Raw genomic sequence first — 55890 nt, 5'->3', positions numbered from 1 at the left:
AACAGCCCCAGCATGAAGACCGGGAACAGGAAGGTGAAGAACAGGGTGTCGCCCGAGCGGAAGTACTGCTTCACCTCGAACCGCGCGCGCCACAGACCGGTCGCCATCCTTCCGGGCACCCGGACCGTCCTTGTGCTCGTCGCCGTCGTGGTCATCGCCGTCGTGCTCATCGCACCGTCTCCTTCGCCTGCTCGGCCGCGAGGGCCGAGGCGCTCGCGACGAGTTCCAGATAGATGTCCTCGAGACTCGGCCGCACGATCTCGAGTCGCTCCGGCTCGCCGCCCAGCCTCGTGCTGAGCTCGCTGACGAACGCGAGGGGTGCGGCCGCGCGCTCCTCGCGCGGCGCGCCGTCCTCGTACCACCGGACCAGCGGCACGCGTGCCTCCAAGCCGCCGAACGTCTCGACGGGTCCGACCGCCTGGAGCCGGCCGTCGGCGATGACCGCCACCCGGTCGGCGAGCTGCGCCGCCTCGTCGAGGTAGTGGGTCGTGAGAAGAATCGTCGTCCCCTCCGCCTTGAGCCCCCTGATCAGCTCCCAGAACTCCCGTCGCGCCTCGGGATCGAAGCCCGTCGTGGGCTCGTCGAGGAACAGCAGCTCCGGCCGGCCGATGATGCCCATCGCGACGTCGACCCGACGCTGCTGTCCACCGGACAGCTTCGAGGTGCGCAGCTTCGCCTGGGCCTCGAGACCGACGGCCGCGATGACCTCGTCCACGTCGCGTGCGTCGGGGTAGAAGCCGGCATACTGCCGCAGCTGCTCGCGAACCGTGAGCAGCCCGCTCTGGCCGCAGGTCTGCAGCACGATCCCGAGTCGCGCCTTCCACTCGAGGCCGCCGTGCGCCGGGTCGACCCCGAGCACGCTCACCTCGCCGTCGTCGCGGCGACGGTATCCCTCGAGGATCTCGACGGTCGTCGACTTTCCGGCGCCGTTGGGTCCGAGGAGGGCGAACGTCTCGCCGCGCGCGATGTCGAAGCTCACGTCGTCGACGACCGTACGGCCGTCGTAGCTCTTCCGCAGGTTCCGCACCTGCACCGCTGGAGTTCTCATGCTCCCAGCCTCTCGGCGGCGGCGAGTCTTCCCCAGCGGTCATCCGCAGGAGGAGGCATCCCCCATTCGGTGGATGCTCACCGGCCACGGACTGTCGCGCGGCCTACGGATTCCGGACAGTGCACGGGCCCCTCTCGCACTACGCTCGTAGGCGTGACAGACCGCGCCCCGCTCTCCCGCAAGCTCTCCGCCATCGCCGAGTCCGCGACCCTCAAGGTCGATGCCAAGGCGAAGGCGCTTCAGGCCGCCGGCCGCCCCGTGATCTCGTACGCGGCGGGCGAACCGGACTTCGCGACGCCGCAGTTCATCGTGGACGCCGCCGCCGAGTCGCTGCGCGACCCGGCGAACTTCCGCTACACGCCCGCCGCCGGACTCCCGGTGCTGCGCGAGGCGATCGCGGCCAAGACGCTGCGGGACTCCGGCCTGGAGGTCGACGCGTCGCAGATCATCGTCACCAATGGCGGCAAGCAGGCGGTCTACCAGGCGTTCCAGGCCGTGGTGAACCCGGGCGACGAGGTGCTGCTGCCCGCGCCGTACTGGACGACCTACCCCGAGGCGATCGCCCTCGCCGACGGCGTTCCGGTCGAGGTCTTCGCGCCGGCGGAGCAGGACTACAAGGTCACCGTCGACCAGCTCGAGGCGGCGCGCACCGACAAGACGACGGCGCTCGTCTTCGTGTCGCCGTCCAACCCCACGGGCGCGGTCTACACCTCCGAAGAGACGCGCGCGATCGGCGAGTGGGCCGTCGAGCACGGCATCTGGATCATCTCCGATGAGATCTACCAGAACCTCGTCTACGAGGGCGTGCGCGCCGTCTCGATCGTGGAGGCGGTTCCGGATGCCGCGGCCCAGACGATCCTCGTGAACGGCGTGGCGAAGACCTACGCCATGACCGGCTGGCGGCTCGGGTGGATGGTCGGACCGAAGGACGCGATCAAGGTGGCCGCGAACCTGCAGTCCCACCTGTGCAGCAACGTCAACAACATCGCCCAGCGCGCGGCGCTCGCTGCGCTGTCCGGCCCGCAGAGCGAAGCCGAGCAGATGCGGCTCGCGTTCGACCGCCGGCGCCGCACGATCGTCTCCGAGCTGTCGAAGATCGAGGGCGTCACGGTGCCCAATCCCCTCGGTGCGTTCTACGCCTACCCCGATGTGCGCGGGCTGCTCGGCCGCGAGTGGCGGGGCAAGACCCCCACGACCACGCTCGAGCTCGCCGACCTGATGCTCGAAGAGGCCGAGGTCGCGGTGGTGCCGGGCGAGGCGTTCGGTCCGAGTGGATACCTGCGCCTGTCGTACGCGCTCGGCGACGATGCCCTGCTCGAGGGTGTCCAGCGCCTGCAGCAGCTCTTCGCCTCGTAGACCGACTCACCCCGCTGTTGCGGCGCGGTTCCGCGCCGCAACCCGACGAGTTGCCACTGGTGGCGGATCTGCACCCGTTGTCCCCACCAAGACCGGCAACTCGCCGCCCGCCAGTGAGCGCCCGCAACATGGAACCGCCCGCCGCATGGGGAGGCGGCGGGCGGTTCTGGGGGGATTCTCTGGGGAGAGTCAGTCGACCTTCACGACGGCGAAGTCCGCGTCGAGTTCGACGTCGGCATCGTCGCCGTTGCCGAGGTCGATCTCGACCTCGTAGACGTGGTCCGCGTCGTCGCTGAACTCGACGCTGGTGACGGTTCCGGTTCCGACGTGCGCGAGGGCGGCATCGGCGGCCTTCTGCCGGGTCGCCTCATCCGTCACCGCATCGTCGTCGGACGAGCCGTCGTCCGACGCGTCATCGGATGAGCCGTCCGCGTCGTCGGGGTTGACCGCCACGACCTTGAGGTCGGCGTCGACGTAGACCTCGGCGAAGCCGCCGGCGTCCAGCCGGATGTCGATCTCGTACGCGTGGTCGCGGTCATCGTCGATGTCCGCTTCGACGACCGTTCCCGGGCCGACCTCCTCGAGTGCGGCCGCGATGGCCGCGTCGAGGTCGGTGGGGTTCCCCGACGCGACGCCGAGGGCGCCGGAGCCGGGCGTCGGGGCGACCGAAGGGGTCTCGCTGGGGTTCGCCGCCACGGTGGAGGCGAGCGGCGCCTGGGGCGTCGTGTTCGCTGCGAACGCCGCTGCCCCGCCGGCCAGCGACGCGACGACCGCCGCGGACGTGATGATGATGGCACTCTTTCGCATGGTGTCCTCCTGGGTAGGACTCCACTCTCGCGAATCGATGCTGAAGCCAGCCTGAAGCCCGCGAAGATCACTCCGGCAGGCTCAGCGTGAACCGCGCGCCGCCGAGTGCGGCGTCGTCCAGTCGCACGCTCCCCCCGTGCGCCCGCGCGATCTCAGCGACGATCGCGAGCCCGAGCCCGCTGCCGCCGGCATCCCGCGACCGCGCTTCGTCGAGCCGCACGAACCGCTCCCAGACGCGCTCCCGCTGGTCGGGCGGCACGCCGGGGCCGTCGTCCTCGACCACGACGACCGCCATCCCGTCGGCTTGCGCCGTCGACAGCGCGACGCGACCCGAGGCGTGACGGACGGCGTTGTCGACGAGGTTGCGGACCGCCTGGGCCACGAGCCCGGCGTCGGCGCGCGCACGGACCGGTCGGATGCCCGACCCGTCCACCTCGACGGCGGTGGTGGCGCGCACGCGCTGCGCCTCCGCGAAGAGGACGTCGTCGAGGTCGACCTCGACCGCGTCGAGCACGAGCGCGTTCTCGTCGGCCTTCGCGAGCACCAGCATGCCCTGCACGAGCCGCTCCAGCCTCGCACCCTCGCCGAGCACCGTGTCGGCGAGCAGCCGCGGCGAGACCCGCTCGGGATGGGCGAGCGCCACCTCGGCGTACTGACGCAGCACCGCGAGCGGCGACTTGAGCTCGTGCGAGGCATCCGAGATGAATCGCCGCTGGCTCCGCTGCGCGGTCTCGAGCCGGGCCAGCATGCCGTTCATGGTCCGGGCCAGCCGGCCGACCTCGTCGGTCGTGTGCGGATCGTCGACTCGACGCGAGAGGTCGCTGGCCGTCACCGCGTCGACCTGGGCACGGAGCCGGTCGACGGGGGCGAGCGCACGGCCGACCGCGATCCATGTCGTGAAGCCCACCACCAGAATGATGAGCGGGACCGACACCGCGAGAAGCGTCGCCACCGACGCGAGCGTCGCGTCGGAATCCGCGGTGCTGCGACCGGCGACGACGACCCAGTCGCCGCCCTCCGCGTCCGCGGAGATGACGAAGACGCCCTCACCCGGGATGTCGATCGCACCCGGGGCGGCCCCTTCGCGGTCGGCGAGCGGACCGAGATCCTCGGCGATGTCGCTCGCCGCGATCACGCCGCCGGTGTCACGGTCGATCACCTGCCAGAAGCGGTCGTCGTCGACGTCGGGGAGCGACTCCACGCCGGCATCGTCCACCTGCTCGGCCCAGGCGGTCGCGTCCTGGCGTGCGGCGACCTCCAGCTGCCCGAGGAGGGAGCCGCGCAGGGTCAACCAGAAGCCCACAGCACCGGCGATGAGCGCGATCGCCACGACGGCGACGGCCACGGAGGTGATCCGTGCCCGGATGCCGAGCCGGCGTCTGGGCTCAGTCATCGTCGCCGATCCTGTAGCCCGCCCCGCGCACGGTGCGGATGGACGCGCGTCCGAAAGGGCGGTCCACCTTGGCACGCAGATGCCCGATGTACACCTCGACGATGTTCGGATCGCCGTCGAACGAGAAGTCCCACACCGCCTCGATGATCTGCGCCTTCGACACGACCTCGCCCGCGCGTCGCATGAGGAACGCGAGCACGGCGAACTCGCGCGCGGTGAGGTCGATCCGGGTGCCACCGCGCGACACGTCGCGCGAGACGGGGTCGAGCACCAGGTCGCCGACGGCGAGCGCCACTGGGCGCGGCGTCGAGCCGCGGCGCGTCAGCGCGCGCAGCCGGGCGAGCAGCACCGCGAACGAGAAGGGCTTGGTGAGGTAGTCGTCGGCGCCGGTGTCGAGCCCTTCCACCTGGTCCCACACGCCGTCCTTGGCCGTGAGCATGATGACCGGCGTCCAGTTCTCCTCGTCGCGCAGCGCCCGGCACACGGAGTATCCGCTCATCCCCGGCAGCATGACGTCGAGCAGGATCACCGCGTACTCGTTCTCGCGCGCGAGCCACAGCCCGTCCACGCCGTTGTGCGCGACGTCCACCGAGAATCCCTCGGCCTCGAGTCCGCGTCGCAGGCCGTCGGCCAGACGCACCTCGTCGTCGACCACCAGCACGCGCATGGGTCCATCGTGGCCCATCCGACCTGAATCCGGCCTGAAGCGACCCCGGCGAAGACGCCGGGTCCGAGTGTTCCGGCGAAGCGCTAGAGCTCGACCCCGATGAGAACCGGCTCGGGCTGGAGCACCAGGCCGAACTCGGCCTGCACGCGCCCCTGGATGTACCGCGCGAGCTCGGCGAGCTCGGCTGCCTTTGCTCCCCCGCGATTGGTGATCGCGAGGGCGTGCTTGCTCGACAGCGCCGCGCGCGAGCGCGGCAGCTTAAAGCCCTTGCGCAGGCCGCTGTGCTCGATGAGCCAGGCCGCGCTCACCTTGACGTCGGATTCCGCCGCCGCAGGCGGGGGCACGTAGCCGTCGAACGCCGCGAGCGGGATGACGAGCACCGGGTCGAGGTCGGGCGCGACGGGCCACCGCGGGCACTCCGAAGGGAGCGTGCGAGCGAAGGAGGCCGACACGATCGCGTTCTGGAAGAAGGATCCGGCGCTGTAGGTGTCGGGATCGTGGTCGTCGAGCACCATGCCCTTGCGGGCGCGGGTGGTCAGGACGTGGTCGCGCACCCACGCGACGGACACCGCGTCATCGGGCGCGAGACCCAGCGCCGTGCGGAGCTGCTCGCCGGCGATCGGCCGCTCGTCGTGGCCGACCTCGGCCAGTTCCAGCGTCACCGACAGGATCACGGCACGCCGCGCGGGCGCCGAACCGTAGTGGTGCTTGAGCACCGAGGTGCGGAAGCCGAGTCCGAGTTCGGATGCCGGCACCGTCGAGACCTCACCCGTGGACTCGTCGATCAGGTCGACCTCCACCAGCGTCTGGACGATCTCCTGCCCGTACGCCCCGATGTTCTGCACCGGGGCTGCGCCGACGGTGCCGGGGATGCCCGACATCGCCTCGATTCCGGCGAAGCCTTCGGCCACCGCATGGGCGACGAGCGCGTCCCAATCGTGTCCGGCCTGCACGCGCAGACGGGTGTATCCCGCACGGGGCGAGGGCCTCCGCTCGATGCCCTGCGTGAGGATGCGCACGACGGTGCCGTCGAGGGGCTCGTCGCCGACGAACAGGTTGGAGCCGCCGCCGAGAACGAACCACGGGTCGTCGCCCGCCCACACCTCGCGCAGGACCGACACGAGCTCGTCGGTGGTCGACGCTTCGAACATCCGCGCCGGCGCGCCGCCGGTGCGCAGCGTCGTCAGCTCGGCGAGCGGGACGGGAGTGACCTCGGTCATGCCGTGCGGACGCGCACCTGCGCCTTGCCCAGCACGGTCGAGCCGCCGGACGTCACGGTGAGGTCGATGCGCGCACCCTCGTCGTCGACGACGGCGGCATTCGCGACGATGGTCACGTCGGCGCCGGCCTCGGCGTCGACGACCACGGGCCGCGTGAAACGCACGCCGTACTCGACGATGCGACCGGCGTCGCCCAGCCACGGCACGATCGTCTCGACCGCGAGGCCCATCGTGAGCATGCCGTGAGCCAGCACTCCGGGCAGCCCGACGGATGCGGCCACGTCGTCGCGGTAGTGGATGGGATTGAAGTCGCCGGATGCCCCGGCATAGCGCACGAGCGACTCCCGGGTCAGATGGACCGTGCGCTCGGCGACGATGTCTCCGACGGCGATCTGCAGCGCGCTCACTTGTCGCCCTCCCCGACGAGCAGCACGGACGTCGCCGTGACGACGTGGCCGCCCTCGGCATCCGTGATCTCCGCGTCGCTCGTGACCATGGCGTTGCCGCCGAGGGTGCGGATGCCCGTGACCGACAGGCGCGCAGTCAGCTCGTCGCCGGCGACGATGTGCCGGGTGTAGCGGAAGCGCTGCTCGGCGTGCAGCACGTTCTGCAGGACGATGCCCGAGTCGGGCTCGGCGAGCAGCTGCTGCAGCGTGAGGTCTTGAACGACCATCGCGAAGGTCGGCGGCGCCACGACATCCGGGTATCCGAGCGCCTGCGCCGCTTCGGGGTCGGTGTGCTGCGGGTCGGTGGCGAAGACGGCGCGGGCGAACTCGCGCACCTTCTCGCGGCCGACGAGGTAGGGGGCCGTCGGGGGGAATTCCCTGCCGACGATCTCGGGGTTCACTGGCACCAGGCCATCCTACCGAGCGGGTTGCGGACTCCCGGCGGGCGACCTCAACGCCCCCGGCCGCGCAGCGCGCGCAGCGCCATCTGCACGGCGATCACGACGAGGAACGCCGCGAAGAGGATGTTCCCGACGAGCGGGTCGACGATCGTCGCGATCCAGGCACCCAGGGCGGTCGTGGTGCAGGCTGCGCCGCCGATGAGCGCCGCGGAGACCAGGTCGACGTTGCGACGCCGCACGTTGCCGATCGTGCCCGAGACGGCGGTCGGGATCATCATCAGCAGCGACGTGCCCTTCGCGACCAGATCACTGGTGCCGAACAGCAGCATGAGCGCGGGAACCACGATGATGCCGCCGCCCACGCCGATCAGTCCGGCGGTGATGCCGGTCACGACGCCCAGCGCGACGAGCCCGGCACCCGACAGCAGCGTGAGCTCGAGTTCCGCATCGCGCGAGGGCACCACGATGAAGAGGCTCACGATCACGAAGACGAGGAACCCGACGAAGATCCACCGCAGGAGCGTCTGGGACAGCCGCGGCAGCAGCCACGTCCCGACCTGGGCGCCGACCACCGCTCCGGCCGCGAGCAGCAGCGCCGGGATCCAGGCGACGGAGTCGTGCACGGCGTAGGAGATCACGCCGACGGTCGCAGTCGGAACGATCGCGGCGAGCGACGTGCCCGCCGCCAGGCGCTGGTCGAAGCCGAGCACGAGCACGAGCAGCGGCACGATGACCGTCCCCCCGCCGACGCCGAACAGACCCGACAGGAGGCCGGCGAGCAGGCCGATGCCGATGCAGGTGAGGACGAAGCGCGCGTCCCTCGCGCGCGGGGTGGCGCTATCGGCCACGCTCAGTCGGCGAGGTCGTCGAGATCGTCGATGACCCAGCCGCCGTCGGCCTGGACGACCGTGTACTCGTACTCGATCTTGCGTGCCTCAGGCTCGTCCAGCGGACTGCCCCCTTCGTCGAGGAGGGCATCGAACGTCTCGGTCGTCGTGACCAGCATCGCGTCGCCGGCGGGCTCGATGGCTTTCACGGAGACCACGTAGTCCTCGACGCCGACGGCGAACTCCGATGCCGTCTCGCCGAAGGCGTCGCAGTCCGGGAGCTGCGAGACCTGCCGGAACTCGTCCGTCGTCGACGCGACATAGGCGTCGCAGTCGACGTTCTGCCAGGCGTCGTCATACAGCTCGACCGCCGCCACGGCGGCTTCCTCATCCGCACCCGACGGGGCCACCGACTGCGACGAGCTGCTGACGGCGTTCAGGAAGATCAGCGGGATCACGATCGCCGCGGCGATGACGATCCCGAGCATGAGAACGCCGAGTACGACCCACAGGATCCAGAGGTTCGACTTGCGGGGCTCGGTCGCCGCCGTGAACGCGCCGCCCTGGCCCTCGACCCCCGGGTACGCGTCGGGGTAGGCGCCCGGTCCGCCCGACTGCGGCGTGGCGGCAGCCGGGTACTCGGGGGCCGTCCCGACCGGCGGGACGCCGAAGCCCAGCGCCGTCGCGGCGTCGACTTCAGCGGAGACCCGCTCGGCCTCGGCCTGGGCCTCGGTCGCCGCGACGATCTCCGCCTCGGTCGGCGCGACCTCGCCGTCTTCGCTCTCCGGATCCGGCGCGGCGACGTGCTCGGTCCACTGCACCCCGTCCCACCAGCGCAGCGCACCGCGTCCGTCGTCGTACCAGCCGGGGGGTGTCGTCGCCATGCTCAAACCCTATCCCGCGGGGCTCTCCACCGCCCCGGAGGAACAGAGAGGGGTGGGATGCCTCGGGCCGAGGCATCCCACCCCTCATCGCCGCGTCAGCGGCTGCTGAACGCCGCGTCGAAAGCGGCCTCCGGAGCGGCGAACGCGTTGTGCTTGACGAACTCGAGTGCCTCGGGAGCGCCGAGGAGCCGGTCCATGCCGGCGTCCTCCCACTCGACGGAGATCGGGCCGTCGTAGCCGATGCTGTTGAGCGCCCGGAACGCTGCCTCCCAGGGCACGTCGCCCCGGCCAGTCGAGACGAAGTCCCAGCCGCGGCGCAGGTCGGCCCACGCGAGGTGCGAGCCGAGCCGGCCGTTGCGGCCGTTGCCGAGGTTGAGCTTCACGTCCTTGCAGTCGACGTGGTAGATCCGGTCGCTGAACTCGAGGATGAAGTCCACCGGGTTCAGCTGCTGCCAGATGAAGTGCGACGGGTCCCAGTTGAGTCCGAACGCCTCACGATGGCCGATGGCCTCGAGGGTGCGTACCGTCGTCCAGTAGTCGTACGCGATCTCGGAGGGGTGCACCTCGTGCGCGAACCGCACGCCCACCTCGTCGAAGACGTCGAGGATCGGGTTCCACCGGTCGGCGAAGTCCTGGTAGCCCGCGTCGACGGCCTCCTGCGACACCGGCGGGAACATCGCGACGTACTTCCAGATGGACGACCCCGTGAATCCGACGACGGTCTTCACCCCGAGCTTCGCGGCGATGCGGGCGGTGTTCTTCATCTCCTCTGCGGCGCGCTGGCGCACGCCCTCGGGGTCGCCGTCGCCCCACACCCGGTCGGACAGGATGTCGCGGTGGCGCTGGTCGATCGGGTCGTCGCAGACGGCCTGGCCCTTGAGGTGGTTCGAGATCGCCCAGACCTTCAGCCCGTTGCGCTCGAGGATGTCGAGCCGTGACTGGACGTATTCGTCGTCGTCCCAGCGCCACGGGTCGAGGTGATCGCCCCAGCAGGCGATCTCGAGGCCGTCATAGCCCCACTCGCCGGCCAGGCGTGCGACCTCCTCGAAGGGGAGGTCGGCCCACTGACCCGTGAACAAGGTGATCGGTCGCGACATTGCGGTTCCTCCGGTGTGTGAGTGTGGACGTGGTTCAGTCGTCGGCGCGCACCCAGGCGCTGCCGGCCGACGAGCTGCGCTCGACCGCGTCGAGCACTCGCTGGACGTGCAGTCCGTCGTCGAACGAGGGACGCGGCTGCGTTCCTTCGCCGATCGCGGTGACGAAGTCGTACACCTGGTGCGAGAAGCCGTGCTCGTAGCCGAGCATATGGCCGGTCGGCCACCAAGGGGCGAGGTACGGGTGGTCGTGCTCCGTGACCAGGATGCGCTGGAATCCGAGCCCCGTCTCGGGCAGTGTCGCGTCGTAGAACTCGAGCTCGTTGAGGCGCTCGAGGTCGAAGGCGATCGCGCCCTTCGACCCGGAGATCTCGATGCGCAGCGCGTTCTTGCGCCCGGTGCGGAAGCGGGTCGCCTCGAACGAGGCCAGAGCGCCCGACTCGAGCCGGCCGGTGAACAGGGCGATGTCGTCGACGGTGACGCGGCCGCGCTCGGCGGATGCCGTTCCCGACAGGCCGATGCCCTCGCCGAGGAGAGGACGCTCCGGAACGAGCGTCTCGATGATCCCCGACACCGACGTGACGCGCTGGCCCGTGATGTACTCGGTGAGGTCGATGGCGTGCGCCCCGATGTCGCCGAGGGCGCCGGACCCCGCGAGGCTCTTGTCCATCCGCCAGGTCAGCGGGGCCTCCGGATCCATCAGCCAGTCCTGCAGGTACTCGGCGCGCACCTGGCGGATTTCGCCGATGCGCCCCGCGGCGACGAGATCGCGCGCGAACGTCGTCGCCGGCACGCGCCGGTAGGTGAAGCCCACCATCGAGCGGACGCCCCGCTCGGCGGCAGCCGTCGCGGCTCGCGCCATCTCGACGGCTTCGGCGACGGTGTTGGCGAGGGGCTTCTCGCAGAGGACGTGCTTGCCGGCCTCCAGTGCCGCGATCGCGATCTCGGCGTGGGTGTTGCCCGGGGTGACGATGTCGACCACGTCGATGTCGTCGCGGGCGATGACCTCTCGCCAGTCGGTCGCGGTCTCTGCCCAGCCCCATTTGCGGGCGGATGCCTCGACCGTGGCCGCGTTGCGTCCGACGACGACGGTCATCTCGGGCTGGAGCGGAAGATCGAAGAAGCGGGGGGCGACGCGCCATCCCTGCGAGTGTGCGGCGCCCATGAAGCCGTGGCCGATCATGGCGACGTTAAGCGTCTCGGTCAACGCGGTGTCCTCTCTCGGGAGGTGAGGCGCGGGGCGCCCGCTGTTCGGCGGGCGCCCCGCGGATCGGTCGTCTGCTTACTCGAAGGAGAGGTCGATGAACTGGTCGACGTTGTCCTTCGTGACGACGGGCGCGTCGAGCACGATGCGGTTCGGGACGCTGGGGGTGATGATGTCGCTGAGCGTCTTCTGCTGCGCGATGAGGCGAGCCAGCGCGACACCGTCGGCTGCCTGCGTCGACGGGTAGATGACCGTCGCCTTGAGCACCGTGTCGTCGGCCTCGATGGCCTCCATCGCCGAGCGGCTTCCTGCACCGCCCATCATGAAGAACTCGTCGCGGCCCGCGGCGTCGATCGCCGCGAGGACGCCGATGCCCTGGTCGTCGTCGTGGTTCCAGATCGCGTCGATCTGCGGGTTGGCCGCGAGCAGCTGCGAGGTCACGGCCTCACCGCCGGCCACGGTGAAGTCGGCCGCGACACGAGCGTCGACCTGCAGGCCGCAGTCCTCGAGCGCGTCGGCGAAGCCGCGCGAGCGGTCCTGGGTCAGCGGCAGCGAGTCGATGCCGGCGATCTCGGCGACGAAGCCCTCGCCACCGAGCTGCTCGCAGATGTACGTGCCGGCGCTGACGCCCATGCCGTAGTTGTCGCCGAGGATGGTGGCGCGCGCGGCGAACGGGCTCGAGAACTCGCGGTCGACGTTGATGACCGGGATACCGGCTTCCATGGCCGCGATGGCGGCCTCGGTGAGCGCGGCGCCGTCGGTCGGCAGCAGCACGATGGCGTCGACACCGTCATTGACGAAGGTCTCGACCGCCGCGATCTGCGCGATCGGGTCGTTGGTGCCCTCGGCCACGCGCAGCTCGACGTCGTCGAAGCTGTCGGCCGCGGCCTGTGCGCCGGAGTTGATGGCGCCGAGCCAGCCGTGGTCGGCCGCTGGGCCCGAGAAGCCGATGACGACGGTGTCGCCCGACTCGGCGTTCTCCTCGGTGGTGGTGCCCTGGTCGACGACGGTGTCCTCATCGGCCCCGCCCCCGGTGCAGCCTGCGAGAAGACCGATGGCTGCGACGACGGCGGTGCCGGTGAGCACGAGTCGCGTACGCGCCTTCAGGTGTGAGCGCATGTGTTTCCTCCTTGAATGTGATGCAGCTAGGACCAGCGTGGTTCTGAGGGGGAGCTGCCCGCACTCGAGGAGTCCACGCCGACGAGGTTCACCGTAGCAGAAGTGCACCTGGCTTTGTCATCTTTTGTTTTCTGTCCGTCAGAAGTCCCTGAATCTCCTCTAACCTGCGGAAGCTGGCGGGACCGCGCCCAGGAGGCGCACTTGCCTCGACCCGGCCGTCGACGAAATTGTGCTCGTCGCCCGAGGGCCGAACGTGTTATGTTCACCAGGTGATCAAAGTTGACCATGAATCGGCATTACTCGCCGTCCAAGGCGTGACGAAGTCCTTCGCGGGAGTCCACGCGCTGCGCGGCGTCGATCTCGAGGTCCTCCCCGGCGAGGTCCACTGCATCCTCGGCCAGAACGGCGCGGGCAAGTCGACGCTCATCAAGGTTCTCGCGGGCGTGCATCGGCCGGATGAGGGAGAGATCTCGTGGCTCGGCGAGTCCGTCGAGATCCCGAATCCGGAGTCAGCGATCGAACTGGGCATCGCGACGATGTACCAGGAGCTCGACGTCGTCGACGGCCTCACGATCGCCGAGAACATCTTCCTCGGGCACGAGCTCGCGCGCGGCGGCTTCACCAGGCGGTCCGAGGCCGCGAAGCAGACTCGCGAGCTGCTGCGCAGGCTGGGGCATCCCGGGCTCTCGCCCCACACCGAGGTGGGCACCCTCAGCGCCGCGAACAAGCAGATCGTGAGCATGGCCCGCGCACTGTCCCATGAGATCAAGCTGATCATCATGGACGAGCCGTCCGCGGTGCTCGACACCGAAGAGGTGAAGAACCTCTTCCACGTCGTGAGGGAGCTGACCTCCGAGGGCATCGCCGTGGTCTACATCACGCACCGGCTGGAGGAGATCCGCCAGATCGGGGACCGCATCACCGTGCTGAAAGACGGTCGCACCACCGCGGTCGGGCTGCCGGTCTCCGAAACGCCCACCGCCGAGCTCATCCGCCTGATGACCGGCCGGGAGATCGCCAACGTCTTCCCGCCCGCCGTACCGGTGCCCGCAGATGCGCCGACTGCGCTCGAGGTCGAGGGACTCGGACTGGCCGGTGCATTCTCAGACGTGTCGTTCACCGTCCGAGCGGGCGAGATCGTCGGCCTGGCCGGCCTCGTCGGCTCCGGCCGCTCCGAGATCCTCGAGACCGTCTACGGCGCACGCCGCGCCACCGCGGGCACGGTCAAGGTCGGCGGCAGGAAGCTGCCGCGCGGCTCGGTGGTGCACGCCGTACGCGCCGGGGTCGGCCTCTCACCCGAGGAGCGCAAGAGCCAGGGCCTCGTGCTCGACGAGCCCATCTACTTCAACGTCACCCTCGCATCCCTCAAGCGCTTCGCGAAGGCGGGCTTCCTCGACGAGCGCGGCGCGCGCGCTGCGACGCGCGAGCAGATCGACTCACTCGAGCTGCGCCCGGCCGACCCCGACCGCCCGACGATCACACTGTCGGGCGGCAACCAGCAGAAGATCCTGCTGGCGCGGTGGCTTCTCCACGGCACGCGCGTCCTGCTGCTCGACGAGCCCACGCGCGGAGTGGATGTCGGCGCGCGAGCCGAGATCTACTCGCTCATCCGCGACCTCGCTGCCGCGGGGAACGCGATCGTCGTGGTGTCGAGCGAGATCGAGGAGGTGCTCGGCCTGGCCGACACCGTGCTCGTCGTCGCGGACGGCCACGTGCTCGAAACCCTTCCCGCCTCCCAGATCGACGAGCACGGTGTGCTCGATCTCGTCATGAAAGGAACCGCCGCGTGAGCGAGTCCACAGGTCCCCATGGGGCTCCGTCCCGCACGTCCGGCGCGCAGGCGCGACCGCTCGGCACCGAGGCCGTGCCCAGCTCGAGCGAGGCTCCGCCGCCCGCCGGCCCGCTCGATACGACGCCGAAGTCCGGCCCTCGCCGGTTCTTGTCCGGCTCAGTGGGCCGCAACCTCGGCCTCGTCGTCGCGCTGCTGCTTCTCGTCATCGTCGGTGCTGTCACCGCGCCCGACACCTTCTTGACTGTGAGCAATACGCTCACGATCCTGCGCCAGGCGTCGATCCTGGGCGTTGTCGCGATCGGCATGACACTCGTGATCACTGCGGGCGGCATCGACCTTTCGGTCGGCTCGGTCCTCGGCCTCGCGTCGGTCGTCGCGACGCTCGCCGCCATCCAGGACCTGGCCGATCAGCTCCACTGGATCGTCATGATCGTGATGGCCCTTCTGGTCGGCGTCGCGGCCGGACTGATCAACGGCATCGTGATCGCATACGGCAGGGTCGTCGCGTTCATGGCGACGCTGGCGATGCTGATCGCGGCTCGCGGACTCGCAGAGGTGCTGGCCGAGCGGCGCACCCTGCAGGTCCGCGACCGCGAGCTCATCAACTTCCTCAACGCCGATCTCATCGGCGTCGACATGCTCATTTGGATCTTCGCCATCGTCGCGGTCCTCGGCTGGGTCATCCTCAACCGCACCACCTTCGGACGGCGCACCGTGGCCATCGGCGGCAACCGCGAAGCGGCACGTCTGGCGGGCATCAACGTCAAGCGCCACACCATGTGGCTGTATGCCATCTCGGGTCTGTGCGCAGGCATCGCGGCGATCATGTACCTCGGTCGCACGACCGCCGGCACCTCGACACACGGCACGCTCCTCGAGCTCGACGCAATCGCCGCGGTCGTCGTCGGTGGCACCCTGCTCGTCGGCGGCCGTGGGACGGTCACGGGCACGGTCTTCGGTGTGCTCATCTTCACGACGCTGACCAACGTGTTCGTGCAGAACAACCTCAACTCGTCGATCCAGGCGGTCGTCAAGGGCGTCATCATCGTGGTCGCCGTGCTGCTTCAGCAGCGGTTCGCGAAGCCCACCGGACGAGCCACGTGATCGGATGCCGCGCCCGGTCTCGTGCACTAATGCACGTTCGCACGGCACCGGGCCGCGGCATCCCGTCGGAACTCATCGGACTTCGGCGCCTTCTCGGCCGCCGATAAACTGAAATGTGGCAAAAATGGGCATCGAACCGCCGCCGAATGTGTCCGGAGTCAGTCAGCTGTTCCAGCTTCTGCGCGATGGCGTGCCCCGCACCCGCGCCGAGCTCGCCAAGTCGACCGGACTCGCGCGATCGACCATCGCGGCACGCGTGGACGAACTCATGCGGATGGGGCTCATCACGCCGATCGCCGAGACGGTGTCGACCGGTGGGCGCCCGCCCTCGCAGTTCGCCCTGAACCCGAGTGCGCGGCTCGTGCTCGCTGCCGACATCGGCGCCTCGCACGCGACGCTCGCGGTGACCGACCTGGCGGGCCGCATCGTCGCCGACCACAGCGAGCCGCTCGACGTCAGCCTGGGTCCGGTGCCGGTGCTGACGTGGCTGGTCGACAACGCGGTGGCGCTGCTCGAGCGCATCGGCCGCTCGACCGACGACGTCGCCGCCATCGGCATGGGCATCCCCGGACCGGTCGAGCACTCCACCGGGCAGCCGGTGAATCCGCCCATCATGCCCGGGTGGGACCGCTTCGACGTGCCCGGCTGGGTGCAGCAGCACCTCGACGTGCCCGTCCTCGTCGACAACGACGTGAACATCATGGCGCTCGGCGAACGGGCCGCCGCGTACCCCGGCGTCGAGCACCTCATGTTCGTCAAGGTCGCGACGGGCATCGGCGCCGGCGTCATCTCGGGCGGCGCTCTGCAGCGCGGCGCCCAGGGCATCGCCGGCGACATCGGGCACGTGCGGGTCGCACGCGGAGCCGGAGTGCCCTGTCACTGCGGCAACCAGGGCTGTCTCGAAGCCCTGGCGTCTGGCCCCGCCATCGCACGCGCCCTGCGTGCCCAGGGCGTCCCGGCCGAGAACGGCAACGACGTCGTCGACCTCGTCAAGCGCGGCAACATCGACGCCATCCAGGCGGTGCGTCAGGCCGGGCGCGACATCGGCGAGGTGCTGACGACCTGCGTCAGCCTCGTCAACCCGTCGGTCATCGCAATCGGCGGGTCGATGGCGCGCGTCGGCGAGCACCTCATCGCCGGCGTCCGCGAGGTGGTCTACACGCGATCGATCCCGCTCGCCACCGAGCACCTGTCGATCGTGCAGTCCGCCGCGGCGCACAATGCCGCCGTGCTCGGGGCGAGCATGCTCGCGATCGAGCACGCCCTCTCCCCCGAGACGCTCACGTCTCTGGTGTCCGCCTGACCGCCGGCGCGGTCTCGACCTTCGCCTCGTCGGCGTCCCCTCGCGATGCCTCGCCCGGCACCTCATCCACGGGGATGACGACGACGTCCTGCATCTTCCAGTCGATGGCGGCGATCGCGCGCCGCGCGGCCTCGAGGTGATCGACCGACACCTTGCGGCGGTGCGGCACGACGAAGGCCTCGACGTGGAAGACCTGCCCCATGTCGCGGATGCGCACGCCCGCCTCCCGCACCCACGGCTGCGCCTCCAGCGCCGCGATGATGCGCCCGTGGAGCGGGTGCCGCTCCTCGTCGTCGTGCGTACGCGCTCGCTGATCGATGAGGTCGAGCACCGCCGATCGTGAGTTGCGCCAGCCGTCGTGCACGATGCCGATGGAGATGAACAGCGCCGCAGCGCCGTCGAGCCACCACCAGCCGATGCCGATGCCGAGAACGCCGACGATCGAGGCCACTGTGGTGGTCCAGTCGGCCTTGGCCATGTCGGCGTCGGTGTAGAGCACTTTGTTGTGCAGCACCGGCGCGATCTTGGCCTTGGCGGGCCCGTAGATGAAGGGTCCGATCGTGACGAGGCTCATCACGGCGACCATGAACCAGCCCAGCCACACCGTCTGGCCGAACACCTGGATGGTGCCGATCGCCGGATGCTCCTGCCGAAGCAGCCCCATGACCGCCTCGACGGCGAGATTGGCGCCCACGGCCAGAAGGGCCACACCGGCGACCAGGTGGCCGACCCCCATCGCCCGATGCAGACCGTAGGGGTACCTCCGGGTGGGCTTCCGACGGATGACCAGCAGCGCCACCAGGAAGGAGATCTGCGGGATGAGGGACAGCATGTCCTCGATCCACGCCGTCTTCATCGCCTGCGAGCCGCCCACCACGAACGCGATGAGGACGATCGTGACGAGGGTGTAGCCGATCGTGAACCACTCCCAGCGGATCGCCTTGCGCAGCGCCTCCTGCTGCTCAGCCGGAAGGTCAGTGCGGCCCATCGACTTCACCTCGACACCTCGCCGTCGAGGTAGGTCTCGAGGGCCGCCTGCAGCCCGTTCTCGCCGAGCGGGAGCAGGACGGCCGTATCCGCGCCGCCCGACTCGGGAACCCCCGGGTAGCCGCGGGTCACCGACACGCGGTCCGACCACGGGGTCGCCGCCGTCATCCCGCCGATGGCGAGGTCGAGCTTCCCGGATTCGAGGCCGGCGACGAGGTCCTCCTCGCTGTCGACGGCCCACCGCACGGTCGCATCATGCTCGCGCGCGAAGCCTTCGATGAGATCGGCGAGCGGGCCTGTCACCTCGCCGCGGTCCACGACGACGAGGTCGCCGCTGGGGGATGCGCCGACGCGCAGCTCGCCGCCCGTGATGCGGTCCAGTGTGCCGTCGGGGTCGGCCGGGATGCTCAGCCCGCAGCCAGTCAGCCCGGCAAGGCCCCCGGCCAGGGCGAAGGCGAGGATGGTCCGCGCCGCCCCCGTGGAGCCGATCGGAGCCCGACCGGCCCGGCGGGGGCGGGCGGCGTCGATCACAGCGGCTTGCCTCCGGTGACCGGCAGCACCGCGCCCGATACGTACGACGCAGCCTCGGAGGCCAGGTAGACGTACGCGCCGGCGAGTTCAGCGGGCTGGCCGGGGCGGCCGAGCGGCGTGTCCGTGCCGAAGGTGGCGATGCGCTCGGCGTCCCATCCCGTCGCAGGGATCAGCGGGGTCCAGATCGGGCCCGGTGCGACCGCATTGACGCGAATGCCCTTCTCACCGAGCTCCTCGGCGAGCGCCTTGACGAACGCGACCTGCGCCGCCTTCGTCATGGCGTAGTCGATCAGGCCCGGAGACGGGTTGAACGCCTGCACCGAGGAGGTCACGATGATGGAGCTGCCCGGCGTCAGACGAGGCACGGCCTGCCGTGCCGTGAACAGCAGGCCGTACAGGTTCGTGCGGAAGACCCGGTCGAACTCCTCGGTCTCGAGCGACGCGATGCTCTCGCGGTCCTTCTGGTACGCCGCGTTCAGCACGACGATGTCGAGTCCGCCGAGCGCCTCGACCGCGTCGTCCACGATCGACGTCGCGAAGTCTTCCTCGCGGATGTCGCCGGCGAACGCCGCGCCGGTGCGGCCGGCGTCCTTGACGAGGGCGATCGTCGAGTCGGCGTCCTCCTGCTCCTCCGGCAGATGGGCGATGGCGACGTCGGCGCCCTCGCGCGCGAACGCGATCGCCACGGCGCGGCCGATGCCGGAGTCGCCGCCGGTGATGAGCGCCTTGCGGCCCTGCAGGCGGCCGGCGCCGACGTAGGAGTCCTCGCCGTGGTCGGGCTCGGGGCGCGTCTCGTCCGTGAGGCCCGGCTGCTCCTGCTCCTGGCCGGGGAATCCTCCCTCAGGGTGCTTGTCGCGCGGGTCGATCTGGGTGTCGGTGTTCGTGTCGGTCATGCCGTCGCTCCTCTCCATGACTTCGACGGTATGAAGCCGCCGGAGGAGCGGATAGGGGCTTGACGAGCGGCCACTCGCGCGAGAGAGACGGAGCGGCTGGCGTGGCCGCGGCATCCGCTCTCGTGCCGCGGCCAGGCCACCCGCTCCGTCCTCAGCTGTCGGGCGGCGGCTCGGTCGAGAACCGCGTCAGCTTGTGCGTGCCGTCGCACCACGGCTTGATCGCCGACGCGCCGCAGCGGCAGAGCGCGACGGTGCGTCGGGGGTTGCGCAGCGGCTGTCCGTCGTCGCCGAGGATCTCGACGTCGCCCCGCACCAGGAGCGGGCCGTTCGGGCAGGCGGTGACGCTGGGGAGCATCTGGGTCACGGATTCACTCCTCGGGGAGAGAGACGGGCACGCAGCAGGCGGACCGGAGTGCCGGCGGAGTAGATGCGGCTGCCCGCATAGCCGACGCCGCCGCGGGCGCGCTGGACCAGGGCGATCCATACGGCGACGGCGCGCTCCGCGGCCCACGCGGGGGCCCAGAGCGGCATGGCCGCCGAGACGGCGGTGCGGGTGCGTCCCATCCGACGCCCGCTCTCCGCGATCGCAACCGCCCCGAGGGCGAGCACCCATACGATTCGCCACGCACGCGCGAGCACGGCCACGACCACAACGGGCAGCAGCGTCAGCTCGACGGCGAGGCGCCCGGGCTGCGCGAAGTCGTCGTACGCCTGCCGGACGCGCTGTCGCAGGAAGTGCCGGAAGGTCGGCGGCACGCGCGGCACGAGCACATCGCGAGCGACGATGACCCGTCCGCCGGCGAAGCGCACGGTGCGCTCGAGCTCGAGGTTCTCGAAGAGCACGTCGGTGCTGTAGCCCCCGGCGCGCTCCAATGCCGAGCGGCGCAGCGCCACGGTGCCGCCGAAGTCTCCGCCGAACGCGCGTCCCACGAGCATGCGGGCGGTGTCCCAGCGGACGTACCAGGGGTGGGCGGTGTAGACGTTCTGCAACCGCACGAAGTCGGCGTCGTCCATCTGCTCGACGACCGCGGCGAGCGACCGTTCGCCGTACCGCACGTCGTCGTCTGCGATGACGACCACCTCGTGCCGGGCGGCACGGATCCCGGTCATCGCGCCGCGGGCCTTGCCGTTCAGACCGCCCACCGTGGGGCGGAGGTGGCGCACTCCGGCGGGGAGGCGTGCGCCGAGTGCGTCGAACAGCACCGGATCGGAACCGTCGACGACGGTCACGTCGACCCGTTCAGCCAGCCAGGCCAGATAACGCAGCAGCCCGGGCTCGCCCGCGCGATCGGCCCGTCGGATCGGAAGCACGTACTCGAGAGGGAGTCGCGCACCCGGAGACGGCTCAGCCACCGGCCGACCTCAGCGAGGATCGGCCCGCCTCGAATGCCGCGCGCATGTGATCGGCGCTGCCATCGTCGAGCGCGAGGCAGGCTGCTGCACCGAACATGATGTCGGGCACCAGCTCCGGCCGCTGCTCCCCCAGCGCTCCGGCGAGGTCGTGCGCAGCGATCTGCTCGTGCACGGCGTCGGCCTCGACGTGCTCGTCGAAGTACTCGGTGACGTCAGCGCCGAACCCGAGGCGCCGGAAGGCGTCGCCGTAGGACCGGTTCGGCAGCGACGAGGTCATCTCGAAGGCCGCCAGATGGCCGACGATCGCTCCGATCAGGCGTCGGTTCAGGCCGAACATCGACATCGCGTTCTGCGACGCGAGGGTCACGGCGGGGACGACGTCGACGTACGCCCCGTACGTGGAGTCGAGGCCCGCACCGCGCATCGTGCGAGCGAAGATCTCGGCATGGACGCGCTCGGGGCGTCCGCCGCCGTACTCGTCGGACTGGATCTCGACCAGGGCGGCCTTCGCCCGCCCGGTCAGCCGCGGAATGGCCCACGAGTGCGGGTCGGCCTCGCGGAGCGTGTAGATGCTGCGGTGGATCAGGAACTCCCGCGCCTGCTCGAGCGTGGCCTCCTTCGCGAGGAACCGCGAGAGCGAGGGCCCCGGCGACGGCGCGGTCAGGTCGAACAGCGCCTGCCCGATCGCGCCAGCACGCGGCTCGGGGCTCTCGGGCACGACGACCGTACGCCGGAGCGACGCCTCGAACGCCGACTCGAGGATGCCGCGCGCCTCGATCAGCGCCGGGTGCCACTCCCAGCCGGCGTCGATCCACTCGAGCGACCCGTACGAGCTCGCGTACAGCAGGAACAGCGTGAACTGGATGTCCTCATCGGTGGCGACATCGTCGCTCGCGACGACCGCCTCGCGGCACGCGCCGACCATCGCGTCGCGGCGATGGGCGAAGTCGTCGTGCATCAGGATCGCGAGCGTCGTGGCGCTGAGCGGCCCCCGCGGCGCGAACGCGTGAAGTGCGGTGGATTCGATGTCGGCGATCGTCATGGGTCCTCCTTGAAGCGCGCTCGCGGACTGCCGCGGCGATCGTAACGACCTTCTCAGGCGTGCCGAGCAGTGTCGGGGGGCTTGACGAGGCGCGGCGGTGCCGCTAGATCCGAAGCGACCTGGGGCGCGGCATCCGAGTCGATTCCGGTCGTTGTCGTGACCGGCTCGCGAGCCGCAGCCACCGTGCCGGCGGGAAGTCGCGCGGCCAGTGGACGAGCACCGAGCGGAAGCCCCGCGAGAAGCGCACCGCGAACGACGCGAGGTCGTCGAACGGGCGCATCGCGATGCGCATCCCGAGTCCCGTCCGGTAGCGGATGACATGGCGCTCCCCCACATGGAAGGAGAGGTCGAGGTCGTCGTGCACCTCCGGATCGTGCCGGTGCACTTCGGCCCGGACGTCGTCCCACACGCGGCGCCGCAGCGCGAGATTCGAGCCGAACAGCGGCACATGGCCGAGCGCCGGAGCGGAGGCGGCGACGTACGCTCCGAGATAGACGCGGGCGAGCGGTCCCCGCAGCCAGCGGGGGCCGTCGATGAAGGTGGCGCCGCCCGTGATCGCGCCGACTTCGGGCCACGCCTCGAAGGCGGCGACGACGCGCTCGACCCACTCGGCCGCCGGGACGCAGTCGGCGTCCAGGCGCAGCACGAGGTCTCCGGTGGCGGCGTCGTAGCCGGCGGCGGATGCCGCGGGGATGCCCTTCTCGGGGCACAGAAGGGTGCGCGCCCCCGCGTCGCGTGCCACCCGGGCCGTGCCGTCGGACGAGCCGTTGTCGACCACCACCACCTCGTCGGGCCGCCGGGTCTGAGCCGCGAGCGCGGCGAGGCACCGCGCCAGCAGCTCGGCGTCGTCCTTCGCCGGAATGACGACCGATACCGTCGGGTCCGTCCTGTGATTCGCGGACACGGCGGGCCCCGGACTCAGGCCAGCGCCCGGAGGCGCTCGAGAAGGGGCTCGGCGACCTCGGTGACGAAGCGCTCCTGCTGCTCGTCGCCGATCTGCACCAGGGCGATGTCGGTGAACCCGGCGTCGATGAACGGCCGGACGCTCTCGGCGAGCGCGTCGAGGTCGGGACCGCAGGCGATGGCCTCCGCGACGTCGTCGGTGCGCACGAACTTGCTCGCCGCCGCGAATCCGGCCGGCGTGGGAAGGTCGGCGTTCACCTGCCAGCCGCCGCCGAACCAGCGGAACTGGTCGTGCGCCCGTTCGACCGCGGTCTCGAGGTCGGGGTCCCACGAGATCGGCACCTGACCGATCTTGCGAGAGGCACCCGGGTGCGCGGCACCCCACCCCTGCACCAGATCCTTCTCAGGGGTGACCGCGATCATGTGGTCGCCGAGCGGCGCGAAGCGCTCGATCGAGTCGCCTCCCGACACAGCGATGCCGATGGGCACGCCGTCGTCGGGGGTGTCCCACACACGGGCCGAGTCGACCCGGAAGTACTCGCCGTCGAAGGTCACGAGTTCGCCCGAGTGCAGCTCGCGGATGATCTCGACCGCCTCTTCGAGCATGGTCTGGCGCGTGTCGACGCCCGGCCAGCCCTCGCCGACGACGTGCTCGTTGAGGCTCTCGCCGGAACCCAGACCGAGGATGAAACGACCCTCCGACAGCAGCTGCATGGTCGCGGACTTCTGCGCCACCACCGCGGGGTGATAGCGCATCGTCGGGCACGTGACGTAGGTCATGAGCTCGACCCGCGACGTGGCCTGCGCCACCGCACCGAGAACGCTCCAGGCGTACGGCGAGTGACCCTGGGTCGTGAGCCACGGCGAGTAGTGGTCGCTCGACACCTCGAAGTCGAATCCGGCGTCCTCAGCCTGCTGGGCGTAGCGCACCAGCTCCCTCGGCCCGCTCTGCTCGGTCATCAGGGTGTAGCCGAATCGCACCATGCTCGTCCTCGCTCCTCGATCGCATCCGCCGCGACACGGCTGCGCGCGGCCACAGGACGAGCCTGCGTGACGCGCCCCCGCCGGCGCGACGGGGTTGACAGCGCACGCGGCCGACGTCTATCCGGCGGGCGCTGGAACGGACCGGGGTCAGGCCACGAGCTCGTCGACGCCGGTCACGTCGGCGTAGCCCGCGGCGAGCGCCGCCATGAACGCGGTGTGCACGTCGGCACCCCCGATGGTCCTGCCGGCGAACTCGAGGTCGGGCGCGGCACAGGCGTCGGCGGCCACGGTGACCGCGAAGCCCAGGTCGGACGCGGCCCGCACCGTCGCGTCGACGCACATGCTGCTCTGCATCCCGATGACGAGAACCTCGGATGCCGCAGCCTCGACGAGCAGGCCCTGGAGAGGTGTCTCGAGGAAGGCGTTCGGGTGCTTCTTCGGCACGACGGTCTCCCCCGCGAGCGGCGCGACGCGCGCGTCGATCTGGCCGCCGGGCGAGCCTGCGACGAGCATCCCCGCGCCGGGCTCGCTCTCGTGCCGGACATGGATCACCGGCGCACCGGCCGCACGCTGAGAGTCGAGCAGCACGGCCGCCCGCTCAGCTGCGGCGTCGGCGCCGACCAGCGGGTACGCGCCGCCCGGGAAGTAGTCGCGCTGGATGTCCACGATGACGAGGACTCGAGTCATGTGCCGCCTCCGGGTGCGTGCGATCGCGAGGTGTCGCCGCCGGTCGCGGCCAAGGCGCCCGGCGGCAGGTCGAGCAGGGCTTCGATCGAGCGCAGCAGCAGGCGCACGCGCTCGGAGGCATCCTGCCACGCGACGAGCGAATGCGCGTTCAGGCCGTCGACCATGCCGAGCGTCTGAGCTGCGATCGCGTCGGGGTCGGCGCAGCGGAACTCGCCCGCGGCGCGGCCTCGCTCGAGGATGCCGCCGAGGAACACGCGCCACGCGTCCATCTGCTCGCGCACCCGTGCGGCGAGCGCGTCGTTGCGGCGGCCGAGCGACCAGCTCTGCACCCAGATCAGCGTGACCTCGGCCCGGCCGTCGTCGAGCAGGCTGGCCAGCACCCCCGAGAGGGCGTCGGCCGCGGAACCGCGGTCGGCGGCCAGGGCGATCACCTCGGCGAGCTCGTCGCCGACGACGGCGGCGAAGGTGTCGGCGACCAGGTCGTCCATGCTCGGCGCGTAGTGCGCCACCAGCGCGGGGGCGACGCCGACCTCGGACGCGACGGCGCGCAGCGTGACCGCGCTGAGCCCCGACTCGATAGCGATCGCGCGCGCGGCGTCGGCGATCTGAGCGACGCGCTCGGCGGCGGATCTTCTCGTGGGTGTTGACGGCATCAGGGACGATTCTGTACCGTGATCCCGAATTGATCAAGTGATCAACAAGACGAGAGGACGGCCCATGGCCTGGCGGATGCCTTCGGAGACGACGCCGCACGAGCGCACCTGGATGGCCTTCCCCCGCGAGGGCCAGACGCTCGGCGACACCCCCGCCGAGCAGGAGGAGTGCTACGCCGCGTGGACGGCGACCGCCCACGCGATCGCCGAGTTCGAGCCCGTGACGATGGTCGTCGACCCGTCCGAGACCGACCGCGCCCGCCGCATGCTGTCGGCCGAGGTGGAGATCGTCGAGGCTCCGCTGGACGAGTTCTGGATGCGCGACTTCGGCCCCACGTTCGTCGTCGACGACGAGCGCCCCGGCGTGCTCGGCGCCGTCGACTGGATCTTCAACGGCTGGGGCGCACCGGAGTGGGCCGAGTGGGGTCTCTCCGCCGAGATCGGGCGCTTCGTGACCCGTCTGGTCGGCGCCGAGCTCATCAGCTCCGTGCTCGTGAACGAGGGCGGCGGCATCCACGTCGACGGCGAGGGAACGGTGCTGCTCACCGAGACCGTGCAGCTCGATCCGCGTCGCAACCCGTACGCCGACCGCGCCCGCGTCGAGGCCGAGCTCGCGCGCACCATCGGCACGTCCCGGGCGATCTGGCTGCCGCGCGGGCTCACGCGCGACTACGACGACTTCGGCACGAACGGCCACGTCGACATCGTGGCGACCATCCCCTCGCCGGGCAGCGTGCTGCTGCACCATCAGGCCGATCCCGGGCATCCCGACCACGCCGTCACCCGCGAGCTGCGCGCGCTCTTCGAGAACGAGACCGATGCGGCGGGCCGCCCCTGGGATATCGTCGACGTGCCCGCGCCGGCGACGCTCCGCGACCACGAGGGCTTCGTGGACTGGAGCTACATCAACCACCTCGTCGTCAACGGCGGCGTCATCGCGTGCGGTTTCGGCGAGGACGAAGCGGATGCCGCGGCCCGCAGCATCCTGTCGGAGGCGTACCCCGGGCGGACGGTCGTGAGCGTCGACGCGCGACCGATCTTCGCCCGCGGCGGCGGCATCCACTGCATCACCCAGCAGCAGCCGGCGGTGAATCCGTGAACGCGCTGCGCCAAGGCGTTTCGTCTCGCTCCGCTCGCTCAACGACCCGAACTCCGAGGAGCACGCATGTTTGACGTGGTCGAGGCGACCATCGCCGAACTCCGGTCCGCGCTCGAGCGCGGCCACGCGACGAGCGTCGAGCTCGTCCGCGCGTACCTGGCCCGCATCGACGCGTACGACGGGCCCGAGACGGAGACCGCGCTGAACGCCGTGGTGGTGCGCAATCCCGATGCACTGACCGAGGCCGAGGCATCCGACGCCCGCCGCGCCGCAGGCGCCACCCTGGGGCCCCTCGACGGCATCCCGTACACCGCGAAGGACAGCTACCTCGTCAGGGGGCTGACCGCCGCTGCGGGAAGCCCCGCCTTCGCCGATCTCGTCGCGCAGCGGGACGCCTTCACGATCGAGCGTCTGCGCGCGGGCGGGGCGATCTGCCTGGGTCTGACGAACATGCCGCCGATGGCGAACGGCGGCATGCAGCGCGGCCTCTACGGCCGGGCCGAAAGTCCGTACAACGCCGACTACCTGACGGCACCCTTCGCCTCCGGGTCATCCAACGGCTCGGGAACGGCGACCGCGGCGAGCTTCGCGGCCTTCGGGCTCGGCGAGGAGACGTGGTCGAGCGGGCGCGGACCCGCGTCCAACAACGGCCTATGCGCGTACACGCCGTCGCGCGGCGTGATCTCCGTTCGCGGCAACTGGCCGCTCGTTCCCACGATGGACGTCGTCGTGCCGCACACCCGGACCATGGCCGACCTGCTCGAGGTGCTCGACGTGGTCGTCGCCGACGACCCGGAGACCCGTGGCGACTTCTGGCGCGCGCAGCCCTGGGTCGACCTGCCTGCTGCATCGGAGGTGAGACCGGAGTCGTACGCCGAGCTCGGACGCGCCGCGGCCGACCCGAGGGGTGTGCTCGCCGGGTGCCGCTTCGGCATTCCGCGCATGTACATCAACGCCGACCCCGACGCCGGTACGGCCGACTCCCCCGGCATCGGCGGCCCGACAGGAACTCGCATCGAGACGCGCGCCTCGGTCATCGACCTGTGGGAGCGTGCGCGCCGTGACCTCGAGGCGCACGGCGCAACTGTCGTCGAGGTGGACTTCCCGGTCGTCTCGAACTACGAGGGCGACCGCCCGGGCGCACCGACCATCCACACCCGCGGCTTCGTCACGCCGGGCTTCCTCCGGCGCGAGATCGTCGACCTGTCGGCGTGGGCCTGGGACGACTTCCTCGGCGCCAACGGCGACCCCGAGCTCTCCTCTCTGGCCGAGGTCGACGGCGCGCGCATCTTCCCGCACCCCGAGGGCGCACTCCCCGACCGGTACACGGGTTTCGACGACGACATCGCGGTGTACCCGGCGCACGTGCGGGACCACCCGGTGTCGGTCCTGACCGACATCCCTGAGCTGGAGGGCGGCCTGCGCGGACTGGAGCGCACCCGCGAGGTCGACCTCGAGGCGTGGATGGACGGCCTCGAGCTCGACGCCGTCGTGTTCCCCGCGGTCGCCGACGTCGGCCCGGCCGACATGGACGTGAATCCGGCATCGGCCGACCTCGGCTGGCGCAACGGCGTCTGGATCGCCAACGGCAATCTCACGATGCGGCACCTCGGCATCCCGTCGGTCACCGTGCCGATGGGGGTGATGGACGACATCGGGATGCCGGTCGGCCTGACCTTCTGCGGGCCCGCGTACTCCGACTCGGCCCTGCTGCGGCTCGCGGCCGCGTTCGAGGCCACCGCACCCCGTCGCACCGAGCCGCCACGCACGCCCCGATTCCCGCCGCACTGACGTTCTCTCCCACTCCCGCGCCGATCGTCCTACGCTGACAGTGTCCGGGCGCGCAGGCCGCCTGCCGCCCCGGGCGCCGCATGGCCCGTACTCGTCGACAGGCAGGAATGCGCATGACCACCCAGCCCGCCACACGCTCTGAGGCCGCGGCATCCCGCGCCTCCTGGGCACCGCTCGTCGGACTCTTCCTCGCGCAGGTGCTCATGTCGTACAACGTCTCCGCACTCCCCGTGTCGCTCGGCGGAATGGTCGAGACCTTCGGCGTGCCCCCCACCGACGTCAGCACCGCGATCGTGACCTACGGTCTCGTGGTGGCCGCTCTCGTGATGGTCGGAGCCAAGATCGGCCAGCGGGTCGGCTGGGTCATCGTCTTCCGCGTGGTCGTCGCCGTCTTCGCCGTCTCAGCGGTGCTGATGATCCTCGCGCCGACGGTGGGATACGTCATCCTCGCGCAGGCGCTGGCCGGGGCATCCGCCGCCATCATCGTGCCCTCGCTCGTCGCGCTCATCGCCGAGAACTATCACGGCCGCCAGCAGGAGACCGCGATCGGCTCGCTCGGCTCGGCGCGCGCGCTCGCGGGTGTGAGCGCGTTCCTCATCGGCGGCACGCTGGCGACACTGGTCGGGTGGCGGCAGGTGTTCGTCGTGGTGCTCGTGCTGGCCGTCGCGGTCTTCGTGCTGAGCTTCCGGATGCGCGGCGCCCCGGGCAACAAGGCCGTGAAGATCGATTTCGTCGCGGCCGTGCTGATCGGTCTCGGCATCGTGGCGCTGACGCTCGGCGTCAACAACCTCAACAGCTGGGGCATCATCTCGGCGAGGCCGGGAGCCCCGTTCGAGATCCTGGGGCTGTCGCCGGCGCCGCTTCTCATCGTGATCGGCGTCGTGCTCGTGCAGCTGTTCTTCCTGTGGACACGGCGGCGGACGAAGGCCGGCAAGGTGCCGCTCGTGAGCCTGTCGGTGTTCGGCTCCTCCCGGGAGCGCGCCGCGGTCTACGCGATGTTCATCGTCGTCGCCTTGGAGGCGGCTCTCAACTTCACGATCCCGCTCTACATCCAGATCGTCCAGGGCCGGACGCCCTTCGACACGTCGCTCGCGATGCTGCCGTTCAACCTCACGGTCTTCTTCACCGCGATCATCGTCGTGCGCTTCTACCGCCGCTTCTCGCCCCGCACGATCGGCATGTTCTCCTTCAGCCTGACGACCGTCGCGCTCGTGTGGCTGGCGTTCGTGGTCTCCAACAACTGGGAGACGCTGCCCACGATCCTCGGCCTCTTCGTGTTCGGCGTCGGGCAGGGAGCCCTCGTGACGCTCGTCTTCAACGTGCTCGTGACGGCGTCGCCGAAGACCCTCGCGGGAGACGTGGGGTCCGTGCGAGGCACGACCCAGAATCTCGCCTCCGCCGTCGGCACCGCGGTGTCCGGCGCTCTGCTCGTCGGCATCCTAAGCTTCAACGTGGCGTCGTCGCTCGCCGATCACCCCGAACTCTCCCCCGAACTCGTGTCGCAGATCGACCTCGACAGCGTCAACTTCGTCAGCAACGACCGGTTGAAGGGCGTGCTGGAAGAGCAGACGGATGCCTCGGAGGCACAGGTCGACGCAGCCGTCGCCCTCAACGAGGAGGCCCGCTTGAGCGCGCTCAAACTCGGCCTGCTTCTGCTCGCCGGCGTGAGCGCCATCGCGATCGTCCCGGCCAGCCGCCTGCCGCGCTTCCGTCCGGGCGAGATCCCGGAGTCGGTCGCCACCGGCGAAGAGGTCTGACCCCCGCCGATCGGCACCCCCGCTCATCGGCACCCCCGCCGATCGGGACCCCGGCGGATCGCGCCCCCGCTGATCGAGTGCGCGCGAAGCGCGTGTATCGAGATCTCCCGGCCCCGACACATCTACCCGCGAGCCTTCGATCGAGGAGGCCCGGCCTGCGGCATCCGCAAATCGTTCGGTATTCAGTGTTGCTACCTACCGGTACTTAGTGTTACCGTCTAGTGGTACTCAGCAACACAGACTAGATGGAGGTGAACCGAGATGGGCAACCAGATGACCGAGATGCTCAAGGGCACTCTCGAGGGCATCGTGCTCGCGACCCTGTCCGCCCAGCCGGCATACGGCTACGAGATCACGGCGCGCCTGCGAGACCAGGGCTTCTCCGATCTCGTCGAGGGCACGGTGTACGCGCTCCTCGTGCGCGTGGAGCAGCGGGGTCTCGTCGACGTCGAGAAGGTGCCGTCCGAGAAGGGGCCGCCGCGCAAGGTGTACTCGCTCAACGCCCAGGGCCGCGAGCAGCTCGCGGAGTTCTGGACGACCTGGAGCTTCCTCGCAGACCGCATCGAACGGCTCCGCCGCACCACAGACCCAGACCCAGCAATTCAGACCGAAGGAGATCAGTGATCATGGCCGCGAAGTGGATCGAATCCATCACCGGATCGCTCGAGCAGAAGAAGCAGTACAAGCAGGACAAGGCGCGCATCGACGGACTCCCCGAGCCCTACGCCACCGCAGCGAAGGCGATGCACCGCTACTTCCTTTACTACGGCGGGATCACCGACGGTGACACGCTGACCCGGATGTTCACCGACCTGGCCGATCTGTGGGAGCGCGCCGCGCTCGACGGCACCCCGGTGCGCGACATCGTCGGCGACGACCCCGTCGAGTTCACCGAGACGTTCGCGCAGGCGTACGGCGGCACCCACTGGATCGACAAGGAGCGGGCGCGCCTCACGAAGGCGATGGACGACGCGAAGCGAGAGGACGGATAGCGATGACCGCCGCAACAGCGATCCGGGTCCAGGGACTCGAGAAGTCCTTCAAAGACCTCGACGTGCTCAAGGGCGTCGACTTCGAGGTGGCGCGGGGAAGCATCTTCGCCCTCCTCGGCTCGAACGGCGCCGGCAAGACCACGGTGGTCCGCATCCTGTCGACCCTGCTGAAGGGCGATGCGGGCACGGCCACCGTCGACGGCCACGATGTGACGGCGGATGCCGCGCAGGTTCGCGAGTCGATCAGTCTCACCGGGCAGTTCGCCGCCGTCGACGAGGTGCTCACCGGGCGCGAGAACCTCGTGCTGGTCGCGCAGCTGCGCCACATCAAGAACCCCGGTGAGGTGGCGGACCGTCTGCTCGCGCGATTCTCCCTCACCGACGCCGGCGGCCGCCGTGCGGGCACGTACTCAGGCGGCATGCGCCGGCGCCTCGACATCGCGATGAGCCTGATCGGCAACCCGCCCGTCGTGTTCCTCGACGAACCCACCACGGGTCTCGATCCGCAGGCGCGCATCGAGGTGTGGGATGCCGTCAAGGAGCTCGCCGCGAATGGGACGACCGTCCTGCTGACCACGCAGTACCTCGACGAGGCCGAGCAGCTCGCCGACCGGATCGCGATCCTCCACCAGGGCCGCATCATCGCCGACGGCACGCTCGCCGAGCTGAAGCAGCTGCTGCCCCCGGCGAAGGTCGAGTACGTCGAGAAGCAGCCGACGCTCGAGGAGGTCTTCCTCGCGATCATCGGCGAGGACGCCCCCGCGGGCGAGAAGGGAGAATCACGATGAACGCGCACTTCCTCGGCGACACCGCCGTCCTCACCGGGCGGTCGCTGCGCCACATCCTCCGCAGTCCCGACACGATCATCACCACGGCGGTCACTCCGGTGGCCATCATGATCCTGTTCGTTTTCGTGTTCGGCGGGGCCATCGACACCGGGACCTCGTCGTACATCGACTACATGCTCCCCGGCATCCTGCTGATCACGATCGCGTCGGGTATCGCCTACACGGCGTACCGGCTGTTCATGGACATGCAGGGTGGCATCTTCGAGCGGTTCCAGTCGATGCCGATCGCACGATCCAGCGCCCTGTGGGCGCACGTCCTCACGTCGCTCGTGGCCAACGTGATCTCGCTCGTCATCGTCATCGGAGTGGCGTTCGCGATGGGGTTCCGCACCGGAATCGGAGTGCTCGGCTGGCTGGCCGTGCTCGGCATCCTGGTGCTGTTCACACTGGCTCTGACGTGGCTGGCTGTCGTCGCCGGTCTCTCGGCGAAGACGGTCGACGGTGCGAGCGCGTTCTCGTATCCGCTCATCTTCCTGCCGTTCCTGAGCTCGGCGTTCGTCCCCACCGACACCATGCCGGCGCCGGTGGCCTGGTTCGCCGACAACCAGCCGGTCACGCCGATCGTCGAGTCGCTCCGCGCCATCTTCGCCCAGGAGCCGGTGGGCAGGGAGCTCTGGGTCGCCCTCGCCTGGTGCATCGGCATCCTCGTCGTCGCCTACTTCTGGGCCATGGCGGTCTATCGGCGCCGGATCAGCTGATCCCGCACACGCAGCATCGGGCCGCACCCTCGACGGGTGCGGCCCGATCGCGTGGTGCGGCGCGCGCCCGAGTCCGCCTCCGCCGGGCGACGCCCGCTTAGGCTGAGGAAGATGCGGGAGTTCGCGCGCGGAGTGGGCATGCTGGGCCGGGGTTTCGGCTACTGGCGGCGCCGGCCGGGTTTGATGGCGCTCGGGCTGGCACCGGCGGCGATCGTCGCCCTGGTGCTGCTGGCCGGGCTCATCGCCCTCGGTACGTTCCTTCCGGCGATCGCCGAGGCGGTCACGCCGTTCGCCGACGGGTGGCCGGGCGTGTGGGCCACCGTCATGCGCGTCGCCGTGGGCACCGCCCTCCTCGGTGCCGCACTGGTGCTCGTCGCCGTCTCGTTCACCGCGCTGACACTGCTGGTCGGCGAGCCGTTCTACGAGCGGATCTGGGACTCCGTCGAGAAGGAGCTCGGAGGCTCGCCCACCGGCGCCCGGTACGGGATCTGGCGCTCCGCGCTCGACGGGCTGATCCTCGTGGCCCGGGGCATCGGCGTGGCGATCGCCGCCGGCCTGCTCGGACTGGTCCCCGTCGTCGGCGGGGTGCTGGGCACCGTCTTCGGAGTGCTCGCGACGGGGTGGCTCGTGGCGCAGGAGCTCGTCTCGCGGGCGCTCACTGCGCGCGGCATGCTGCCGGCCGCGCGGAAGTCGCTCAGCCGACGCCATCGCGCGCGGGTGCTCGGCTTCGGCGCGGCGACACAGCTGTGCTTCATGGTGCCGTTGGGCGCGGTCGCCACGATGCCGGCGGCCGTCGCGGGCTCGACGATGCTCGCGCGGTCGCTCCTCGAACCGCAGGACCGCGATCCGCAGGCAGAGGGAGTGGTCCGATGACGACTGTCCTGTTCTGTCCGGTGACGTTCAACCTCGCCGAGACGACGCGCATGATCCAGGTCGCCCGTGCCCTGCGCGGCGAGGCCGACATCGTGTTCATGGGATACGAGCACGACTACGTCCAGCTGATCACCGACGCCGGGTTCGACTATCGGGCGTGCGAGCCGGCATGGAGCGACGCCGAGAGAGACCAGGCGATCGCGTTCGACCAGGGACGCAGCCTGAGGAGTCCCTTCACCGACGCGCTCGTGCGCGCGCGGGTCGATGTCGAGCGACGCCTCATCCGCAGCCTGGACGCGAAGGCCGTGGTCACGGGGTCGAACCTCACGTCGTTCATCTCGGCTCGCGCCGAATCCGTTCCGCTCTTCTACCCCGTTCCCTTCGCCCTGACGCAGCCCCAGGTCGCGCAGGCATCGCGCCAGGGGTTCGTGCGCGGCAGCGGACGGGTGGCGCGTCTCGCCGACAGCCTCGCGACGCGCCTGTTCCGCTGGGTGTACAACGGGCTCCCGCTCGCGCCGCGGGCTTTCACGACCGCCGCGAAGGAGAACGGCGTGCCCCCGCTCCGCACCGTCGCCTCGCTCATCACCGCAGACCACAATCTGCTGACGGAGATGCCATGGGAGCTGGACGGCTTCGAGCTGCCGCCCGGCTTCCAGCGCATCGGGCCGATCTTCGCCCACATCGATGCGCCGATCCCGTCGATCGCCGTCGAACTGGCAGCGGCCCCCGAACCGCTCGTCTACCTCGGCCTGGGCTCGTCGGGAAATCGCGCGCTCGCCCTCGCTGCAGCGCGCGCGCTCGGCTCGCTCGCCGTCAACGTCATCGCCCCGATCGGCCACTACCTCGAACCTGGAGACACCCTTCCCGCGAATGTCCACGTGACCGAGCTGCTGCCGGTTCACAAGATGGGCGGGATGCTGGATGCCGCGGTCCTGCACGGTGGGCAGGGCACCGTCCAGACGGCGTGCGCCACCGGGGTGCCCTTCGTGGGCATGGGTCTGCAGCCCGAGCAGACCTGGCACGTTCGGCTCTGCGAGGAGCGAGGGAACGCCATCGCGGTGCCGCCGAAGCACGTCTCCAAGCCGGAGTTCGTCCACGCCGTCGAGCGCGTGATCTCCGACCCCGCGATCCGCCGCGCAGCGGACGAGGTGAAGCGCGCCTACCAGGGCGAGGACGGCGCGGCGGCCGCGGCGCGAGTGATCGCCGCGGGCCTCCGCACCTGACGCACCGGAGGGTCAGGCGTTCGCGTAGGCCCCGCTCGAGGCGGGGACAGCGCGCTCCCGGTCGAAGGCTTTGCGAAGGATGAAGACGGCCTGTTCGACGGCTGCGGTGGTGGCGGCCGAGGGGCGCAGCGGGTTGAGCATCATGAAGTCGTGGATGGTGGCGTCGTAGCGAACCAGGGTGGTGGGAACCCCCGCCTCGATGAGCTTCCGTCCGTAGGCTTCGCCCTCATCGCGCAGCACATCGTTCTCATCCACGATGAGGAACGTCTCGGGCAGGCCGGCGAGATCCTCCGGTGAACCCCGCAGCGGTGACGCCGTGATGTCCTTGCGCGCCTCGGCGTCGGGGAGATAGCAGTCCCAGAACCAGGCCATCGCATCGGCACGAAGGTGGAACCCCTCCGCGAACTCGCGGTAGCTCTCGGTGTCCTGGCCGGCATCGGTGACGGGGTAGTAGAGCGACTGGTGGATGAAGGCGACATCGCCACGACGCTTGGCCAGGATGGCGACGACGGCCGCCATGTTGCCGCCCACAGAGTCTCCGGCCACAGCCAGGCGCGCGGCATCCAGTCCTCTTCCGGAACCGTCCCGCGTGATCCACTGCGCAACAGCGTAGGCCTGCTCGATGGCGACCGGATGCCGCACCTCTGGTGACCGGTCGTACTCGACGAACACCACCGCGGCTTTCGCGCCCACCGCGATCTCACGCACGAGACGGTCGTGAGTGCCGGCGTTGCCGAGGACCCAGCCTCCCCCATGGACGAAGAGCACAGCCGGGAGCGGGCCCGCCGAATCGACGGGCCGGACGATCCGAACGCGGACGTCACCCACCTCGGCAGACACGGTGAGCCATTCCTCCTCGATCTCGGGCTTGTCGACCGGTGCTGCCTGCACGTCGTCGAGGAGTCTGCGTGCACCTTCGACGCCGAGATCGGCGAGGAAGGGCGGCGTGGCGGTCAGGTCGGCGAACGCCTGAGCCTCGGGCTGGAGAGTGTGAGCGCGCATGTCGGTTCCTTCTGTGTGTTGGCGGATGGGTGGTGCGGGGACTCGGACCTGTAGCCGAGCCTGCAGTGAAGACCGCACACCACCTCTTGTTGTGACAGCAGTTCACTATGTTTCTATCTTTCTGCTTCCTATTTACTCGTACACGATGTAATCTCGGCGTCGACCCGATGGCTGGAGGAACTCGTGACGACGACCGATGCCGGCAGGACGATCGCAGACGACGACCCTGACGTGGAGAGCTACACGCGTTGCCGGGGACGGCTGTTCGGCATCGCTTATCGCATGCTGGGGAACGCGGCGGATGCGGAGGACGTCCTCCAAGAGGCGTGGATCCGCTGGCAGCTCTGCGATCGCTCCGCGGTTCGAGAGCCTGGGGCCTTCCTGGCGGCCACCACGACCCGCCTAGCGATCAACGTCCTCGAAAGCGCGCATACTCGCCACGAGACGTACATCGGGCCATGGCTGCCGACTCCCGTCGACACCGGCAGCGACCCCACACTGGGGGCCGAGCGCGCCGAAGCCCTCGACGTGGCGACCCTCCTGCTGATGCAGCGGCTCACACCGACCGAGCGTGCCGCGTACGTCCTGCGCGAGGCCTTCGTCTACCCGTACTCACGCATCGCCGAAGTCGTCGATACGACCGAAGACGCCGCGCGGCAGCTCGTCAGCCGCGCCCGCAAGCACCTCGCGCAAGACGCTCATCGAAGCACTCGACCTGACGCCCAGCGAAGGCTGTTCCGGGCGTTCCTCGCCGCTGCTCGCCGCGGCGACACAGCCTCGCTCGAGGTGATACTGGCGACGGATGCCCGCACCAGAGTTACCTAGCGTCCTATTGGCTGGGGTACGTGATAGCGTCCAGGCGTGATCAAGGACTCCTCGGAACCGCCGGTCGTAGCACTCGATGACATGGTCTGCTTCAATCTGCACGCCGCCTTCCGAGCCGTCACCGCGGTCTATCGACCGCTCCTGGAGCCGCTGGGCCTCTCCTACCCGCAGTACCTGGTCCTCGCGATGCTCTGGGAGCACGGCGACCTCCCCGTCGGTGAACTGGTCACGCGACTGCGGTCGGATTACGGAACGATCACCCCGCTGGTCAAGCGCATGGAGACGCAGGGACTCGTCACCCGCGCCCGCAACCCGCAAGACGAGCGATCCGTGACCGTGGCGCTCACGCCCGAGGGCGATGCCCTGAGAGTGCACGGACCGCGCATCTATGAGGTGATAACCGACACGTTCGGCTTCACCCCGGAGAAGGCGGATGCCGCGCTCGAGGTTCTTCAGTCCATCGTCGCGAACGCGTCGAAGGCCTCATAGCTCGCCGCGGCGGGGTCGCTTCCCCGGGAACTTGACCCGGTTCCGAGAACACTGTGTCGACTTGCGTCCAGCGGTCCGCTCCCGACCAACCCCAGGGATGCCGGACGCAGCTCCCGAAAGGAAGAGCGCGCGCATGAAAGAGGTGGACCAGGAATTCCTGCTGGGCACGGCCGGAGTGTCCGCGACGCTCCTCGGGACTTTCATCGTCGGCGTCTTCTTCTATATCGACTCCGACATGCACCGACGGTTGTCCAGTTCGGGACCGATGGACATCTATCTGCGATCGGCAACGCGGTGGGTCTTCGCCGCGTACTCGATCCCTCTGCTGGTCCCCCTCGTGCTGGTGTCGACCGCGCCTGTGCTGGGGGCGGTGACCTTTGCTGTTCTCGGCGTCATCCTGATGATGATGACCGTCGACACAGGGCGCCGCCTGCTGGTCAAGGGCGGGTCCGGCTTGTCGCGTGCACTTGTCATCAATGAGTGGCTGACGAGCGCGGCAGTGCTGGCGGCCGTGGTTCTGCCTTGGGTGCTGGGCGGGTGGATGCCGGAAGCCGCCGCATACGTCCCTTCCCTGCTCCTCCTTCTGGCATCAGGATTCGAAAGCACCGCCGCGCTGGTCATGTCTCAGTTCGACGCGACGAAGGGTCTGAGCACAGCGACGACTGAATCCGCTGTTCGCTGAGGCACGCAGCGGCAATGTGACACCCGAAGGAGCTCCCCCGGCGGAATTCCGCAGTTCCGGCCATAATGACTGTGGTAGCCACACGGTTTGATCGAATTCTTTCCCGAGCGGAAGGAGACATCCGTTGCTCCTGGGCCGGCACGTCGAGTACCGCCGGATCGATCAACTGCTGGCCGAGGCGAAGGCCGGGCGCAGCGGGACGCTGGTCGTGCGCGGCGAAGCCGGCATCGGCAAGACGGCTCTCCTGGAGCACGTGCATTCGAGAGCCGAGGAGTCCGGGTTCCGCATCGAGACGTCGACGGGCTTCGAAGCGGAGACGCAGTTCGCTTATGCGGGCCTGCATCAGATCTGCACCCCCCTCCTCGACCACGTGTCGGCACTTCCTGAGCCGCAGCAGCGTGCTCTCGGCGTCGCCCTCGGGCGAGACGCAGGATCGGCGCCCGACAGGTTCCTCGTCAGTCTGGCCGTTCTGGGGCTGTTCTCGGAGGCGGCGGAGCGGAACGGTCTGCTGTGCCTCGTCGACGACGCGCAGTGGCTGGACTCGGCATCGATGGATGCGCTCGCGTTCGTCGCGCGCCGGATCGGGGCCGAACGACTGGCCATGGTGTTCAGCGTTCGCGACGGCGAGGCACGGAGCGCGGTCCTCGCAGGCCTGCCGGAACTCCGCCTGAGCGGTCTCGCCGATGCGGATGCGCGCCTTCTCCTCGACGCGGTCGTCTCAGCGCCCGTCGACGATGATGTGCGCGAACGGATCATCGCCGAAGCGCACGGCAACCCGCTCGCCCTGCTGGAGCTTCCCTTCGACGACCCGCAGACCCGACTCGCGAGTGGGCTCCCGCAGCCCGAACTTCCGGATGTCTCCAGTCGCGTGCAGAAGGAATACCGGAACCGGGCTGACGGGCTTCCCGAAGACAGTCGGCTGCTCCTCCTGCTTGCCGCGGCCGACCCGACCGGCGACCCCCTCCTCCTTCGGCGTGCGCTCGATCATTCGGGCATCGACCCCGAGTCGGCCGCCCCTGCCGAATCGGCGGGGCTGATCGAGCTCGGAACCCGGGTGCGCTTCCGACACCCCCTCGCCCGGTCCGCCATCTACCGCGCGGCAGACCCGGCGAATCGACGCCGCGCTCACGCAGCGCTGGCTGCCGTCACCGATCCGGCGTCCGACCCCGATCGTCGCGCCTGGCATGCCGCCCAGGCGACGGCCGGGGTCGACGAGCGCGTCGCAGGTGAGCTGGAGCGATCGGCGTCGCGCGCCAGGGCGCGCGGAGGCTACGCGGCCGCGGGATCGTTCCTGCTGCGCGCGACGCAGTTGACGCCGGAACCGGCGACCCGGGCTCGACGGGCGCTCGATGCGGCGCATGCCACGCACGAGGCGGGCGATTCCGAGACGGCGCTCGATCTGCTCGCGACGACCGATGCCGGACCGATCGATGACCTCCACCGGGCACGCTCGGCCCTCCTGCGCGCACGGATCTCCTTTCAGTTGACCCGGCATCCGCAGGTGCCTGAGATGCTCCTGCGTGCGGCGGGCGACATGGCGCCGTTCGACGCGGATCTCGCGCATGAGACCCATCTCCACGCCCTCGACGCGGCTCTCGTCATCGGTGGACCGACCGCGAATCGCGTCGCTGCGGCGGCACTCGCAGACCCTTCGCTCGCGCACGCCAGCCGGCCGATCGATCGGCTCCTCTTCGCTCTCTCAGCGACGATGATCCGCGGCTTCGACGAAGGCGTTCCGCCGTTGCGCGATGCGCTGGAGTCGATGTCGGGCGGCCATCCCTTGGATCCGGAGTTGCCGCGGCGCTACCCGTCCAGTCTCTGGCTGGCGGCACGCAGCGCCGTCGGCATCCTGAATGACGACCTCGCCTTTCGACTCGCGGAAGCCCACGTCCGATCGGCACGAGCATCCGGCGCCCTGGTGGGCCTCGCCGATGCCCTCAACTTCCACGCGAACATCCTGGCGCTCGGTGGCGAGCTCACCCGGGCGGGCGAGATGGCCGGAATGTCGATCGCCATCACCGAGTCCGCCGGCTGGGTGCCCATGCGCCACGCCGCGACCATCGTCTCGGCGTGGCGAGGCGACGTTGCGACCGTCACCCGCCTGAGCGAACTCACGCTGCAGGACCCGGGCAACCCCGCGGAAGGAGCCGAAGTCGCGCTGGCGGCGTACGCGACCGCCGTCGTGAGCAACGCACTCGGCGACTACGAGAAAGCCAAACAGGCTGCGCAGGTCGTCTGCGCGTGCGTGGCACTGTCGTTGAGCAGCGTCGGGCAGGCCGAGATGATCGAGGCCTCCGTACGCGCGGCGGACGCGCAGAGTGCGGCCCTGACGCTCGAGGAGCTGAGCAGGCGGGCGAGGGCCTGCAACACGCCGTGGGCCCTCGGTCTGGAGGCACGCTCGCGTGCGCTCACCCTCTCCGGCGCGAGGGCCGAACCGCACTACCGCGCCGCGATCGAGCATCTCGAGGCCTCGCGGCTGACCGGCGAGGCGGCTCGGGCGCACCTGGTGTTCGGGGAATGGCTGCGGCGGGAAGGGCGCCGTCAGGAGGCTCGGGGAGAACTGCAGCTCGCGCACGATCTCCTCTCGCGCATCGGCGCGAACGCCTTCGCCGCACGGGCGGCGAAGGAGCTCGTCGCGACAGGCGAGCATCCTCGTCGGCGCACCAGACAGGCGACGGATGAGCTCACGCCCCAGGAACTGCAGGTCGCGCGGCACGTCGCCACCGGCGCGACCTCCCGGGAGGTCGGCGCTCAGCTGTTCCTGAGTCCTCGCACGATCGAAGCGCATCTGCGCAGCATCTACCGCAAGCTCGGGATCACGTCGCGACGCGAGCTGAGGAAGGTTCAGCTGTCCTGATGGCCCGGGTGAACGCCCATCATCACGACACCAGCAGGGGTTGACCCTGTGGCGACAACGCGGCTTTGACTCGATGTGTTGATGTCCTCCGGCCGTCCCGGCGGCCGGACAGCCACGAGGAGAGTGCCATCATGACCACGCAAACGCAGCGAAGCGCCATCATCACCGGTGCGGGAAGCATCGATGGGATAGGGTTCGCGTCAGCTCGTCTTCTCGGCGCCGCCGGAAACCACGTGGTGATCACCTCCACAACGGACCGCATCTTCGAGCGGGTCTCGGAGCTGCGCAACGCGGGTATCCAGGCCGAAGGCGTGGTCGCCGACCTCACCGATCAGGCCGGTGTGGGTGCCGTCGTCCGGTGCGCGTCGGAGTCGTTCGGCGGCGTGGACATCCTTGTCAACAACGCGGGGATGACAGCCGTATCCGACTCGTACGCGTGGGGCGGGGCAGGTCGAACGTTCCTCGACCGCTGGAATGCCTCCCTCGATCGGAACCTCACCACGTCGTTCCTCATGACCCGCGCCGTCATCGGCCTCATGCAGGCCGCCGGTTACGGCCGGATCGTCAACGTGTCATCGGTTTCGGGGCCGATCGCCGCCTACGGCGGTGACGTCGCGTACCACGCCGCGAAGGCGGGCATGGTCGGGCTGACCCGCGCGACGGCGATCGACACCGCCGCGGCCGGCATCACTGTGAACGCCGTGGCTCCGGGGTGGATCGACACGGCGTCCGCGTCAGATCGCGAACGGCGGATGGGCGCGGCCACCCCCATCGGCCGATCCGGCACCGCTGACGAGGTGGCGTACGTGATCGCCTTGCTCGCCGGAGAGGGCGCGTCCTACATCACGGGTCAGCTCATCACGATCGACGGCGCCAACTCGATCAGCGAAGAGCGCGGTCGATGAAACCCCGCATCACAGGGGCCTGTCAGCTCCGTCGCGTTCGATCACCGATCGCCGGCTGGTGCGGCATCGTGGGTCTGTGCGAACGCCCACGCGATCCGCGTGACGTCGGGACCTGCCGTATCGGTGAAGAGTCCCCTGCTGTCCGGGTGCGACCACGCGTGTGCGAGTCGGTCCGCGAAGATGTACTCGACGAGGGCGCGTCCCTGCGGCGTCCGAAACGTGGTGTGCTCGTACCCGTACTGCGTCCCCGCCGGCGGATGGTGCACGGTTTCGGAGGTGAGCGCCAGGCTGTCGTTGAGCAGCCCGTCGTCGATCAGGTCGTGCAGCGCGACCCACTGATCGACGAGCCGTTCGCCCACGATCGTCGGCACGACGTCATCCTGACCCCCCTGCACGACCAGCAGGGGAAGGGGCCGGGCTCGGTCACCCATGTGCGCCCACGCCTGACGCGCGGTCGCACTCGGAGGGGTCGAGTCCGGATCGTCGGGATCGACTTGATTCAGGCCGTACTCACCCCCGGCCACCGACGTGACCGTGGCGAACACGTCCGGATATGTGGCCGCGAGGATCACGGCCGCCCCGGCACCAGACGATGCGCCCGAGACGTGCACACGATCGGGGTCGGCACCATAGGTGGAGACCACCTCACGTGCGACTCCCGCCAACAGCGCCGGCTCGCCCGATCCGCGCACCTGATTGCGGGGATCTGACGAGTTCCAGCAGTTGATGAAGCTCTCGAAGGGGCGCTGGGTGGGGTACACGACGATGAAGCCTTCACGGTCGGCGAGGGCGTTGAACTGCGTCGCGTCCTTCATCGAGTTCCACCCGAACCCGGTCATCCCGCAGCCGTGAAGCGCCATCATCACCGGCAGTTCCGCTGACCCATCGTGGTCCGGCGGAAGGTGCACCTGGTAGTGCTGGCGGGCGCCGTCCGACGATACGTGGACGTGGTTGCGATCGTTCGCATCGCTCCACCAGGGCAGTCCGAACTGGAAGACGAGGCTGAGCGCGACAGCGGTGAGAGCCAGTGCTGCCGCAGCGAGCCCGAGGATCCAGGGCCATCTGCGTCGGCGTCGGACGGGTGCCTGGAGAGCGTCCGTCATGATCGCATCCCCCTCGCGTGGTGCATGAGTGCGCTCGGCACTAGCTGCGCGGCAGAACGGCGGCGGCGACGATGACGTTGCTGACGATGAGTGAGGTGACGCTGCGGGCGATGGCTCGCGCTGTCGCCCCCGCGCCCCAGTTGCCATCCTTGAGCGCCTCTGCCCGCATGATCACCCGTGAGGTCCACGGGATGTCGCGGTCGAACTGCGGCAGCGTGCCGCTGCCGTAGAGCAGGGCGGCGAGTGCCGCGATTCGCGGAGCGGGTTCGACTCCGTCGACGAGGACGGCACGGATCTCTGCGAGCAGCATCCGGCGACGCGCGGGCTCCGCTTCCTCGAGCACCGTGACAGGCAGAAAGCCGAGGGACTTGCCCGCTCGTCGACGAAGCGCGCCTCGATCGATGAGCCGTTCCAGCAGGGGTTCACGCAAGGCGGGGCCGGAGGCCGCCAGGACGGTCTGCACCCCGCGCGGCTTGTCGGCGACGTACTCCCACGTGGCACGCAGAAGGTGATCGGAGGGCGGATTGTCGGTGACCGCCTCGACCGTGAGTCCGCCCAGCCGGCCCGTGCCGGTGCGAACATGACCACCGAGGCCGAGGTCGGCAAGGACCGCTCCGGCGAGAACGTAGAAGAGCGTCCCCTCGCCGGCGACGGTGCCGGACTCGGGCTGGAAGAGCAACAGGAGGAGATCCTCCGCCAGGGTCGGCTCTGCATTCCTCCCCTCGTGGTGATCGACCCGTTCCGGGAAGGAGGGTAGGTCTGCTCGGTATTCGTCGGTCATGTCTCAACTCTCTTCACACTCGCGACTTGCGGCGTGAGCGCCAGTCTTCGCTGTGTTCCGGGGACCGAGTCAAGCTGGGGCGATGGTCGGGTCGTGGCTGTGCTCCTGAAGCAGCTGCACCTGCTCTCGCGCTGCGAGGTGTGCTCGTCCGAGCACGTCGAGCTGTGCGGGGTTGTACAGCTCGAGGATGGCCTCGACCATCGTCTCCGACGTCACGTCTCTGCTCTTCGCGAGGTGCGATACCGGATCGCTCAGCCATGGATAGTCCACGAGGTTTCGCGCCAGGCTCTTCGCGAGTCGCGCGATCAGGGGAAGGCGCGCCTCCTCGGGAGCGTCGGCCGGCAGCCTGTCCAGGTCGGTGGCGACACCTTCCGCGTCTTCGGCGATCTTCCTGATGTCGGCGAGCGCGGCCTCGTCGTAGAGCTGCGTGTAGATGTGGAGGATGGAGGTGTCGTTCTCGGAGCGCCGCCCGGCTACCGACTCGAACCCGGCGGGGGTGTCGGCCGGTACCTCGTCGCGCAGAATGGTGGCGATGTCGGCCCGTGCCCTCTCGAGTTTCCGAATGCTCTCAGCGAGCTCCCCGTCGAGCTCACGCAGGGTCTGCGGTGTGCTCTCGGCGCCTGCCCGGACGGCATGGATCTGAGCGAGCGGAACTCCCAGGTCCGCGAGCCGCCTGATCCTCAACAGACTCACCAGGTGAGGCACCTCGTACAGTTTGTAGCCGTTGTATTCACGCTCCGGCTCCTCGAGCAGGCCGAGGCGATGGTAGTGACGGATCGTGTTCACCGTCGTGCCGGCTCGCTCGGCTAGTTCGCGTGTGCTCCACGCCACGAGAGTCTCCTTCCTGAATCGGGCGGGAGCCGGAGCAGATCGACGACCCCGGCACCCATGACGGTCACTTGCCGAGGAACTCCTTCAGCGCACCATTGACCTCGTCGGCGTGGGTCCAGAGCAGGCCATGCGGGGCATCGTCGATCTCGACGTAGTCGGCGTCGGGCATGGCCGCGCGAAAGCGCCGAGCGGTGGCGTCGATGGGGAGGATGTTGTCTTTGGTCCCGTGCAGGATGAGCGTCGGCTTGTCAGAGGCACGGACAGCCTCGATGTCGCCGCGGAAGTCTTCCAGCCAGGACGGGACGACGGCGTACGCCGCGACTGGGGCGCTGGCGATCGCCACGTTCCAGCTGCCGGCGACCGCCTGCTCGCTGATCCGTGATCCGAGCGTCTCCTCCAGGTTGTAGAAGTTCTTGTAGAACTCGGTGTACCAGGCGTAGCGATCGCCTTTCGCGGCCGCGGCGATCTCATCGAACCCGGCCTGCGGCAGCCCATCCGGATTGTCCTCACGCTGGAGCAGGAACGGCTCCAGCGAGGCGAGGAACGCCAGCTTGGCCACCCGTTGGTGCCCGTACCGGGACACATACCTGGCCAGTTCCCCGGTCCCCATCGAGAATCCGACGAGGACCACGTCGCGAAGGTCGAGGACCTCGAGCAGCGTGTTCAAGTCTGCCGAGAACGTGTCGTAGTCGTACCCCGAGCCGACCTTCGACGACTGCCCGAAGCCTCTGCGGTCATACGTGATCACGCGATAGCCGGCGGCGAGGAGCTCCCGCGTCTGCTTCTCCCAGCTGTGTCCGTTCAGCGGGTACCCGTGGATCAGCACAACCGGCTGCCCCGATCCCTGGTCCTCGTAGTAGAGCTCGATCGGCGTGCTGTTCTCGTCACCGACAGTGATGTATCCCATGGTCATGCCCTTTCCATTCCGGCCGGCAGGGTGTCGGCCGGAACCCAACAGACACCCTGTGGTCGCAACTGGGTCAAGCGATGCCGGATCTTCTGACACGTGCGGGACTTCCGTTCGCGCAGGAGGTCACCCACGGCCGTATCCGGACGCCCGCCTTGCTCTCCTGGACCATCCCTCGTACACCGCTCCGCCGATCGTCATCACCAACCCGAACGCTCCCACTGGGATTCCGACGAGCAGCAGTCCGCCCGCGCCGATGTTGGCGTCCAGGGCGACAGGGTCACGGATGAGTGCCGCGACCGCCACGAAGACGAATCCGATTCCGAGCAGGATGGTCCCTGCCTTGCGAATGATCATTGCGACCTCCCGATGAGCGGTTTCATTTCCTCTAGCCCAGACCATGTCGTGGGAACCGGGTCAAACCGCGCTTGACCTCCGGGTCTGTGCTTCCGATCAGCGCAGCGCATCCTCGTGCTCTGCGGCGAGGTCCTGGTCGGCGCCCGCGCCCCGGAGGGTGACAGCCGCCCACATCGCGGTGAGAATCATGATGGCCCCACCGGCGATTCCCGTGACGACGATCGCCTCAGTGAATGCCTGTTCGGCGATCTCGAGGATCGCCGCGCCGGTGCGGCCTCCGACCTCGGATGCCACAAGGATCGCCTCGGCCATCGTCGAGGATGCCCGCTCGGCGAGCTCGGGGCCCAGGTCGAGCGCTTGCGCGCTCGACGCGACCCCACGTGAGTACCACGCGACCAGCACGCTTCCGAGGACCGCGGTGCCCAAAGTGGTGCCGAGCTCGTAGGCGGTCTCAGATGTGGCTGCTGCCTGACCGGCACGCTCGGGCTGCACCGAACTCATGATGATGTCGTTGCTCAGCGCGAGTGCCATCCCCGCGCCCAACGCCACCAGGGCGAGCGAGGCGGAGGTCAGCGCAGGGCTCGACGTCGGCGAGAGGAACACGGTCAGACCGAATCCCATCGAGGCGATGAACAGTCCCGTGGCGATCACGTATGCGGGCAGCGCTCGTTTCACCAGGGCCGCCGCGAGGAACGCGGCGAACGCGGCGAGGACGGCCTGCGGAATCAGCCAGAGCGACGCCTGGAGAGGATTCAATCCGAGCACGAGCTGCAGGTGCTGAACGAGAGCGACCAATGCGCCGACCATCGCGAAGATCGCGAGCAGATCCGCTACGACGGCTCCCCGGAAATAGCGCACCCGGAACAGCTTGACGTCGATCAGGGGTGTCGGGAGCGACAGCTGCCTGCGAACGAAGAAGACGACAGCCGTCAGGCCCACGATGAGTGCAGCGAGGCCCAGCGCGACGTCCTTTCCGCCGGTGAGCGACTTGATCGCGTACACGACGCCGATCATGCCGATGAAGGACAGAGCCACGCTGAGGATGTCGATCCTGTGCAGCTCGGGATTGCGGCTCTCCGGGAGGAGGAGCGGACCGAGGACGAGCAAGAGCAGCATGACGGGGATGTTCATGAGGAACGCCGCCTGCCAGCTGAAGCTGTCGATGATCCATCCGCCGACGATGGGCCCCACGGCCGCGCCGACTGACGCCATCGCCGCCCAGACGGCCATGGCATACCGGCGCTGCTGCCGATCGAGGAACATGTTGCGAACGAGCGACAGCGTGGAAGGCATCATGATCGCGCCGCCGACACCCAGCAGAGCCCGGGCGGCGATCAGCATCCAGGCCTCTGTCGCGAGCGCACCACTCACGGACGCGATCGAGAAGATCACCGCTCCGATGAGGAGATTCCGCCGCCGCCCGAAGCGGTCGCCGGCGGCGCTCATCGCGACGAGGAGTCCTGCGAGCACGAGGGAGTAGACGTCGATCATCCAGAGCTGCTCAACGCCGGTGGGGCTCAGCTCGGCCGAGATGGCCGGCAGCCCCAGGATCAGCACCGTCCCATCGATCGTGATCAGCAACAGCGGCAGGACGAGGACGGCGAGGCCGAGCCATGTTCTGGCTGTGGCCTTCGCGGGCGCGGTCTTCACGAGGTCTCCTTGCGTTCACCCGATATATCCGGGGTCGATCTGCGGTAGCCGACAGTCAATCTAACAGACTGCCTGGTCGGTTATTCCGACCAGGCGTGCCCGATCGGCCCGAGATGCGTATGCGAGAAGTCCTGGAGCTTGAGTCCATAGCCGAGGGCGCGGTCGACGGCCACATGGAACGCCCAGCAGGCTGCGGCAAGGGCCAGCCAGGCGAGATCCTGCCCGGCGAGAGTCAGTCCCGCGTACGCCGCCAGCAGGATCGACGGTGCGGTGTAGTTGTGCACGGCGTTGTAGAGCAGAGCGCCGAGGCGAGGGCCGCCCGCATACCCGATCGCAGAGAGATCGAAGATCAGGAAGGCGGCCAGCAACCACCACCACTGCTGCCCCGACGCGATCACCGCGACGAGGATCGCCACCGCGATCGCGACGTTCTCCACCCGCTGGATTCTGTCGACCGACTTCTGGTCGGGCCGCCCCTCAGTCATGATGCGTGTCCTCTCGTGTCGGGTAAAGGTGCCATTCCGACAGCGCACACCATGTTCCGACGACCGACTCAAGCCGCGCAGTCCGCGGCCGAGACGAGGAACCAGCGGGCTGTAGCATCGACCAGATGGTCGGATAAGCCGATCGAGGCAGGTGATCGGGTCCGTTGGTCGAGAAGCGTCAAACGCGGAACAGCGAGCGGACTCGCCGCGCGGTGCTGGATGCGGCCACCCGCGAGATCCTCGGCAAGGGCACGGCCGTGACGCTCGGGGAGATCGCAACGACCGCCGGCGTGTCCAAGAGCGGCTTGATCCATCACTTCGGAAACCGTGATCAGCTGTTCGTCGAAGTGGTGGAGGACATGTCCCAGCGACTCCGCGAAGCGGTGCTCGCGGAGCTGGACCTGTCGGAGAATCACCCGGGAAAGATGCTGCGTGCGTATGTTCGCGCCCTCTGCAAGGGCGGCGTTGAGGCTGCGGCGGCGCGCGACTTCACATCGGCGGCGAACTGGAACGGGCTGTACGCCATCCCCGCCGTCGCCGCCCTGCTCGAAGCGTCCGACGGCTGGTGGAGCGAGCAGTTCGCCGCGGATGGCTTGAGCGCTGCGCGGATTCAGATCGTCCGACGCGGGGCAGAGGGCGTGGCATCCGCGGCCCTGCAGGGATCTGAGAGCGAGGCCACAATCGCGACGGCTCGTCGTCTGCTGCTCCAGCTGGCCACGGAGGGCACCTTCAGCCCGCCGCTCTGACCATCCGCGTCTCGGACCGAGTCCGCTCGCCCTTCGATTCCTTCAGGTCGGTCGGCAGCATGTCGTACGCCAGCCGGGTTGCGCGGCCGAGCACGTCGAGCTGCGCCGGATTGTACAGCTCGGTCATCGCTTCGGTGATCGTCTGCCGCATGACGCGTTCGCTCTTCGACAGGTGCTGAGACGGATTCAGAAGCCAGGGATAGTCGACGAGGTTCTGGGCGAGGACGGGCGCGAGTGTGCGCGCGAGGCGTTCGCGAGTCATCTCATCCGCGTCCGCGGCGAGCTCGTCGATCTGCCTGCCTACCTCTCCGTCCTCGAGGTCGTGTTCCACCATGTGCCGCAGATCCGTCATGGCCTGCTCGTCGTAGAACTGCCCGGAGATGTGCAGGATCGCGCGATCCGTCTCCGAGAGCCGTGACGCCAGCGATTCGAACCCGGCTGGTGAATCGACGGGTGCGTCATCGCGCAGAATGGCTGCGACGTTCTCACGAACCCGCAGCAGCCGATCGGTAGCCGCCACGAGTTCCGCCTCCAGTTCGCGGAGCGATTCTCGTCCGTCGTCTCCCCCGCCGTTGATTCTGCTGATACGCGCCAGCGGCAACCCCAGGTCGACGAGCCGACGGATCCGCAGGAGCTGAACGAGCTCTCGCGCGCCGTACTGCTTGTAGCCGTTGTATCGGCGGTCGGGCTCGGGGAGCAGCCCGACTCGGTGGTAGTGACGAACGGTGTTCACGGTGGTGGATGCGAGGGCTGCGAGCTCGCTCGTGCTCCATGCCATGGCTTGAACTCCGTCACCTTCCGCGCGACGACGTTGCGCGTCTGATCACCAGGCCGGCCACGAGGCTGCCGAGAGCGGTGGTGACGCTGCCGGTGCCCGCGTGGCCCTGGTGTTCGGCCGAAGAGTCTGGCGCCTTCGGGACGCTCACCTCGGGGCGAGCGATCGACCCCGCGATGGGGCGGATCCTCGTGATCGATGTGTACTCGCTCATTCGTGGCCTCCTGCGATCGTGACCGGCCCTGGCGCCCTGGTCCTTGCAACAGGTTCACATCGGTGAGATACGTCTCGCGTCCGTAGAAACCACCTATGCGGGCTCCAGACACACCGAGTATCCGCGTTCGACCTTCCGGTCGACTCAGATCTGCACGAGGAGCTGGAGGGCGAGCCAGACCGAAACCGTCCCGACGGTGGTCCAGAAGGCGATGGCGATGCCCTGCCACAGCAGCACCCATGCTCGAGGGGTGCCGCCGGCGACGAGGATGGCCGCGGTGAACTGCGTCGGGATCGCCAGCGGCCCGAGGATGCTTGCGCCGGGGACGCCGAAGCGGACGAGCCACCGCTTGAAGCGCAGTCGTCCCTTCGACTCGGGCTGGGCGGGCGGAGCCTCCATCGTCGCGACGGCTCCCGGTGCACCGACGGCGACTTGGGTCTGCCCGCCGCGCCGGCTCACCACAGCCGTGCGGGCGCGTGAGCTCAGCAGCACGACCAGCAGCACGCTGAGGAAGTTGCCCGCGGCTCCTGCGATCGCAGCCACGATCGGATTGATGCCTCCGACGATGCCGATGATGGCTGCACCCTCACCCTCGATGAAGGGGACTGCGCCGGCGAGCATGACGATGAACGGCTGGATGATCTCGGGCACCATGGCGACGAGGTTCTGGAAGTTGGCGATGAGTTGCTCGATGGGATTCATGAGAACGGCTCCTTCAGGAGATCAGGTCGCCGAGACGTGTCTCTCGACGGGACCCAGTAGAGGCGGTGTTCTCGGAACATGGTCAAGCGCTGTGAGTCGAACCCGTCGAGGCCACCTTCACGCCTCCGCCCGCGATCGCGCGGACGAGGTCCGCGTGATCGACTCGCGTCTGCTCCGCGTAGGCGCGGGCGTAGCGCAGGATTCCGTCTGTGAACGCCTGGCCACGTCCGATGTAGGCGGCAATGGCCGCGGGGTCGCCGCTGCGCGCGTGAGCCTTCGCAAGCGCATGACCGCAGGCCTGCGCGAATCGAGGCAGATATCGGGAGATCTGCTCACCCCGCGGAATGATCTTCATATCGCGGAACTGGCGCACGTAGTAGTCGAACCCGTCCACCCGCATGTGCCCGAGGAAGATATCCCCCGCCGTCTGCATCAGCCGTTGTCCCACCACCACCCGTTCGCCGTGGTTGGCGCACTCGCTCGGACCGAGGAACTCCTCGTACACGGAGGCCGCCGCCTGCTTCGCCTGCGTGAACAGCGGCTGCCGGCCGCTGTCGCCTTCCAAGAGGTGCAGCCACACCCGCATTCCGACGCTTCCGACGCCCACGATCTGGCGGACGGAATCCACGCGTGTGAAGCGGTCGACGAGCCGGCGCAAGTGAGGGGGGATGGAAGCGAGATACGAATCGTAGACCTGCTCGTAGGCGCTGATCCGCTGCGCGTGACCCATCCCCTCGTCCATGCGCTTCAGCGGATCCAGGCGGATGCGACGGCGCCCCTCCTGCTCGGTGATGAGCTGTCTCGCCGTCGCCTGATGTGTCCGCTTCTTCGACTGCTTCTCGATCGCGCGGACAGCAGCCTCGGCGAACTCCGAACTGAGCCCCTTCATCGGGAGGTCTGGAGTGAGCCGGTCGTACCAGACCTCCAGCTCCGCCATGCGCGCATAGCGGCGCATCGCCTTGCGGTAGCCGTCGACGGCGGCTGCAGCCGACTCCTCGCCGCACGTGGCATCGACTCCCTCCGAGTCAGCGAGCACATGGATGCTCGTCGTCAGGCGCTTCAGATCCCATTCGAACGGTCCCGGCAGCGTCTCATCGAAGTCACGCACATCGAACAGCAGCTGCCGCTCGGGAGACGCCCAGTAGCCGAAGTTCAGGATGTGCGCGTCACCGCACATCTGGACAGTGAGCCCGGAATGCGGCGTCGAAGCGAGATCGGCGGCCATCACGGCGGCTGCGCCGCGCAAGTATGCCCAGCGGGACGATGCCATCCGCGCATACCGCAGCGGAAGGAGATCCTGGTCGCGGACGGCTTCCTGCGCGCGTAGGCGGTCGAGCGCGGGCATCTCACGCCTGCTCGAGTCCCACGACCCGGCCGCACGACGCGGCGCACGGGCGCGCGCGTCGCGCCCGTCCCGCGCATCTGCACTGACGCGCCCCGAAGCACGGACGCGCGGCGTCTGCTGGTGACTCGCCTGCCGGCTGCGACCGAACGCGCCCGCCCCCGGCATCCCGGAGGCCTCCGCCGGTCTCTCGCCCATCACGTACCCCTCCCGTCGACGATCTGCGGCCAGAGGCTCGCCTGTCACACGCTGAGGAGCCAGTGGACACCCTGTGGTCGGGACACGGTCAAGGGAGTCGGATTCGGGTGGTGGACGGTCTGGGCACCCCAGCCCGTGGGCGCCACTACGCTACGGAGATGGTTGATGGAGAGCGCGACGACAGGCAGGCCGCGTTGGTTACCGGAGGATCTCGCGGGATCGGTCGCGCGATCGCACGTGCTCTTGCGGAGCGCGGCGATCGAGTGGCGGTGCACTACGGCGCCGACCGCGAGGCCGCCGAGCAGACGCTCGGCAGCCTGACGGGCGAGGGCCATGTCCTGGTCGGCGGAGATCTCCGCGATCCGGATGCCGCCGCTGACGTGGTGCGGCAATCCGACGATCAACTCGGTGGCATCGACATCCTGGTCAACAACGCCGCGATCGCACCGAGTGAGGGCAATCGTCACCGGATCGATCAGACGACCTACGAGGCCTGGCAGGCGGCGTGGCGGCAGATGCTGGACGTCGACCTCCTCGGCGCCGCTCAGGTGACCTATCTTGTCGCCCGCGGTCTGATCGACCGGAAGGCGCCGGGGTTCATCGTCAACGTCGGTTCCCGCGGAGCGTTTCGCGGCGAACCCGACTTTCCCGCGTACGGGGCCGCGAAGGCCGGCCTCCATGCCTTCGGCCAGTCGATGGCACTGGCACTCGCTCCGCATGGGATCGTGGTGAACACGATCGCCCCTGGCTTCATCAGCTCGGATCGGCAGTCCGCCGCGTTGGAGGGCCCCGCGGGCGACGACCTTCGTGCACAGAGCCCGTTCGGCAGAGTAGGTACACCGGACGAGGTGGCCCGAGCCGTCCTCTTTCTCAGCTCACCCGCGGCGACCTGGGCATCAGGGGCCGTGCTCGATTTCAACGGCGCGTCCTACCTTCGCACCTGAGCCGAAGACGCGGGGCGTCAGTGCACTGCGGCGGGTCGCTTCGTGTCGATGCGGCCGATGGCCCCGCCGTCGCGCGCAAGCACCTCGCGGGCGCGATCCCAGATGGCCGGGGTGTCTGTGACGGTGGCCCTCAGGTAGGCCGCGGTGAGCCGGGCGAGTACCGCGACGCGTTCGGGGTTCTCATCGGTGGTCTCAGCGGCTTCGAAGTTGGGGATGCCGCCGAGAGAGTGTTCGGCGCCGAAAAGCGTGAGCAGGTCGGTTGCGCCGGGGCTCTGGGAGAAGGCGTCGGTGAACCAGTCCGGCCCGCGCGTGGACATCTTGGACTGATCGCGGTCCCCTGCGACAACGAAGGTCGGCGTCGTCAGTTGCGCGAACGACGGGTTCATGAACGGGAAGTTCGCCTTGGCGAACGGGTGCAGCTCCTCCCCTCCCGTGCCTGTCGCCGCCAACAGGACCCCAGCGCTCACACGCGCGTCGCGATAGTCGGCGCCGATCGAGCCGTCGGCCCCGACGACGCGCGCGCCCAACAGCATCTGCACCGTCTGCGCGCCCCATGAGTGCCCCGCGGCAACCACCGTGTTCCGGTCCAGCCGCCCTGCAAGGCCAGGGACGGCCGCCTCGACGGTGTCGAGCTGGTCGAGGACGCGCACCAGGTCATCGTGCCGACGAGTCCAGATCGAACCGAACCTCGCATCATCGAAGCCGATGCCGTTGCGGCGGGAATCCAGGTGAGTGGGCTGAACGACGACGAAGCCCTGCGAAGCCCAGTACGCCGTAAGCGGGCCGTAGCCGTCGAGAGACCAGCCGTTGCCGTGTGAGAACAGCAGGAGCGGGAGCCGATCTCCCGCGACGGGAGCGGAGACGCGAACCTCGAGGGGGAATGCCCGATCAGGGGAATGGAGTGGGACGGGGGCGACGGACACCACCGGCTGCGGAGCGGGGAGGACGGTATTCAGCGCGGCGACGGGCAGCGATTCGGCGACGCTGGCGGATGAAGACATGGAGCAGCTTTCTCGATTGCGGCGAGCTCGACCATAATGAAGCGGAGCGAGGTTCCGGTATAAGATACGGAACATTGTTCCGCTTAGCAAATCAGGAGGCTTCTTCGTGACCGACGACGTTCCCGCCCGCGGGAAGCGCAGCGACGCGGTGCGCAATCAGCGGCAGATCATCGACGCGGCGGCCGATGTATTCGTCGAGTCGGGAGTCAACGCTCCCGTCCGGGTGGTCGCAGAACGCGCCGGCGTCGGCGTCGGGACGCTCTACCGGAACTTCCCCACTCGCGCCGATCTCGTCGTCGCGGTCTATCGCCACCAAGTCGATGCCGCAGCGCAAGCCGGTCCCGTGCTCCTGCGCGAAAGCTCCAGCCCCGCCCATGCCTTGCATGCGTGGGTGGACGTCTTCGTCGATTTCCTCGTCACCAAGCACGGCCTGGCTGACGCACTCCAGGGGGATTCGGAGGGGTTCGCCGTTCTGCATCGATACTTCGTCGATCGGCTCGTCCCGGTGTGTGCAAATCTTCTCGAGGCCGCCAGACCGGGGGGGACCACGCTGACGGCCTACTCACTTCTCCGCGGCATCGGCAATCTCTGCATCGGCGGCGAAACCCACGGGTACGAGCCCGCACAGCTCGCGCATGTGCTCGTCGACGGCTTGCTGGCCTCCACGCCGGACGCATAGTCCGCGGGGCCGGCCGGGCCGCCCCAACGGGCGCAATGAGCTCCGGCCGGAGCACTGGCGTCGATCACGCTCACCTGATCGCACGGATGAGATCGAGCAACAAGAAAGCCCCGGTTATCCGGGGCTCTTACTCTGTAGCAGGAGCGGGGCTTGAACCCGCGACCTCACGATTAGGACTCGGATCTTCGACTCGCGCCGATCACCTCGTCGAACCTCGGCCAATCTCGCTTTGACCAGCGATTCCTTGTCCGGATTGAGATGTTCTTCGACCGATTCTACCCGTTTGGCTAGGCCTGCCTCGACGCGCATGGAGTGGAAAGTCGTTGAATAGGTGCTTACGCATCGAACCAGCGTGCGGCGGCGATCATCGCGATCAGTCTCATCCGAGCACTCTCGACCGCAGGTCCGTCGGTGGCGGAGCACGAGATCTTGTCGGGCGGATCTTGCCGCACGATTGTCGGGCGGTCAAAGTGCAGTTAGGCGCGCCGGGCCTATCGACCTTTGGCCGGCAGCCCGGCTACGGGACGACCCTGCCCAACTCGGATCGCGCGGAGGACCACCGGCTTTCGGGCGCCTCACCTCATTAGCCCAGCGGGGTCGGCTCTCTCTGCGTGTACGTATTGCGCGATCAACCCACGCTGATCTCTGCGACCGTCGCGAGGCGCACGACTGGTAGGACGACGGCCCCTCCATCAGGATTCAATTGCGTGATCCGTCCTGCTTCTTCGCGTCCGGTGCGATGTGGTGGTGAAGGCATGGCATGCATGCAAGGTCAAGGCTTTGTCTGCGCTATCGTCCTGTCCATGGGGGTACCGGCTTTCGAGCCGTCCGGGCTGCTGCCGCACGGACGCTTTGCCTGCGATCTGGACGAGTTCGAGCGCGTCTTCGTGCTCGAACCGCGCTTCGTGGATTCGACGACTCGGCGCGCGCTGTTCGGCGACTTTCGATCCGCGCTTGAGCTTGTGCAGGCGATCGCGCCGCGCGGCGTGGAGCGAGTGTGGTTTGGCGGCGGGTTCACGACAAGCAAGAGCGACCCTAGCGACATCGACGCCACCTTCATCTTGAATGCTGCCATTCACGACACGTTGGGCGACGAAGCCCGTGAGCGCCTCGCAGCGCTTCTCACTCACGGCGGGTTCAAGGGCCTTGAATTGTCGGTGGACGGGTTCATGCTGGTGCGCACAGAGGTGGCGAACCCGTGGACGGGTGACGGCGGCGTGCGGCCGGGCGCAACGCCCTACCTCGTCAAGCGCGGCGCGTGGGACGATTGGTGGAGCCGGCACCGCGTCCACGGAACTGCTACCGAGAAACCCAAGGCGGAGGACGCACCACCGCGGCGTGGATACGTGGAGGTGATCATCGATGCCTGAGACACCAGCGTCACGTACAACCGACGAGTTGCTGCGCATCCTTGACTCACGACGCGTCCCGCGCAGCCAGAACGCCGCCTTCACCATCGACGACCTGTCGTCGATGGCCATGCTCGACACTCTCGGCGAGACCTACGAAGTCGTGCAGGCGCGATTCACCGGCGCGTTGCCCGCCGCTCACGCGATCGGCGTGCGCGAGGCGACCACAATCCTCGGAGCGCTGCAAGAGGTGCTTTCGGAGGTCGGCGCCGCCTTGCGCGATCAGTCGCCCAAACGAGGACCACTGCCGGCAGACATCCTCGCCGAGACGGAGCTCCAGCTCTCACCTCAAGTTGCACCTGGATCTGTCATTTTCGCGATGAGTCCCGCTCGCGACGAGGCATTGTTCGACGCATCCACGCTGCTTGGCGATGCGCTAGCCGAAGTGTTCGAGCTATTCGATCAGGTCGAGCTTCCAGCCTCTTCCGGCGGTACCCCGGACACCGTTTCAGATTCGCTGCGGCGCTTCGGCCCCAGGACCGCCCGTCAACTGGTGCGGTTCGCAGGCGCCCTCAAGGAACACTCGCTGAACCTAGATGTCGGGATTGCACGGTCGGGTTCTCGCCCAAAGGGAAGCCGCATCACTACCTCAGGCGCGGGCTTCTTGGAGTCTTTGGCAGAGAACGCCACAAAGCGTACGAACGAGGTTGAGATTGTCGGCGAGGTTCACAACGTCGGCCGTGATCACCGCTACAAGATCGATACGGCTGACCGGGGGCGCATTACTGTCCGCGGGATCGACGCACTGACCGACGTGTTGCAGGCGGCCCTGCGTCACTCGCCCGTCCGGCTGACCGTGCTGGAGACGGAATCAATCAACTCTGCAACAGGGGCCGTCAGCTACACGTTCGAGGCGCTCAGAGCAGAGGCGATCGAAGCCGCCGAGTGACCCGCCCAGGCGCGCGACGACGGCCGAAGGCGTGGAGATCTGGGAAGTGGCGGGCGTGGCCGAATAGTGCGGCCGACGGACGGCAGCCTTCTCGCGTGAATAGCGACCAGTGGACCGCGCTGTGGCTCAATGGCTGGA

General features: G+C 69.0%; 58 protein-coding genes (1 of these 58 only partly in view). 23 read left to right on the top strand and 35 right to left on the bottom strand.

Annotated elements, in window-relative coordinates:
- Both JX005_RS01605 and JX005_RS01600 read right to left on the bottom strand, forming a co-directional pair.
- Nucleotides 1-170: the 5' end (the start) of an ABC transporter permease gene (locus tag JX005_RS01605; RefSeq protein ID WP_214465650.1), read on the bottom strand. Its footprint begins 694 nt before the window's first position; the window shows 170 of its 864 coding nt (coding positions 1-170); the start codon lies at nt 168-170; its stop codon lies off the left edge, out of view.
- Nucleotides 167-1048: an ABC transporter ATP-binding protein gene (locus JX005_RS01600; RefSeq protein ID WP_214465649.1), complete on the bottom strand. Its 882-nt coding sequence runs from the start codon at nt 1046-1048 to the stop codon at nt 167-169. The genes JX005_RS01605 and JX005_RS01600 overlap by 4 nt, the downstream gene beginning before the upstream one ends.
- Before the next feature lie 153 nt (nt 1049-1201).
- Between JX005_RS01600 and JX005_RS01595 the strand changes: the two genes are divergently transcribed.
- Nucleotides 1202-2404 (top strand): pyridoxal phosphate-dependent aminotransferase, encoded by a 1203-nt coding sequence (locus JX005_RS01595; RefSeq protein WP_214465648.1) that lies wholly within the window; start codon nt 1202-1204, stop codon nt 2402-2404.
- A gap of 189 nt (nt 2405-2593) precedes the next feature.
- Here JX005_RS01595 and JX005_RS01590 read toward each other — a convergent pair whose 3' ends face one another.
- From JX005_RS01590 to JX005_RS01540, 11 genes are all read right to left on the bottom strand, one after another.
- Nucleotides 2594-3211 (bottom strand): PepSY domain-containing protein, encoded by a 618-nt coding sequence (locus JX005_RS01590; RefSeq protein ID WP_214465647.1) that lies wholly within the window; start codon nt 3209-3211, stop codon nt 2594-2596.
- A 67-nt stretch (nt 3212-3278) separates the two neighbouring features.
- Entirely contained in the window at nt 3279-4604 is a 1326-nt protein-coding gene (locus JX005_RS01585; protein WP_214465646.1) for a sensor histidine kinase, read from the bottom strand.
- Nucleotides 4597-5271, bottom strand: coding sequence for a response regulator transcription factor (locus JX005_RS01580; RefSeq protein WP_214465645.1), 675 nt, complete (start codon nt 5269-5271; stop codon nt 4597-4599). Before JX005_RS01580 ends, JX005_RS01585 begins: the two co-directional genes overlap by 8 nt.
- Nucleotides 5272-5354: 83 nt before the next feature.
- Nucleotides 5355-6491, bottom strand: coding sequence for a UDP-N-acetylmuramate dehydrogenase (locus JX005_RS01575; protein WP_214465644.1), 1137 nt, complete (start codon nt 6489-6491; stop codon nt 5355-5357).
- Entirely contained in the window at nt 6488-6889 is a 402-nt protein-coding gene (locus JX005_RS01570) for a MaoC/PaaZ C-terminal domain-containing protein (RefSeq protein WP_246533470.1), read from the bottom strand. The genes JX005_RS01575 and JX005_RS01570 overlap by 4 nt, the downstream gene beginning before the upstream one ends.
- Before the next feature lie 5 nt (nt 6890-6894).
- The gene (locus JX005_RS01565) at nt 6895-7344 is read right to left on the bottom strand and encodes an FAS1-like dehydratase domain-containing protein (protein ID WP_214465642.1); all 450 of its coding nucleotides are present in this window, start codon (nt 7342-7344) and stop codon (nt 6895-6897) included.
- A 44-nt stretch (nt 7345-7388) separates the two neighbouring features.
- Nucleotides 7389-8192, bottom strand: coding sequence for a sulfite exporter TauE/SafE family protein (locus JX005_RS01560; RefSeq protein WP_214466051.1), 804 nt, complete (start codon nt 8190-8192; stop codon nt 7389-7391).
- A complete protein-coding gene (locus tag JX005_RS01555) occupies nt 8189-9049 on the bottom strand; it encodes a DUF2510 domain-containing protein (protein WP_214465641.1) in 861 nt (286 codons plus the stop codon). Before JX005_RS01555 ends, JX005_RS01560 begins: the two co-directional genes overlap by 4 nt.
- Before the next feature lie 95 nt (nt 9050-9144).
- Entirely contained in the window at nt 9145-10146 is a 1002-nt protein-coding gene (locus JX005_RS01550) for a sugar phosphate isomerase/epimerase family protein (protein WP_214465640.1), read from the bottom strand.
- A 34-nt stretch (nt 10147-10180) separates the two neighbouring features.
- The gene (locus JX005_RS01545) at nt 10181-11326 is read right to left on the bottom strand and encodes a Gfo/Idh/MocA family protein (RefSeq protein ID WP_214466050.1); all 1146 of its coding nucleotides are present in this window, start codon (nt 11324-11326) and stop codon (nt 10181-10183) included.
- Nucleotides 11327-11425: 99 nt separating this feature from the next.
- Nucleotides 11426-12466 carry a substrate-binding domain-containing protein gene (locus JX005_RS01540; protein ID WP_214465639.1) on the bottom strand — a complete coding sequence of 347 codons (1041 nt, stop codon included), beginning with the start codon at nt 12464-12466 and terminating at the stop codon, nt 11426-11428.
- A 314-nt stretch (nt 12467-12780) separates the two neighbouring features.
- On the opposite strand from JX005_RS01540, the gene JX005_RS01535 reads away from it, so the two are divergent.
- The 3 genes from JX005_RS01535 to JX005_RS01525 all read left to right on the top strand — a co-directional run bounded on the left by JX005_RS01535 (nt 12781) and on the right by JX005_RS01525 (nt 16665).
- Nucleotides 12781-14256 carry a sugar ABC transporter ATP-binding protein gene (locus JX005_RS01535; protein WP_214465638.1) on the top strand — a complete coding sequence of 492 codons (1476 nt, stop codon included), beginning with the start codon at nt 12781-12783 and terminating at the stop codon, nt 14254-14256.
- Nucleotides 14257-14330: 74 nt separating this feature from the next.
- On the top strand, nt 14331-15362 hold the full coding sequence (locus JX005_RS01530; RefSeq protein ID WP_372447316.1) for an ABC transporter permease: 1032 nt from the start codon (nt 14331-14333) through the stop codon (nt 15360-15362).
- A gap of 124 nt (nt 15363-15486) precedes the next feature.
- Nucleotides 15487-16665, top strand: a complete 1179-nt coding sequence (locus JX005_RS01525) for an ROK family transcriptional regulator (RefSeq protein ID WP_214466049.1) — start codon at nt 15487-15489, stop codon at nt 16663-16665.
- Here JX005_RS01525 and JX005_RS01520 read toward each other — a convergent pair.
- The 10 genes from JX005_RS01520 to JX005_RS01475 form a co-directional block, all read right to left on the bottom strand.
- On the bottom strand, nt 16643-17653 hold the full coding sequence (locus JX005_RS01520; RefSeq protein ID WP_214465636.1) for a cation diffusion facilitator family transporter: 1011 nt from the start codon (nt 17651-17653) through the stop codon (nt 16643-16645). The genes JX005_RS01525 and JX005_RS01520 overlap by 23 nt on opposite strands.
- 5 nt (nt 17654-17658) lie before the next feature.
- Nucleotides 17659-18183 (bottom strand): transglycosylase SLT domain-containing protein, encoded by a 525-nt coding sequence (locus JX005_RS01515; protein WP_307858472.1) that lies wholly within the window; start codon nt 18181-18183, stop codon nt 17659-17661.
- Entirely contained in the window at nt 18180-19076 is an 897-nt protein-coding gene (locus JX005_RS01510; RefSeq protein WP_214465635.1) for an SDR family oxidoreductase, read from the bottom strand. Before JX005_RS01510 ends, JX005_RS01515 begins: the two co-directional genes overlap by 4 nt.
- A 151-nt stretch (nt 19077-19227) precedes the next feature.
- Entirely contained in the window at nt 19228-19431 is a 204-nt protein-coding gene (locus JX005_RS01505) for a CDGSH iron-sulfur domain-containing protein (protein ID WP_214466047.1), read from the bottom strand.
- A 5-nt stretch (nt 19432-19436) separates the two neighbouring features.
- Nucleotides 19437-20429 (bottom strand): glycosyltransferase family 2 protein, encoded by a 993-nt coding sequence (locus JX005_RS01500; protein WP_214465634.1) that lies wholly within the window; start codon nt 20427-20429, stop codon nt 19437-19439.
- Entirely contained in the window at nt 20422-21471 is a 1050-nt protein-coding gene (locus JX005_RS01495; protein WP_372447304.1) for an iron-containing redox enzyme family protein, read from the bottom strand. The genes JX005_RS01500 and JX005_RS01495 overlap by 8 nt, the downstream gene beginning before the upstream one ends.
- A gap of 103 nt (nt 21472-21574) precedes the next feature.
- Nucleotides 21575-22375 carry a glycosyltransferase family 2 protein gene (locus JX005_RS01490; protein ID WP_214465633.1) on the bottom strand — a complete coding sequence of 267 codons (801 nt, stop codon included), beginning with the start codon at nt 22373-22375 and terminating at the stop codon, nt 21575-21577.
- Between the two features lie 14 nt (nt 22376-22389).
- Complete coding sequence (locus tag JX005_RS01485; protein ID WP_214465632.1) at nt 22390-23358, bottom strand: LLM class F420-dependent oxidoreductase; 969 nt, start codon at nt 23356-23358, stop codon at nt 22390-22392.
- A 147-nt stretch (nt 23359-23505) separates the two neighbouring features.
- On the bottom strand, nt 23506-24045 hold the full coding sequence (locus JX005_RS01480) for a cysteine hydrolase family protein (protein WP_214465631.1): 540 nt from the start codon (nt 24043-24045) through the stop codon (nt 23506-23508).
- Entirely contained in the window at nt 24042-24698 is a 657-nt protein-coding gene (locus JX005_RS01475; protein ID WP_214465630.1) for a TetR/AcrR family transcriptional regulator, read from the bottom strand. Before JX005_RS01475 ends, JX005_RS01480 begins: the two co-directional genes overlap by 4 nt.
- 64 nt (nt 24699-24762) lie before the next feature.
- Here JX005_RS01475 and JX005_RS01470 point away from each other — a divergent pair, with 64 nt between their 5' ends.
- The 9 genes from JX005_RS01470 (at nt 24763) to JX005_RS01430 (ending at nt 33979) form a co-directional block, all read left to right on the top strand.
- Nucleotides 24763-25797, top strand: a complete 1035-nt coding sequence (locus JX005_RS01470) for an agmatine deiminase family protein (protein ID WP_214465629.1) — start codon at nt 24763-24765, stop codon at nt 25795-25797.
- A 66-nt stretch (nt 25798-25863) separates the two neighbouring features.
- Nucleotides 25864-27588 carry an amidase gene (locus tag JX005_RS01465; protein WP_214465628.1) on the top strand — a complete coding sequence of 575 codons (1725 nt, stop codon included), beginning with the start codon at nt 25864-25866 and terminating at the stop codon, nt 27586-27588.
- Between the two features lie 113 nt (nt 27589-27701).
- On the top strand, nt 27702-29345 hold the full coding sequence (locus JX005_RS01460) for an MFS transporter (RefSeq protein WP_214465627.1): 1644 nt from the start codon (nt 27702-27704) through the stop codon (nt 29343-29345).
- 261 nt (nt 29346-29606) lie between these two features.
- Nucleotides 29607-29969, top strand: coding sequence for a PadR family transcriptional regulator (locus JX005_RS01455; protein WP_214465626.1), 363 nt, complete (start codon nt 29607-29609; stop codon nt 29967-29969).
- A gap of 2 nt (nt 29970-29971) precedes the next feature.
- Nucleotides 29972-30337, top strand: coding sequence for a DUF1048 domain-containing protein (locus JX005_RS01450; protein ID WP_214465625.1), 366 nt, complete (start codon nt 29972-29974; stop codon nt 30335-30337).
- A 2-nt stretch (nt 30338-30339) separates the two neighbouring features.
- The gene (locus JX005_RS01445; protein ID WP_214465624.1) at nt 30340-31125 is read left to right on the top strand and encodes an ABC transporter ATP-binding protein; all 786 of its coding nucleotides are present in this window, start codon (nt 30340-30342) and stop codon (nt 31123-31125) included.
- Entirely contained in the window at nt 31122-31883 is a 762-nt protein-coding gene (locus JX005_RS01440; RefSeq protein WP_214465623.1) for an ABC transporter permease, read from the top strand. Before JX005_RS01445 ends, JX005_RS01440 begins: the two co-directional genes overlap by 4 nt.
- A 111-nt stretch (nt 31884-31994) precedes the next feature.
- Entirely contained in the window at nt 31995-32756 is a 762-nt protein-coding gene (locus JX005_RS01435) for an EI24 domain-containing protein (RefSeq protein WP_246533393.1), read from the top strand.
- Nucleotides 32753-33979 (top strand): glycosyltransferase, encoded by a 1227-nt coding sequence (locus JX005_RS01430; protein ID WP_214465622.1) that lies wholly within the window; start codon nt 32753-32755, stop codon nt 33977-33979. Before JX005_RS01435 ends, JX005_RS01430 begins: the two co-directional genes overlap by 4 nt.
- Nucleotides 33980-33991: 12 nt before the next feature.
- Here the strand turns inward: JX005_RS01430 and JX005_RS01425 are convergent, their stop codons facing one another.
- A complete protein-coding gene (locus JX005_RS01425; protein ID WP_214465621.1) occupies nt 33992-34981 on the bottom strand; it encodes an alpha/beta hydrolase in 990 nt (329 codons plus the stop codon).
- A 183-nt stretch (nt 34982-35164) separates the two neighbouring features.
- On the opposite strand from JX005_RS01425, the gene JX005_RS01420 reads away from it, so the two are divergent.
- The 5 genes from JX005_RS01420 (at nt 35165) to JX005_RS01400 (ending at nt 40739) form a co-directional block, all read left to right on the top strand.
- Nucleotides 35165-35806 carry a sigma-70 family RNA polymerase sigma factor gene (locus JX005_RS01420; protein WP_307858471.1) on the top strand — a complete coding sequence of 214 codons (642 nt, stop codon included), beginning with the start codon at nt 35165-35167 and terminating at the stop codon, nt 35804-35806.
- A gap of 36 nt (nt 35807-35842) precedes the next feature.
- Nucleotides 35843-36295, top strand: a complete 453-nt coding sequence (locus tag JX005_RS01415; protein WP_214465620.1) for a MarR family winged helix-turn-helix transcriptional regulator — start codon at nt 35843-35845, stop codon at nt 36293-36295.
- 133 nt (nt 36296-36428) lie between these two features.
- Nucleotides 36429-36977, top strand: coding sequence for a hypothetical protein (locus JX005_RS01410; protein ID WP_214465619.1), 549 nt, complete (start codon nt 36429-36431; stop codon nt 36975-36977).
- A gap of 124 nt (nt 36978-37101) precedes the next feature.
- The gene (locus tag JX005_RS01405) at nt 37102-39834 is read left to right on the top strand and encodes an AAA family ATPase (protein ID WP_214465618.1); all 2733 of its coding nucleotides are present in this window, start codon (nt 37102-37104) and stop codon (nt 39832-39834) included.
- A gap of 131 nt (nt 39835-39965) precedes the next feature.
- A complete protein-coding gene (locus JX005_RS01400; RefSeq protein WP_214465617.1) occupies nt 39966-40739 on the top strand; it encodes an SDR family NAD(P)-dependent oxidoreductase in 774 nt (257 codons plus the stop codon).
- Nucleotides 40740-40780: 41 nt separating this feature from the next.
- Here the strand turns inward: JX005_RS01400 and JX005_RS01395 are convergent, their stop codons facing one another.
- The 7 genes from JX005_RS01395 to JX005_RS01365 form a co-directional block, all read right to left on the bottom strand.
- The gene (locus tag JX005_RS01395; RefSeq protein WP_214465616.1) at nt 40781-41842 is read right to left on the bottom strand and encodes an extracellular catalytic domain type 1 short-chain-length polyhydroxyalkanoate depolymerase; all 1062 of its coding nucleotides are present in this window, start codon (nt 41840-41842) and stop codon (nt 40781-40783) included.
- Between the two features lie 40 nt (nt 41843-41882).
- Entirely contained in the window at nt 41883-42623 is a 741-nt protein-coding gene (locus JX005_RS01390) for a GOLPH3/VPS74 family protein (RefSeq protein ID WP_214465615.1), read from the bottom strand.
- Between the two features lie 69 nt (nt 42624-42692).
- Nucleotides 42693-43454 (bottom strand): helix-turn-helix domain-containing protein, encoded by a 762-nt coding sequence (locus JX005_RS01385; protein ID WP_214465614.1) that lies wholly within the window; start codon nt 43452-43454, stop codon nt 42693-42695.
- 64 nt (nt 43455-43518) lie between these two features.
- Nucleotides 43519-44361 carry an alpha/beta fold hydrolase gene (locus tag JX005_RS01380; protein ID WP_214466043.1) on the bottom strand — a complete coding sequence of 281 codons (843 nt, stop codon included), beginning with the start codon at nt 44359-44361 and terminating at the stop codon, nt 43519-43521.
- Between the two features lie 126 nt (nt 44362-44487).
- The gene (locus JX005_RS01375) at nt 44488-44718 is read right to left on the bottom strand and encodes a hypothetical protein (RefSeq protein WP_214465613.1); all 231 of its coding nucleotides are present in this window, start codon (nt 44716-44718) and stop codon (nt 44488-44490) included.
- Nucleotides 44719-44814: 96 nt separating this feature from the next.
- Nucleotides 44815-46368, bottom strand: a complete 1554-nt coding sequence (locus JX005_RS01370) for an MFS transporter (RefSeq protein ID WP_214465612.1) — start codon at nt 46366-46368, stop codon at nt 44815-44817.
- Nucleotides 46369-46448: 80 nt separating this feature from the next.
- On the bottom strand, nt 46449-46853 hold the full coding sequence (locus JX005_RS01365; protein WP_214465611.1) for a DUF4260 family protein: 405 nt from the start codon (nt 46851-46853) through the stop codon (nt 46449-46451).
- Nucleotides 46854-47065: 212 nt separating this feature from the next.
- On the opposite strand from JX005_RS01365, the gene JX005_RS01360 reads away from it, so the two are divergent.
- On the top strand, nt 47066-47599 hold the full coding sequence (locus tag JX005_RS01360; protein ID WP_214465610.1) for a TetR/AcrR family transcriptional regulator: 534 nt from the start codon (nt 47066-47068) through the stop codon (nt 47597-47599).
- Here JX005_RS01360 and JX005_RS01355 read toward each other — a convergent pair.
- The 3 genes from JX005_RS01355 to JX005_RS01345 form a co-directional block, all read right to left on the bottom strand.
- Entirely contained in the window at nt 47583-48377 is a 795-nt protein-coding gene (locus tag JX005_RS01355) for a MerR family transcriptional regulator (protein ID WP_214465609.1), read from the bottom strand. The two genes, JX005_RS01360 and JX005_RS01355, sit on opposite strands and share 17 nt — an antisense overlap.
- Nucleotides 48378-48732: 355 nt before the next feature.
- Nucleotides 48733-49290, bottom strand: coding sequence for a small multidrug efflux protein (locus JX005_RS01350; protein WP_214465608.1), 558 nt, complete (start codon nt 49288-49290; stop codon nt 48733-48735).
- Between the two features lie 82 nt (nt 49291-49372).
- Entirely contained in the window at nt 49373-50635 is a 1263-nt protein-coding gene (locus tag JX005_RS01345) for a DUF2252 domain-containing protein (protein ID WP_214465607.1), read from the bottom strand.
- Nucleotides 50636-50940: 305 nt separating this feature from the next.
- On the opposite strand from JX005_RS01345, the gene JX005_RS01340 reads away from it, so the two are divergent.
- Entirely contained in the window at nt 50941-51774 is an 834-nt protein-coding gene (locus JX005_RS01340; protein ID WP_307858470.1) for an SDR family NAD(P)-dependent oxidoreductase, read from the top strand.
- A gap of 17 nt (nt 51775-51791) precedes the next feature.
- Here the strand turns inward: JX005_RS01340 and JX005_RS01335 are convergent, their stop codons facing one another.
- Nucleotides 51792-52775 (bottom strand): alpha/beta hydrolase family protein, encoded by a 984-nt coding sequence (locus JX005_RS01335; protein ID WP_214465606.1) that lies wholly within the window; start codon nt 52773-52775, stop codon nt 51792-51794.
- Between the two features lie 106 nt (nt 52776-52881).
- Here JX005_RS01335 and JX005_RS01330 point away from each other — a divergent pair, with 106 nt between their 5' ends.
- From JX005_RS01330 to JX005_RS01320, 3 genes are all read left to right on the top strand, one after another.
- Nucleotides 52882-53454 (top strand): TetR/AcrR family transcriptional regulator, encoded by a 573-nt coding sequence (locus JX005_RS01330; RefSeq protein WP_214465605.1) that lies wholly within the window; start codon nt 52882-52884, stop codon nt 53452-53454.
- Between the two features lie 707 nt (nt 53455-54161).
- The gene (locus JX005_RS01325) at nt 54162-54824 is read left to right on the top strand and encodes a DUF6932 family protein (protein WP_214465604.1); all 663 of its coding nucleotides are present in this window, start codon (nt 54162-54164) and stop codon (nt 54822-54824) included.
- Nucleotides 54817-55752, top strand: a complete 936-nt coding sequence (locus JX005_RS01320) for a hypothetical protein (protein WP_214465603.1) — start codon at nt 54817-54819, stop codon at nt 55750-55752. The genes JX005_RS01325 and JX005_RS01320 overlap by 8 nt, the downstream gene beginning before the upstream one ends.
- Nucleotides 55753-55890: the final 138 nt, after the last annotated feature.

It is taken from the genome of Microbacterium flavescens (assembly GCF_018588945.1).
GTDB lineage: Bacteria > Actinomycetota > Actinomycetes > Actinomycetales > Microbacteriaceae > Microbacterium > Microbacterium flavescens.
Note: the sequence above shows the minus strand (reverse complement) of the source record. Positions and strands in the feature narration are given on the sequence as shown.

Coding starts and splice junctions, on each gene's coding strand:
- JX005_RS01350 (WP_214465608.1), bottom strand. CDS start 49,290: ATGAATCCCATCGAGCAACTCATCGCCAACTTCCAGAACCTCGTCGCC.
- JX005_RS01455 (WP_214465626.1), top strand. CDS start 29,607: ATGGGCAACCAGATGACCGAGATGCTCAAGGGCACTCTCGAGGGCATC.
- JX005_RS01430 (WP_214465622.1), top strand. CDS start 32,753: ATGACGACTGTCCTGTTCTGTCCGGTGACGTTCAACCTCGCCGAGACG.
- JX005_RS01580 (WP_214465645.1), bottom strand. CDS start 5,271: ATGCGCGTGCTGGTGGTCGACGACGAGGTGCGTCTGGCCGACGGCCTG.
- JX005_RS01345 (WP_214465607.1), bottom strand. CDS start 50,635: ATGCCCGCGCTCGACCGCCTACGCGCGCAGGAAGCCGTCCGCGACCAG.
- JX005_RS01440 (WP_214465623.1), top strand. CDS start 31,122: ATGAACGCGCACTTCCTCGGCGACACCGCCGTCCTCACCGGGCGGTCG.
- JX005_RS01390 (WP_214465615.1), bottom strand. CDS start 42,623: ATGACCGACGAATACCGAGCAGACCTACCCTCCTTCCCGGAACGGGTC.
- JX005_RS01395 (WP_214465616.1), bottom strand. CDS start 41,842: ATGACGGACGCTCTCCAGGCACCCGTCCGACGCCGACGCAGATGGCCC.
- JX005_RS01400 (WP_214465617.1), top strand. CDS start 39,966: ATGACCACGCAAACGCAGCGAAGCGCCATCATCACCGGTGCGGGAAGC.
- JX005_RS01590 (WP_214465647.1), bottom strand. CDS start 3,211: ATGCGAAAGAGTGCCATCATCATCACGTCCGCGGCGGTCGTCGCGTCG.
- JX005_RS01470 (WP_214465629.1), top strand. CDS start 24,763: ATGGCCTGGCGGATGCCTTCGGAGACGACGCCGCACGAGCGCACCTGG.
- JX005_RS01465 (WP_214465628.1), top strand. CDS start 25,864: ATGTTTGACGTGGTCGAGGCGACCATCGCCGAACTCCGGTCCGCGCTC.
- JX005_RS01450 (WP_214465625.1), top strand. CDS start 29,972: ATGGCCGCGAAGTGGATCGAATCCATCACCGGATCGCTCGAGCAGAAG.
- JX005_RS01510 (WP_214465635.1), bottom strand. CDS start 19,076: ATGACCGACACGAACACCGACACCCAGATCGACCCGCGCGACAAGCAC.
- JX005_RS01485 (WP_214465632.1), bottom strand. CDS start 23,358: ATGGTGCGATTCGGCTACACCCTGATGACCGAGCAGAGCGGGCCGAGG.
- JX005_RS01600 (WP_214465649.1), bottom strand. CDS start 1,048: ATGAGAACTCCAGCGGTGCAGGTGCGGAACCTGCGGAAGAGCTACGAC.
- JX005_RS01550 (WP_214465640.1), bottom strand. CDS start 10,146: ATGTCGCGACCGATCACCTTGTTCACGGGTCAGTGGGCCGACCTCCCC.
- JX005_RS01380 (WP_214466043.1), bottom strand. CDS start 44,361: ATGGGATACATCACTGTCGGTGACGAGAACAGCACGCCGATCGAGCTC.
- JX005_RS01495 (WP_372447304.1), bottom strand. CDS start 21,471: ATGACGATCGCCGACATCGAATCCACCGCACTTCACGCGTTCGCGCCG.
- JX005_RS01365 (WP_214465611.1), bottom strand. CDS start 46,853: ATGACTGAGGGGCGGCCCGACCAGAAGTCGGTCGACAGAATCCAGCGG.
- JX005_RS01575 (WP_214465644.1), bottom strand. CDS start 6,491: ATGACCGAGGTCACTCCCGTCCCGCTCGCCGAGCTGACGACGCTGCGC.
- JX005_RS01435 (WP_246533393.1), top strand. CDS start 31,995: ATGCGGGAGTTCGCGCGCGGAGTGGGCATGCTGGGCCGGGGTTTCGGC.
- JX005_RS01320 (WP_214465603.1), top strand. CDS start 54,817: ATGCCTGAGACACCAGCGTCACGTACAACCGACGAGTTGCTGCGCATC.
- JX005_RS01445 (WP_214465624.1), top strand. CDS start 30,340: ATGACCGCCGCAACAGCGATCCGGGTCCAGGGACTCGAGAAGTCCTTC.
- JX005_RS01480 (WP_214465631.1), bottom strand. CDS start 24,045: ATGACTCGAGTCCTCGTCATCGTGGACATCCAGCGCGACTACTTCCCG.
- JX005_RS01335 (WP_214465606.1), bottom strand. CDS start 52,775: ATGTCTTCATCCGCCAGCGTCGCCGAATCGCTGCCCGTCGCCGCGCTG.
- JX005_RS01520 (WP_214465636.1), bottom strand. CDS start 17,653: ATGGGCCGCACTGACCTTCCGGCTGAGCAGCAGGAGGCGCTGCGCAAG.
- JX005_RS01375 (WP_214465613.1), bottom strand. CDS start 44,718: ATGATCATTCGCAAGGCAGGGACCATCCTGCTCGGAATCGGATTCGTC.
- JX005_RS01545 (WP_214466050.1), bottom strand. CDS start 11,326: ATGATCGGCCACGGCTTCATGGGCGCCGCACACTCGCAGGGATGGCGC.
- JX005_RS01540 (WP_214465639.1), bottom strand. CDS start 12,466: ATGCGCTCACACCTGAAGGCGCGTACGCGACTCGTGCTCACCGGCACC.
- JX005_RS01425 (WP_214465621.1), bottom strand. CDS start 34,981: ATGCGCGCTCACACTCTCCAGCCCGAGGCTCAGGCGTTCGCCGACCTG.
- JX005_RS01525 (WP_214466049.1), top strand. CDS start 15,487: ATGGGCATCGAACCGCCGCCGAATGTGTCCGGAGTCAGTCAGCTGTTC.
- JX005_RS01355 (WP_214465609.1), bottom strand. CDS start 48,377: ATGGCATGGAGCACGAGCGAGCTCGCAGCCCTCGCATCCACCACCGTG.
- JX005_RS01475 (WP_214465630.1), bottom strand. CDS start 24,698: ATGCCGTCAACACCCACGAGAAGATCCGCCGCCGAGCGCGTCGCTCAG.
- JX005_RS01410 (WP_214465619.1), top strand. CDS start 36,429: ATGAAAGAGGTGGACCAGGAATTCCTGCTGGGCACGGCCGGAGTGTCC.
- JX005_RS01585 (WP_214465646.1), bottom strand. CDS start 4,604: ATGACTGAGCCCAGACGCCGGCTCGGCATCCGGGCACGGATCACCTCC.
- JX005_RS01555 (WP_214465641.1), bottom strand. CDS start 9,049: ATGGCGACGACACCCCCCGGCTGGTACGACGACGGACGCGGTGCGCTG.
- JX005_RS01460 (WP_214465627.1), top strand. CDS start 27,702: ATGACCACCCAGCCCGCCACACGCTCTGAGGCCGCGGCATCCCGCGCC.
- JX005_RS01505 (WP_214466047.1), bottom strand. CDS start 19,431: ATGCTCCCCAGCGTCACCGCCTGCCCGAACGGCCCGCTCCTGGTGCGG.